Genomic DNA, 53,110 nt, shown 5'->3' on the forward strand with positions numbered 1-53,110 from the left:
TCATCGCCGCCGACAACCCCGATTTCCGCCCGCTCTCGGCCTCGCGCCCCGAGCAGAGCCCGTTCGATATCTCGAGGAGGAACTGAGATGTCCGCCGCCCGTACGAAATTCTATCTCGACAAGCAGAATGCGAAGTTTCTCGGTGTCTGCTCGGGTCTCGCCGACTACACCGGCATCGAAGCGATCTGGCTCCGCGTCGGCATGGTCTTCCTCGCCTTCGCGACCAGCGGCACCTCGATCTTCGTCTACTTCCTGATCGCCTGGCTCGCGCCGAACAAGCCGGCCGGCCTCTATCAGGGACCCGAGGAAGAGAAGTTCTGGCAGGGAGTGCGCAGCAACCCCAGCCGCTCGACTGCCCAGGTCCGCTCGACCTTCCGCGACATCGATCGCCGGCTCGCCGACATCGAGATGTACTATACGAGCCGCAACACCCGGCTCGCCGACGAGATCGACAGCCTCCGCTGAGGCGGAGGCTGACCAAGGGGACGAGACATGGATCCGACACCATATTTCATCATGGGAATGCTCACCGGGGTCGCAGGCCTCCTCGCCATCCAGTTCTTCGCCAATCGCAAGGTGAAGCGCGCTTTGGCCCAGATCGCCCGCACCGCTCCCGCGGTGGAGCATGAGGAAAGCAAGCAGCAGCGCCGCGAGACGCTGGAAATGCACCGCCGCCTCGCCGTGCTGGAAAAGATCGTCACCGATCAGCCGCACCGGCTGCAGACCGAGATCGACAGCCTGCGCTGAGCCCATCGCCAGGCCGTCAACAGGAGGGAAGAAATGAGGGAGTTGAGTTGGCTGGTACCGGTGCTGATCGTCTCGGCGATCATGGCATCCAAGGCCTTCCAGACCTGGGTCCGTGCCAAGCACGGCTACCCGATGGAGGAAAGCCGCCGGAGCCGTCGCGGACAACCCGCGAGCGATCTGGAAGCCGAGCGCAAGATCGCGCTGCTCTCCTCGGAGAATGAGCGCCTGACGGGCCAGATCGGCCGGCTCGAGGAGCGGATCGCGGTGCTCGAACGGATCGCCACCGATCCCGCCGAGCGCGTCGCCCGCGAAATCGACTCGCTACGCTGAGGAAGGACCCGAGATGCTCGACGCACTTCTGATGAACAATCTCCCCTGGCTCGTCGGCGGTACGCTGCTGCTCGGCGCCTTCGGGATCGCCGGGTGGATCTTCACCACCTGGCTGCGGATCAAGAACGGCTACCCGCTAGAAAACAGCTGGGGCAAGGCGATCTACCCGCAGAGGAACGACGAGGCGATGGAGCGGATCAAGCTGCTGAGCCAGGAGAATGCCCAGCTCCGCGCCGAGCTCGGCTCGATCAAGGATCGGCTCGCCAATGTCGAGCGGATCGTCACCGACAGCGCGCACAGCCTCGACCGCGAGATCGAGCAGCTGCGCGGCACCAAGAGCAACTGAGGAGATCCGCATGAACCCGATCCTCATCCCCATTCTCGGCATCGCCTGCGGCATGGTCGCGATCGTGTTCGGCGTCGCCAACGACATGTTCAAGCGCTGGCTCAAGCACAAGGAGGCGATGACCCAGGTGATCGCCGCCCAGACCGCCGAGCAGGCCGCCCAATATGCCGCGCATGTCGAGCGGCTCGAACAGCGGGTCCGGGTGCTCGAACGGATCGTCACCGATCGCGGCGTCGATGTCGCGGCCGAAATCGAACAGCTGCGCGACGCGCCGCTCAACTAGGACCCCGCTGCGCACGGCGCAGCCAATATCGAGGATTACAAAATGATCATCGTTGTGTTCGCAGTGCTGACGGCACTGTGCGGGGGAGCTATTGCCCTCGCCGAAGCCCGGGACCGCCCCGTCCGCCGCGCGGAAAAGCTGGCCCGGCAGCAGCAACTGGGCGCCTGAGGCGCCGCAAAGGGAGTAATTGGAATGAACCCGTTCGAAATGGTTGTCGCCATCATCGTGATCGTCACGATCGGCAGCGTCCTCAAGGCGCGGCTCGGCATCCACAAGGACAAGGACGGCAACGAGCGCTATCACGGCGCCGATCCGGCCGCGGCCGCCGAGGCCGTCCGCCTCCGCGACGAGGTCCGCTCGCTCAAGGAGCGCGTCCAGGTCCTCGAACGGGTCATCACCGATAGCGAAACCAGCAGCCTGCGCCTCGACCGCGAGATCGAAGCGCTGCGCGACAGGAAGAACCCCTGAGTCAGGGAGCCAAGCAATGACCGTCGATCCCAATCTCTACATCACCCTCTCCGTCTCGGGCCTCGCCGGCCTGGGAATGGTCACCGCGGCGGGGCTCTCGGGCTGGCGCGGCTGGCTGGCGCTCAAGCGCCAGGAGCTCGCCGGACGCGACAGCGGCACGCCGCACGCCGAGCCGACGCTCCCCTCCGCCGCATCTCGGATCGAGATCGCCGACCTCAAGGAACGCATCCGCAAGCTCGAGGCGATCGCCGCCGGGGTGGACCTCTAGGGTTCACCCGGCTAGCGGGTCGGCCATGACCAGCCTGGCCGACCTTCGCGACGAATATGAATTCCTCGACGCCGACGACCGCTATCGCCTGCTGATCGATCTGGGCCGCGCGCTGGAGCCGATGCCCGAGGCCCTCAAGACCGACGCCACGCTCGTCCGCGGATGCTCGGCCGCCGTATGGGTCTATCCCACCCGCAGCGACGACGGCACGCTCCACTTCCTCGCCGACTCGAACGCCGCGATCACCAAGGGCATCATCGCGCTGGTGCTGCTCACGGTGCAGGACCGCAGCCCGGTCGAGATCCTGACCACCGACATCGAAGCCGCGCTCGCCCCCTTCGACCTGCGCAACCAGCTCAGCTCGAACCGCACCCAGGGCATCCCCAACATGATCGCGCTGATCCGCGAGACGGCGGGAAGATACGCGGGTTGATTAATCCTCCCCCGCAAGGGGGAGGTGGCATGCGCAGCATGACGGAGGGGGAGGAAGCACGTCGCTGGCCGAAGTGCTTCCTCCCCCTCCGTCGCTTTCAGCGACACCTCCCCCTTGCGGGGGAGGATTGATTATTCCGAAAGCCCCAGCTCTTCCGCCACCGCATCGACATCCGCGCCCTCGGGCACCAGCAGCCACTCCCGCGACGCCGCGCCGTTGACCACCGTCACCGCGCCGCGCGGGCAGACGCCGAGGCATTTGACCTCGACGATCCCCGCTGCGGCCTTGCGGCCCTTCTTCAGTCCGAGCTGTTTGCGCAGCGCCTTGGCGAGCGGGGTCTTGCCCTTGGGCCCGAAGCCGCCGCCGAGCTTCTTCGAGCATTTGGCGCAGACCAGAACCGTGTTCGACCAGTTGGAACGAACCGAATGCTTCAATCGGGCTTCCACGTCCGGCGCTCTTCGGCGGTCTTGAGCACCTCGTACGCCGCCTGGATCGCCTGAAAGCGCTTCGCCGCCTCGGCGTCGCCCGGCTTGACGTCGGGATGGTTCGATTTGGCGAGCCGGCGCCACGCCATCCGCACCGCCTCGAAATCCGCATCGACCTCGAGGTCGAGCACCTCGAGCGCGCGCATCTCGTCGCGCGAGCGGCTGCCGTCGCCGGGCCCCGCCCAGCTATTGTGCCTCGATTCGGCGAAGCCCGAGGCGTCGCGCCGTTCCTCGGCCTCGCGCTGCGCGGCCTCCTCGGCGGTCAGGCCCTCGAAATAATTCCAGTTGCGATTGTATTCGGCGGCGTGGGTCTCGCAGAAATACCAGCGCTCGGGGCTGTTGGGCGATTTGGGCGCCGGCCGGTCGCCGGGTTCCTCGCAGCCGTGGCGATCGCACAGCCGGACCTTCACTGCCTCGCGCTCGGCGCCATATTCGCGCCAGCGGGGAAAGCCCCAGTCGGAAGATCGTGTCGCGCGCGGCATGGGGGGCAGATAGGGCGGCGGAGCCGATAAGGCCACCCTCACCGCCAACTTCGTGACCGCAGAAAAAATGCCAGAGGGTCTATAAGCCGGGTTCTGTCCTCGCGCCGAAGCGCGATGTGCGGCCATTCCTCTAGGCGACGGATCGCTCCGCCGCTCAAGCAACCAACCCGGGCGACGGGCCGGAACCAGGCCCCAGGACTCGAAGTCCATTGCCGCCCCTATTCGGTCTTGCTCCCGGTGGGGTTTGCCGTGCCGCTTCGGTTGCCCGTCGCGCGGTGCGCTCTTGCCGCACCCTTTCACCCTTGCCCTCAGTCCCGCCGTTCGAAAACTTGGGGACCAGCGGGCGGTCTGCTCTCTGTGGCACTTTCCCTGAACCAGCAAGCTGGCCCGCCGGGCGTTACCCGGCACCGCGGTTCCGTGGAGCCCGGACTTTCCTCGCGTGCTTGCGCACCCGCGGCCGCCCGACCCTCTGGCCGAACCGCTCTAGCGCCATGCCCGCGGCGCGCAAGGCCTATGCGGCCTCTTCGCCCGCGGCGCTATCGGGCGCCTTCGCCGCGACTTCGGCTTCCCTGACGGCCGTGCCCCAAGCCTGGACCGCGACCAGCGTCTGGGTCGAAAGCGGCCCGCGCCCGATCGTGATCCGCCGATAGTCCGAACCGACACCGATCACGCCGTCCGCGCCGTTCACGCGCGCGCTGCGGTCGAGCAACGCGGTCGCCTCGGCCACCGTCGGCGTGTTGACCGCGGGGATTTCCTTGTCGTCCTCGTCGACCTTGATCACGCCGCTGAGCCGCACCTGCACCGGGCCCATGCGGGTCATACCGCTACCGTTGAGCATGTCGTTCTGCCTCCGACTCTGCCCGATAGACTCCGCGCCGCTGCCACGGAATTGCCGGAAAGCGTGAACGCGCCGCACACCTTCTTTTTTGCGCAGGTCTAGGGTCCGTACTCAATACCCGCAATGGCCGTGACGGAGCCGATTTTGGCGCACGGGGAGGAACGAGGAGGGAGCGATGCGGTGTCATCGTGACTCCAAGGACTTGGCTCGTGACGTGGCTGTGCGCCAAAAGCGGCCCGCCGCTGCGCGCGATCCCGACCGTTGTGGGTATTGAGTACGGACCCTAGGGCGCCGGATGCGCGGACAACAATGCCAGTTGTTCGGCAAGCGCCGCCCGCTGTCGCTCGGTGTAGCCCAGGTTGCGCGCCCGGACATCGTCATCGTCCGCCCACCGCGAAAGCGCCGCATAGGCCTTCGTCTCACGGTCGCCGAGCGATCGCGGATAGGGCAGCGCTTCGTCGATCATTGCTCCGCTAATATCCCCGCCAAGCGCCTGGCGAAGGAGTCCGATCAGGTTGGCCCTATCCGCCGCGGCAATCGCCTCCGCCTCCTCGGCCAACGAAAGCCATTCCGCATCGTCGGTGCCGGGAAAAGCGGCACTCGCCCTCTCGCGAATCGACTCCAGCCGCGGATCGGCAAGCGGAATCGAGGTCAGGTCGTCGAAATCCCACTCGCCGCCCGTCCCATCGACAAACCCGCGCAAATCGCGCGCGACCTCTTCTGCGGAACGGTGCGAAGGCCGCTCAAAGGGCAGGACCAGCAACTTGAGGATCACGAATATCGCCAACAAGATCGCCATAATCGGGATCGCCACGACGAAAACGGCAAAGCCAACCAGCCGCCTCGATATCGAACGATCGCGATCGGCGTAGCTCAATCGTCCCCCTGAGGCTTGGGAAGCAGCAGCGCGAGCAGGATGCAGCGGCATTCCATGTCGATCTCGCCATCGATCAGCTCGGGTCGAAAACGCCGCTGGAACGCAGTCACCGCCGCCTCGGCATCACGCACGTCATAGCCGAAGCGCTCGAGCGCGAGCATGAAGCCGGCATCGGGCCAGCCGGGATCGACGAGGTTCTTCGTCGGCCGCGGCAACGCCAGCCGCAGCCGCGCCAGCGCGTGCCAGTTGAACAATTCGCCCGGGTCCTGCTTGCGCGCCGGCGCGACGTCGGAATGGCCGACGACATTGCCGCGGGTGATGGCGTGGCGCTCCTTGATGTCGGCGACCAGCGGGATCAGCGCGCCCATCTGCGCGTCGGGAAACGGCAGATAGCCGAATTCATGTCCCGGATTGACGATTTCGATTCCGATCGAGGCCGAGTTGACGTCGGTGACGCCGCGCCAGTGCGAGCGGCCCGCGTGCCACGCCCGGTGGCGCTCGTCGACCAGCCTGAGGATATTGCCGTCCTCGTCGACCAGATAATGCGCCGAGACCTTGGCCTCGGGATCGCGCAACCGCGCGATCGCCGCCTCCGCGCTTTCCATGCCGGTATAATGGAGCACGATCATCGATACCGGCAGCTCGCGCGCGTCGTAATTGGGCGAGGGTGCGTCGATGAAGGTGAGGCTGCTGGTCATCGCCGCCGATGGTAGGGGCGCGGGTGCGCCCCCGGCAAGGGGTCAGCCGAAGGCGGAACGCCGGGCGGGGCTGGTTTCGATCGCGCGATAGAAGCCGCGGAAGCGGTCGCACGGCTTGAACTGGTCGGTCAGCCCGATCACCGTCTCGCCGGCGCCGAGCACCAGCAGGCCGCCGGGACGCAGCGCCGAGGCGAGGATCCCGAAAACCTGACGGCGCACGTCCTGCGAGAAATAGAGCAGGACGTTGCGGCACAGCACCACGTCGAACTTGCCCGGCGGCGGCGCGTCGGCGGTGAGGTTCTGCTGGCGGAACTGGATCCGGCGGAGCAGCTCGGGCTTGGCCGCCCAATCGCCGCCGGCGCCGTCGAACCACGTCATCATTCGCCGCACCGGCAGCCCGCGCTGGATCTCGAATTGCGAATAGCGGCCGGCGCGCGCGCGCGTCAGCGCGGCGGGCGAGACATCGGTCGCGACGATCTCGGGCGCGGCGAGCCCCTCGCCCATCCCGCCTTCGTCGAACAGCATCGCGAGGCTCAGCGGCTCCTGGCCCGTCGAGCAGCCCGACGACCAGATGCGGACCTTCCGCTCCGGCGTCTCGGCCTGCAATGCCCTGGTGGCATCGACGAGCATGTCGAGCACCGCCGCGTCGCGGAAGAAGCTCGTCTCCTGGTTCAACAGCGCATCCACCACCTGATCCCCTAAATCCCCGGTCCGCGTCGCAACGAGCTGCGCGACCAGCTGATCGAGCGACGCGAGTCCCTTTTCGCGCAGCAGCGGCTTGAGCGCCGTCTCTATGCGCCACGCGCGGTTGGCAGCGATCTGCTGCCCGGTGCGCTGCTCGAGCAGCGCCGAAATGAGGTTCATCGCTCCCGATGAACCCGGTGGCGTCGAATTCGGGAAGTGCATCATGCCCTCCCCTGCCGCGCCACGAGCCGGCCGAGTTCGTCGGGCGGCAGCACCACGCTGGCATGGCCGGCATTGGCCACCGCGCCCGGCATCCCCCAGATCACCGAGCTCGCGCGATCCTGCACGAGGATCTTCGCGCCGACCTCGACGAGCCGTTTCGCGCCCTCGGCGCCGTCGCGGCCCATGCCGCTCAGCACCACGCCCAGCGCGCGCTTGCCGAAAACCTCGGCGATCGATTCGAACATCGGGTCGACCGAAGGCATGCAGCCGCTCAGCGACTTTTCGTCGCTCAGCCGCACCGACCAGCCGTCGGACATCCGCACCACGCGCATATGCGCGTCGCCCGGCGCGACGATGATCCTTCCCGGCCGCACCCGCATGCGATCGGTCGCGACTTCGCAGGGCCGGCTGCCGAGCACCGCGAGCTGCGCGGCGAAATAGCTCATGAACGAGATCGGCAGATGCTGCGTCACCAGGATCGGGACCTGGAAGCTCGCCGGGATCGCGCGGAGGAACTGGCTGAGCGCATGGATGCCGCCGGTCGAGGCGCCGATCGCGACGACGTCGAAATCGTTCGGCGCGGCGACCGGGCCGAGGCTGGCGGCCGCATGGGCGAGCGCGACCGGCTCGGCATGTGGCTCGACGAGCCGCGACAGCCGCTCCTCCAGCACTTCGGCGAAGCGTCCGCCAAAGGTGCCGATCCCGGGTTTGACCAGCGTGTCGGCGGCGCCCAGCGCAAGCGCCTGCACCGTCACCGCAGCGCCTTCGTCGGCCGAAGAGGAGACGATCAGCACCTTGGCGCCGTTGCCGGCTGCCAGCACATCGGGAAGTGCCGTCAGCCCGTCGATCCCCGGCATGTCGATGTCGAGCAGCACGATATCAACGCGATGCTCGGCGAGCCAGGCGAGCGCGGCGCGCACGTCGCTCAGCGCCGCCGCGACGCGGAAGCGCCGCGTGCCGTCCACCATCCGGCCGAGCACCGAACGCGCGACGACCGAATCGTCGACGATCAGTACCTGCGCCGGAGCAACGGGCCCACGCGAATCAGGCAATATCGAGCTGAGTGCGACGGCCACGTCCGACTTCCGGCGTTCAGGCTACGCCGACGATCTGCAGCTTGCTCTCGAGCGTCTCGCGATCGAACGGCTTCATGACATATTCGTCGGCACCGGCCTCGATCGCGGCGCGGATATAGGCCATGCCGTTCTCGGTGGTGCAGAACACCACCTTGGGGCGCTGCGGCAGCCCCGAATCCTTGAGCGCGCGCAGGAAGTCCATCCCGCTCATCACCGGCATGTTCCAGTCGAGCAGAACCACGTCCGGCGTCGCCGCCATGCACGAATCGAGCGCCTCGCGGCCGTCGCCGGCCTCGCGCACTTCAAAGTCGAGCGTCTCGAGGATGTGCCGCGCGACCTTGCGGATCACCTTGGAGTCGTCGACGACAAGACAAGTCTTCATAAATCCCTGTTCCCCGATAGCCAGGCGTCTGTTCCATCATAGTGCGGCAACAGACGTAAGCGCCGCGTTAATCGGACTAAAATCAGTTCAGCGTCGCCGAATAGCCCGGCACCAGCTCGGCGAGATCGATCGCGAGGATCGGTTCGCCATCGCGTTCGACGATCCCGCGCCCGGCGCGTTGCCAGGCGGTGTCGAGCGTCACGCCGCCGCCGAGCGGCAGCAGCTCGAACGGCGCGACGTCGTCGAGCGCGTCGACCAGCAGCGCATAATGATGCCCCTCGACATGCGTGATCACGGCGCGGCGCGCCTGTTCCGAGCTGGCGAGCCCGAGCGCGCTGTGCGTGTCGACCACGGTCACCACGCGGCTGCGCAACGCGGCCAGCCCGCGGACGTGCTGCGAGGCGAGCGGCACCTGGGTGACCTCGCCGATATCGACCACCGACTCGACCTGATCCGAATCGATCGCGACGGCACGCCCGGCGAGCTGGGCGATGAGATAGAGATGCGCCATCAGCGGCCCTTCCCGGCCATACGGGCCTCGAGCGCGGAGAGCAGCCCCGCGCGGTCATAACGATAGACGCTGTCGTCGCCTGCGCCCGATGCGGCGCGGCGGCTGCGCAGCCGCACCACCGGCGCCGTGGCGGCGAGCTCGGCGGGTGCCGCGTCGGCGGAGAGCACCACCGCGGGGGTCTCGCCCGGCGGCAACTGGGTGACGACGCGATAGCCGGCGGTCTCGAGCAGCGGACGCACGAACGAGGCCATCCAGCCATCCTTGTCGCCGGCGATCAGACAGAGCGGCGCGACTTCATCGGCATCGCGGTCGGCATGCTCGTCGAACACCCAGAGGATGTCGAGCAGCTCGACCTGCTCGCCGTCGATCAACGCCACGCCCGCGATCGGCCCCGGCTCGCGCGCGGGGACGATGTCCTCGGGCAGCAGGATGATGTCGAGCGCCTCGTCGATCGCATAGCTGACTTCGTTGGCGCCGTCCTTGAGGCGCAGCACGTTGAGCCGGTCGCGTCCCTCGATCTCGCCCTGCGCGGCGAGCGGCAGGATCCGCCCGTCGATCGTCACGCGGAAGCGTCCTGCGGCGAAACGCACGCTATGGCCCTCGACCTGCTCGACCCGGTCGACCGCCGCCAGCGGCACCGCCCGGCGCACGCCGTCGAGGTCGCAGAACATCAGCGCCGGCAGGCCCGGAGCCTCCTCGACCACCACTTCCTCTTCATAGTCGCGATGCGCGCTACGGTTGAAGTCGAGCCCGGCGACGTTGGCCATGCCCGCGCAGTCGAGCATCAGCATCGGCAGGCCACTGTCGGGCAGCGTCTGGCCGGCATAGACGCCGGTGGTCATCACCGCCGGCGAGGCCGGCTTGATCACCAGTTCCTCATTGTCGAGCACGGTATCGACCGCGAGCGCATAGCTGCCCTCGCCGACGCTGACGATCGCCAGCATCTGGCCCTCGCGCTTGTCCTGCCGGGCGATGCCGAGCAGCGCGGAAAGATCGATCAGCGGCATCCGGCGGTCGCGCACGGTGGCGATCGGCGTGCCGCCGAGCACGTCGAGCCGGATCGCCTCGCTGCGCTCGGTGACGATCTCCTCGATCGCCTGGCGCGAGATCGCGAAGCGCTGATTGCCGACCCCGACGACGATCGCCGAGATGATCGACAGCGTCAGCGGCACATGGATCGCGAGCCGCAGCCCCTTGCCCGGCTGGCTGTCGAGGTCGACGCGGCCGCCGATCTGCTCGATCGAGGCGCGGACGATGTCCATCCCCACGCCGCGGCCCGAGACCTCGCTGACCTCGTCCTTGCTCGAAAGCCCCGGCTCGAACACGAGGTCGAGCTTGCCGCGCTCCGAAAGCGCGCGCAGCCTCGCCTCGTCGCGGCCGTTGGCGACGAGCTTCTGAATCAGCTTGCCGGTATCGATCCCGCGCCCGTCATCGGCGATCTCGATGATGATCTGGTTGCCCGACTGGCGCGCCGAGACGGTTAGCCGCCCGCTCTCGCGCTTGCCCGCGGCGCGGCGCTCGGCCGGCGCCTCGATGCCATGGTCGATCGAATTGCGGATGATGTGGACCAGCGGGTCGCGCATCATCTCGATCATCTCGCGGTCGAGCTCGACGTCCGATCCCTCGATATGGAGCAGCACCGACTTGTTCAGCCCCGCGGCGGTGTCGCGCACCATCCGCGGCAGCGCCGAGAACAGCGCGTCGATCTTCTGCATGCGGGTGCGGGTGACGGTGTCGCGCATCTCGCCGACGGTGAGCGACAGTCGCTCGAGCGCCGCCTCGATCGTCGGATCGATGTCGCCGCCGCGCAGCCGCCGCGCCAGCTCGTTGCGCGCCAGCACCATGTCGGACATGCCCGACATCATCCGGTCGAGCAGATCGACGCCCAGCCGCACGCTGCGCGCCGGCGCGCGCTGGAGCCCGGGCAGGGTCGCCTGCGCGATTTCCTCGGCGCCCTCGGCGAGCGCCGCGATCAGCAGCTCGTCGCCATGATCGGGAAGGCTGGTGCCCGAATCGATCGCCTCGACCAGCTCGCCGATCCGGTCGACCACCGCGAGCACCGCGTTGACCAGTGGGCGATCGGGCGCGCGCCCGCCCTCGCGGACCTGCGCGAGCACGTCCTCGGCGGCATGGCTCAGCCGGCCCAGCCGCGGGAGATCGAGAAAGCCGCAGCTCCCCTTGACCGTGTGCACGAAGCGAAAGATCGCATCGAGCCGCGCGCGATCCTCGGGATGCGCTTCCCAGGCGACGATCTCGCCCGAAAGCGCCTCGAGCGTCTCACGCGTCTCGGCGATGAATTCCTGAATCAGGTCGTCCATGGGGCCCCGGAGCAAATTTGCGGGGCCGTTCTGGCGCAGTGGTGGTTAAAAGGGCGTTAGTCCGGCGGGTCGATTGCAGGTCAACCGACCTTGAAGCTCGCCCCGAACAGCAGCACGTCCGAATCCGGCGGGCTCACCTGCAGCTTGCCGCCGCCCTGCTGGACCAGCGCATGCGCGAGGAACGCCGCCGCCGCGCGCGGGGTGATCGGCATATCTTCCTGCCCACCGGCCAGCGCGCCACGCAGCTCGGGATCGAGCACGATGCGCGGCCCGTCGGCGCGCACCACGATCTCGATCGAACCCTCGACGATCTCGGCGCCGATATCGAGCTGGCCGCCGCGGATCAGCGCGTCGCCGCCGATCAGCGCGAGGTTGAGCAGCACCTTGATCGCGTGCTTGGGCAGCACCGGGTCCTCGACCATCCAGCCGATCTTGACGCGGTGATTGTCACCGAACAGCCCCTCGAGCGCCGCCTGCGCCTCGCGCGTGTCGACCGTCTCGCCGAAGCCGCCCGCCGCGCCAAAGGCGAGCCGGAAGAATTTCAGCTTGTTCGCACTCGCCCGCGCACTCTCGCTGAGCAGCTCGAGGCAGCGCGCGCGCATCTCCGGGTCGTGCTCGTCCGCGAGCAGTTCGAGCCCGTTGTTGAGCGCGCCGACAGGACTGAGCAGGTCGTGGCAAAGCCTCGAACACAACAGGCTCGCGAAATCGGTCGGGCTGATGTTCAAGGATATTGGCTCCGGTTACCCCAGCGCCTCTTTGGCGCAGCAACGAGGCCGCTGCAAGCCGCGGCCTCTCGCTGCCCCATCGCTAGACGACGCGACGCCCCGAGAAGAGCTGGATGAGCCCGACGATGAGCGCGACGACGAGGATGAGGTGGATCAGCCCGCCGCCGATATGGAAGGCGAAGCCGAGCAGCCAGAGCACGATCAGAATTAGCGCGATGGTCCAAAGCATCTTGGGCACTCCATTGATACCGAAAGGCAAACGAGATGCGGGGGTGAAACGTTCCCGCGGCGCAGTTTGCCGTTCTAGGTAGAGTTCGGCCGCTGCCCCGGGGTTCCTCCCGATTGAGACAGCCCGCCCCCGCCCCCTAATCGGAGCTGCGATCGAAGAGGTCCAGGAATGCCAGTTGCCCAGCGCATTTTCCCGGGACTTCTTCCCACGCCACGATGGAACGGCTTCTCTCTCCTCCCCCCTTGAGAGGCGCGTCATCAGGTGCGGCGGCGGGATGGACAGCGACCGCCGCCGCACTGACTTCGCTGGCTACGCGCATGCGGACCGGCGGCATGCAGGGTCTGTGCTCTCCGACGCCCGCGTGCCTGCCGGAGGAACGCCCGCGCTGCGCGGCCGGCGGCAAGGGCCGCGTGAACAACGCGGCCCTTTTTTTCTGTCGGGAAACCAAGGATTTTCGCTGCGGCGGCTCGGGTATATCGACTTTGCCGCACCGGTGCGGCAAGTCATCGGCTAGGGGTTTTTCTCTATGGCCACCCGCCGCGCTTTCACGGAGACTGTTCACGGGCAAACAGGGACTGACGCGCCGGGAGACGCTTCCCAGGCGGGGCGCCGCAGCTACTGTTGGCCCGCATGTGGCGAGGACGGCGATGCAGGATGACCTTTCGGCCTTGAGGCGCTCCCGTGAGTAGCGTGACGCGCCGCATATTGATCGCCGACGATCACGACGTGGTCCGCCGCGGCGTCCGCACGCTCCTCGAGACGCGTCCCAATCTGCACATCGTGGCCGAGGCCGCCAATGGCCGCGCGGCGCTCGAGGAGGCCCGGTCGACCCAGCCCGACATCGCGGTGATCGATTATTCGCTCCCCGAGCTGAACGGCCTCGATCTCACCGCCGCGCTCAAGCGCGAAAATCCCCGGCTCGAGGTGCTCGTCTACACCATGCACGAGCGCGAGGATCTGGTGCTCGAGGTGCTCCGCGCCGGCGCGCGCGGCTATGTGCTCAAATCGGATACCGAGAAGCATCTCCTCGCGGCGATCGACGCGCTTTCGATCCACCGCCCCTATTTCTCCGGCGTGATCTCCGAAACGCTGCTCGAGCGCTTCCTCGATTCCTCCCCGCACGCCCAGGCGACGCTGACGCATCGCGAGCGCGAGGTGGTCCAGCTGATCGCCGAGGGCAAGATCAACAAGGAAGTCGGCTACATCCTCAACATCAGCGTCAAGACGGTCGAGACGCATCGCGCCTCGGCGATGCACAAGCTCAAGCTGCGCACCACGGCCGAGCTCGTCCGCTTCGCCGTGCGCAACAACATCATCGAACCCTGAAAGCGTCCGCCGGGGTCGGCGTCAGGCGGCGACGAACCCTTCGGCCGGCACGAAGGTCTGGCCAGCGCCGTCGCGCGGAATCGCGGCGGCGACGGTGGTTCCCCGCGCCACCGGGCGCGAGCGGATCGCGAAGCGTCCGCCGAGTTCGATCACCCGGTTCGCCATCGCCGCCATCCCGACGCCCGATGGCGGGCGATCGCGCCACCCTTCGGGCAGCCCGATGCCGTCGTCCTTCACCACGACGAACAGGATGTCGTCGCGGCTCTCCAGCCGGACCCGGACATGCTCCGCATGGGCATGGCGATGGATATTGGCGAGCGCCTCCTGGACGACGCGGAACATCGCCGCCTCCACGGCCGTGCCGCGGCGGCGGTCGTTCCCGTAGATTTGCACCGAAATCTGCAACCCCGAACGCTGCTCGAGCCCCTCGCACAGCGCGCCGACCGCGGCGTGCAGCCCGCAGAGCCGAAGCTCGGGCGGGTGCAGCATATAGGTCACTCCGCGCAGGTCGCGATGGAATTGCGCGAGAAGGTCGCTGATCTCCTGCGCGATCGCGATCGCCGCGGGGTCGCTGCTCACCGCGAGCAGCCGCGCCAGCCCCAGATTGACTCCGGTCAGGTGCTGCGCGGCGGTGTCGTGGAGCTCGCGCGCGACGCGCTGGCGCTCGTCTTCCTGCGCCCGGATCAGGCTCGCCTGCGCGCGCATCAGGCATGCGCTCAGGCTCAGCGTCTGCGCGCGCAGCGCGATCAGCTCGGTCACGTTGATCCGGGAGACCGTCGCGTAGCGACGATTGTCGGTCTCGAAGACCGAGATCGAGATCTGGAAATGGCAATCATCGGCGCCGGCGCGATACGATCCGATGAACTGGCTGGTGCTACCCGAATCGATCTCGCGCATGCCGCGCAGCATCACTTCGGCGCCGTTGCGGTCGACATAGAGGTTGTCGTTGAAATAGCGGGCGAGATTGCCGCCGCGGCGCAGCAGCGCGGGCTGACCGACTTGCTCGACCGCGCGCTTCCAGGCGGCATTGACCACGAGGATGTTCCAGCGGCCGTCGACCACGGCAACCTGCGCGAGCTCGTCACCGGCCAGGCCCAGATCGCCATCGGGACCGGATAGCGCGCCGACGTCATTGCAGCCTTCGGGCAGCTCGCTTGCCGCGCCTTTCCCTCTCAGGGTGAGACGCATCTCCATCGGCAACTGCGGCCCCATCAGGTACGACATCTGTTACCCCCAGATATCTGCACACGGCACCAGCTTGTTCGTTCCCTTCCCAAGGAACTCCGGCGGGCACCGCAAGCAATGCTCCGCCGAATAAATCTAACTTAAATTATCTGTTGGCGCCGCGCAACGCCCTAACGGCCCATCGCGCAGTTATTTTTCCTTTCTCATCCGAATCTTGGAACGAACGATTAAAATATGACGGCAAAATGCAATACCAACGCATACAATTGCGTCCTTGCGCCTCAACTTGGTACCGGCACCGGACGTAAAATAGAATCTGCCGCCGGTCGTCGCATTTTTTGACGTCGTATCTGTCGACACCTTCCCATGATCTGGCGACTCGCCCGTCGCGTCCGGAAAAATCTTCGGGCGATGTCCAGCGCTACTATCGGCGATCGAAAGGGCTAGGCATCGGTGAACGTCAGCTCGGTGAAACGATCCAGCACCGCCCCTGCCGGCCCGGCGCGCCACAGCCGGACTTCGCGTTCCCCGATGATCAGCCACAGCTTGCCGTCGGGCGCCGCCATCGCCGCGTCGGTGGCCGATGGCGTCGCCTCGCCGCTCGGGTGCGAGTGCCAATATCCCGCGATCTTCGGCCCGCCCGCGCGCTCGGCGCGCAGCGCGGCGAACAGCGCCGCCGGGTCGATCTCGAACCGCCGTTCGGGCGCTTCGGCCACATTCTCAACGGCTTGCATCGCAGTGACCGCATCCGCGCCACCAAACAGCAATCCACATGCCTCATGGGGCGCGCGATCCGCGGAAATCCGCCGGATACCGATCAGTACAGATCTTGAAACGCGTATCGTCATCCCCATCTATGCCTACAGAATGGACCGGGGGGTTACTACACTCGAAGCGCGGATTGCGGAGGCCGCGGACGGATGGCGGCTCGATCGCGCGCTCGCCGATGCCGTGCCCACGCTCTCCCGCGAACGCCTTAAGGCGCTGATTTCCAGCGGCGCGGTCACGGGCCCCGAGGGCCTTGCCCGCGACCCCGCGAAGAAGGCGGCGGGCGGCGCGCGGTTCAGCATCGCGGTGCCCGACCCGACCCCGGCGCACAACGAGGCGCAGGACATCGCGCTCGACATCGTCTTCGAGGACGAACATCTGATCGTGATCGACAAGCCCGCCGGGCTGGTTGTCCATCCGGCCGCCGGCAATCTCGACGGCACGCTGGTCAACGCGCTGCTCCATCATTGCGCGGGCCAGCTTTCCGGGATCGGCGGCGTCGCGCGGCCGGGCATCGTCCATCGCATCGACAAGGACACGTCGGGGCTGATGGTCGCCGCCAAGACCGACCGCGCCCATGAAGGGCTGGCGCGCCAGTTCAAGGCGCACAGCATCGATCGGCGCTACAAGGCGATCGTCGCGGGGATGGTCAAGGCATCCGAAGGCACCGTCGAAGCGCGGCTCGGGCGATCCTCGACCAATCGCAAGAAGATGGCGGTCGTCGGCGAAGGTCAGGGCAAGCATGCGATCACCCATTGGCGCCTGCTGCGCCAGTTGCGCGAGGCGGCGTTGATCGAATGCAAGCTCGAAACCGGGCGGACGCATCAGGTTCGTGTCCACATGGCTTCGATCGGGCACCCGTTATTGGGCGATCCGGTCTATGGCGGGACACGGCCGGCGCACCGGACAGTTTTGGCAACGCTGGATTTCCGTCGACAGGCCTTGCATGCGGCCCATCTGGGGTTCATTCACCCCGTGAAAAGCCACGCTTTGGCATTCGATAGCGAAATGCCTGCGGACATGCAGGAACTGTTCAATAAGCTCATCGTATGAATTTGGTGGCGCTGCCCTTGTGGTATCGCGCCCAGTGAAGGGAGATTGATCATGGCAAATGGCAGCAACGTCCCGGCGACGATTCCTGCTCTCGGCGGCGAGGCGAGCCTCAACCGCTACCTGGCCGAGATCAAGAAGTTTCCGATCCTCGCGCCCGAGCAGGAATATATGCTCGCCAAGCGCTTTCAGGAGCATGGCGACCCCGATGCGGCCGCACAGCTGGTCACCTCGCATCTGCGTCTCGTGGCGAAGATCGCCATGGGCTATCGCGGCTATGGCCTGCCCGTCTCCGAGCTGATCTCGGAAGGCAATATCGGCCTGATGCAGGGCGTGAAGAAGTTCGAGCCCGATCGCGGCTTCCGCCTCGCCACCTATGCGATGTGGTGGATTCGCGCCTCGATCCAGGAGTTCATCCTGCGCTCGTGGAGCCTCGTGAAGATGGGCACCACTGCCGCGCAGAAGAAGCTGTTCTTCAACCTGCGCCGGATGAAGGCCAAGCTCGACGCGTTCGAGGACGGCGATCTCTCGCCCGAGCATCTCGCCAAGATCGCCACCGATCTGGGCGTGACCGAGGAAGAGGTCACCTCGATGAATCGCCGCATGGCGATGGGCGGGGATACCTCGCTCAACGTGCCGATGCGCGAGGATGGCGAGGGCCAGTGGCAGGATTGGCTGCAGGACGACAGCCAGCTCCAGGACGAGGCCGTGGCCGAGGCGCAGGAGGCGGATGTCCGTCACGAGATGCTCGTCGACGCGATGGAAGATCTCAACGAGCGCGAGAAGCACATCCTCACCGAGCGTCGCCTGACCGACGATCCCAAGACGCTCGAGGAACTCTCGCAGGTCTATGGCGTGTCGCGCGAGCGCGTCCGCCAGATCGAGGTCCGCGCCTTCGAGAAGCTCCAGAAGGCGATGATGCGCCTCGCCGGCGAGAAGCGGCTTCTCGCTGCCTACTGACGACGACGAAGCGGTTGCGTTGATCGACGGGCGCCGCCAATCGTGCCCCCATGGGTGACGAACGGAACGACGATCCGATGCAACCGCCGCGTGCGACCCGGGCACCGCAAGTGACGACGCGCGTCGATACGCCCGGGGCCGAGGCGGCGCCCAAACGTCCGCGCAAGACGCTGCGGCGGCGGATCCTCGGCTGGATCGTCAAGGCGATCCTCATCTTCGTGATCGGCTCGGTGCTGTGGGTCGCGGCGCTGCGCTTCATCAATCCGCCGATCACCTTCACGATGATCGGCGACATCGTCGGCGGCCACGGCGTCACCAAACGCTGGATGAGCCTCGACCGCATCGATGCGAGCATGGCGCGCGCCGCGATCGCCGCCGAGGACGGCCGCTTCTGCGAGCATAACGGCTTTGATTACAAGGCGATCGCCGCCGCCGCGGCGCGTAACGCCACCGGCAAGAAGCGCATCCGCGGCGGATCGACGATCAGCCAGCAGACCGCCAAGAACGTCTTCCTCTGGCAGGGCGGCGGCTATTTCCGCAAAGGCCTCGAGGCGTGGTTCACGCTGCTCATCGAGAATATCTGGGGCAAGCGCCGGATCATGGAAGTCTATCTCAACGTCGCCGAGACCGGGATCGGCACCTATGGCGTCAACGCCGGCGCGATGCGCTATTTCAAGCATGACGCGTCGCGGATGACCGATCGCGAGGCCGCGCTGATCGCCGCGGTGCTGCCGCTTCCCAAGGAACGCGCCGCGATCGACCCGAGGGGCTTCACGCGGCGCTACGGCAATTCGATCAATCGCCGGATCGGCGTCGTTGCGGGCGACGGGCTCGACGCCTGCCTGCGCTGATCAGTCGACCTTCTTCGCGGCATCCTTGGCGGCGCCGCCGACGTCCTTGGCCGCGCCGCCGACGTCCTTCGCGGCCTGGGTGATCGCGTCGGTCTTCACATTCTCGCGGTTGTTCTGGTTGATCAGATAGAGCGCGCCGATCACCACGAGGACCAGCACCGCCAGCCCGATCAACAGGCCCGCGCCGCCACCGCCGCGCCGCTCGATCACGGTCGTGCTGCCGGGTGCGCTCGCCGTCTCGGTCACGCGCTCCGAAGTCGTACCATCGGTACGCTCAACAACTCGATCGACCATTGTTTTTCTCTCCCGAAAAGTCCGGCCTTCCAACGTGAGAGCCGCTTGTCGGGTTCCACCTGTCACTGCCAGGGCCACAGCCCCGCGCGGCGGCGCGCATAGCGCAGCACCTTCTTCGCCGGCATCGCCACCTGCCAAGCCGAGGGGTCGGCGTCGCCTCCGATCCGCTGGAGATGCGGCCGCGCGCGGCGATGCTCTCCGGCCATGAACCAGACAAAGGCGAACCAATTGTCGGCGAGCAATCGCGCAGAAAGGTCGTCGGTGTCCGATTCGAGCACCTTGGCGGAGGCCCGGTCCATCTCTTCGAGAACTGCGGAATCGCGGAAATAGGCAGCGGCCTTCGCCGCCGCTTCCGGGCCGTCCTCGAACTGCTCGTACCAGAGCTGCTGCTCGAAATGCGCCCGTGCGATCAGCATCTGCGTGCCGGGCGGGTCGCGGTCCGCCACCAGCCGCGCGATCCGCCACATCGCCTCGTGCGAGCCGCCCCATTTCTGCGTCCGCGCCGAGAGCAGCCGCCCCCAGCCCGAGGCGGGCACGCCGGTCGCGGAGAGCAGCGCGCGCTCGGCAAACGCCTTGTCATCCTCCGAAGCATCGACGCTCGCCGCCATCAGCCATGCCGCGGCGACGCCGAACTGCGGATTCGCCGCCACCGCGCGGTCGAGGAGAAGCTGCGCCCGCTCGAGCAGCGGGACATAGGTTTCCCACACATCTTCCGAGATCTCAGCGGCCCGGCCATAGCCGCGCACCCGCCCTGCGCGCTGCTGCAGCAGGACGCCGGCGAGGAGAAGGCCAGCCGCCTCGTCGTCGGTCGCCAGCGCCTCTATCGATGCATCCATCGGCGCCCGCTCGCCGAGCAGGCGCAGCGCCGTGAAGGCCTCTTCGGGTGGCAATTGCGTCGCTGCCGCCTTGAGCCCCGGCCAGTCCCCGCGCGCGAGCATCCCGGTCATCCGGGACGCAAGCGCCTCGGTATTGATCCCCCTCTTCACGAATTTCCCCTTAGAAAGGCAGCTTGAATCCGGGCGGCAGCGGCAGCCCGCTGCTCATCTTCGACATCTCCGCCTGCGACGCCGCGTCGGCCTTGGCGCGCGCGTCGTTGAACGCCGCCGCGACGAGGTCCTCGAGCATGCCCTTCTCCGACGGCGCGAGCAGCGATTCGTCGATGTCGACGCCGATGATCCGGCCCTTGGCGCTCGCCCTGACCTTGACCAGCCCGCCGCCCGAGGCCCCCTCGACCTCGATCGTGTCGAGCGTCGCCTGCGCCTTGGTCAGCTCGTTCTGGACGTTCTGTGCCATCGCCATGATGTCTTCGAGGCTCTTCATGCCTGATTACTCCGTGTTTTGGTCCAGCCGATCAGCTCGGCATCGGGAAAGGCTTCGATCGCCGCCGCGACCACCGGCGAGGCCAGCACCGCGTCGCGCTCGGCGGCTTCGTTCGCGGCCGCTTCCTCGCGCAGCGTCGGCGCCGCTGCGTCCTCAACGCAGGTCAGCCGCCAATTGACCCCGGTCGATTCGCGCAGCGCCGCGCCCAGATCGCGGATGAAATCCTGCGGCAGGTCGCGGGCGGCGCCGAAATCGAACTCCGAGCCCTCGAACCGCACCGGGCGCAGATAGTCGCGCACCTGCTGGGCGAGCTGGAAACGCTTGTTGCGCTCGAGATGCGCGACGAGCTCGGCCATGTTGCCCGGCATCGCCGGCTCGGCGGAGGTCGCGACCGCGGCGGGCGCCGACGCGGGAAGCGAAACGCTCACGCTGCCGTTCGCGATCTGGCGCGCCAGCTCGCCGGGATCGGGCAGTTGCGAGGCATGGATCACGCGCAGCAGCGCCATCTCGCACGCCTCGATCGGCAGCACCGCCCTGGCGACTTCGTCATGGCCGCGCAGCAGCAGCTGCCACAGCCGGTGCAGCGCCGGGAAGGACAGCCCCGCCGCCCAATCCTGCAGCGCCTTCAATTCCTCGGTCGATTGCCCGGCATTCGCCTCGGTGCCGAGCTTGGCGAGAGTCACGCCATGGACCGTCTCGAGCAAGGTGCGCAGCACCGCCTGCGGATCGACGCCGAGATCATATTGCCCGCGCAGCGCCGCAAGCGCGCCCGACGCGTCGCCGGCGAGCAGCAGCCCGAACAGCGTCCGGATCGCGCCGCGGTCCGAGAGGCCGAGCATCTGGCGCACCGCCTCGGCGTGCACCCCGCCGCCTTCGAGCCCGGCATGCGCGATCGCCTGGTCGAGGATCGACAGCCCGTCGCGCGCCGAGCCCTCCGCTGCGCGCGCAATCAGCGTCAGCGCCTCGGGCTCGGCCTCGACGCCTTCGGCCTGCGCGACCATCGCGAAATGCGCGGCGAGCTTCTCGGCCGGAATGCGGCGCAGATCGAAGCGCTGGCAGCGCGACAGCACCGTCACCGGCACCTTGTTCACTTCGGTGGTGGCGAACAGGAACTTCACATGCGCCGGCGGCTCCTCGAGCGTCTTGAGCAGCGCGTTGAACGCGCTCTTCGACAGCATATGGACTTCGTCGATGATGTAGATCTTGTAGCGCGCCGACACCGCCGAATAGCGCGACGCCTCGATGATCTCGCGGACATCGTCGACGCCGGTATGGCTCGCCGCGTCCATCTCGATCACGTCGATATGCCGCCCCTCGGCGATCGCCCGGCACGGCTCGCAGACCCCGCACGGATCGATCGTCGGCCCGCCCTGCCCGTCGGGACCGATGCAGTTGAGCGCCTTGGCGATCAGCCGCGCCGTCGAGGTCTTGCCGACCCCGCGGACGCCGGTGAGCAGGAACGCATGCGCCAGTCGGTCGCGCTTGATCGCGTTGCCCAGGGTCTGGACCATCGCGTCCTGGCCGATCAGTTCGCTGAACGTCTGCGGCCGGTATTTGCGGGCGAGCACACGGTACGCATTGTCGCGCGGCTGCGGGGGTTCGTCGAGGCCAAGCAGGGAATCGGACATCGCAACCTATCTAGGTTGCCGCGCGGCGGATGTCGAAGGCTCAGCGCAGGTGGCGTGGCAAGTCCATGCGGACGTGGAGGATGCGCTCGATCTCGATATGATCGGAGAGGATGCGTTAGAAGACAATGTGTTCGCGATGGCGCAGCTTGCGATAGCCCTCGCGGATATCCGAAGTCGGGCCGAGCTCCGGATTTTCGCGAAGGCGAACGAACGATGGATTGAACGAGCGCAAATAGCCATCGGCGCGCGATACACCCCAGCGCTCGAGCGTCCAGGAATAGATGGCGTCTAGATCGCGACCAGCGGCTCGCGATACTCGTAGCTTCACAGACCCGCGCGCTTGCGGCCTTCCGCTATGATGTCCTCGATCGAGCGTTCATCGAACCCGCTCTCCTCGCCTTCGATCAAGGCGGCGATCAGCGCGTCGCGCCTTTGCCGATGATCCCGTATCAGCGCGGCGATGAACTCGGCAGGACCTGGGAACCCCCCATCCCGCACGCCCTGATCCAGTTCGGCGCGCAAGCCCTCGGGAACCTCGATGTTAAAATGTTCCATATCCGGAATCTCCGCCCGGGCAGGATCTTTGTCAATGTGAGGCAAAGGTGGGAGCCGGAACGACCCGCGGCGAAATCGTTACGGCTGCTTCCTTCCGGATCTGACCGGGTTGGCGACGACCACGTCCGCCCGACTCCCGCGGCGCATATGGGCAAAGTCCGCGGCTTAGGCAAGTGCGGGAGCGCGGGAACGGCGCGCTCCCGAAATCCGTCACCGATAATAGCGGACCTTGCGGCAAACGCGGACGCGGTGGCCATGGCGCCATTCGCGCTTGCACACCGTGCGATAATAGGCCCGGCGATGGCGGCGGTCGTAGCGGCGATGTTCCTCGCGATGATAGCGCCGGCCGTCCTGCGCGACGAGGCTGGTCGCGCTCGCCGCGATGGCCGCGGCCGAGACCGCCGGCGCCGCCGTCGACACCGGCGCCGCCGATGCCGCCGATGCCGCGGGCACCGCCAGAATCGCGGCGGCAGCGGCCGCCGCTAGCGTGATGATCTTCATGCGTGCTCTCCTGTCATGCTCTCCCCTGCGATCGCTGCAAATCCGGAACGTCGTCGCTGGTTCCGTCGGCGTCGGCATCGGCAGCCCTCGTGGTGGTCGTCAGGTTCTTGCCGCGCCGCTGCGCCAGCTCTTCTTCGGCGCGGTCGCCGGAGATCCGCAGCGCCTCGAGTTCGACTTCGCTCTTGCTCTCCACTTCCATCAGCTCGTCGCGCGCGCCCTTCATCGCGTGGATCAGTTCGTCGATCTTGAGATGCAGCGCCACTTCGTGCCGCTTCTGCTGGTTGAGCACCATCTGGGTGAGCGTGATCGCGAGCACCGAGAGGACGAGGGTGAGCACCGCGGTGGCCTTGTCGCCCAGCGGGAGCAGGAACCACGCCAGACAGAAGACGATGACTCCGACCAGCGCGATCGGATGGCCGGCGATGTTTGCGCCCCTGTCCGAGATGCGGCAGCCGAAATTGTAGAGCGTCTGCCGAAGCTTGGGCGTTTCCATCACGGCGCAGAACGGCTGGCGTCCGCCCCCGTTCCGTCGCGCTTCAGCGCCCCTGCATGTCGCGATGCTCGGGCGGCATCCGCACGGTGATGCCGTCGAGGCTCGCGTCGAGCACGATCTGGCAGGCGAGCCGGCTGGTCCGCGTCGCGCCGATCGCGAGGTCGAGCATGTCCTCCTCTTCCTCGCTCGCCCGCGGTAGCCGCGCGAAATCCTCGCCGCCGATGATGACATGACAGGTCGAGCACGACATCTGCCCCTCGCAGGTGCCCTCGAGCGGTTGACCGGCATTCTGCGCCACCTCGAGCAGGATCGCGCCCTCGGCGGCCTCGACCTCGCGGGTCTCGCTCTCGTCGGCGCTGACGAACCGGACGCGGATCATGCCGCCACCTTCTGTCCGCGCGCCGCCGCGACGATCCGGTCGAGCGCGGCGAGCAGTTCCTCTTCCGTGGTGTAGCGCCCGAAGCCGATCCGGATGCTCGATCGCGCCTCGCTGTCGCGCAATCCGATCGCGCGCAGCACATGGCTCGGCCGCCCCGATCCGCTCGCGCACGCCGATCCCGCCGAAAAGGCGATGTCGCGCAGGTCCGACATCAGCCGGGCGACATCGAGCCCGTCGCGGCGAATATTGAAATTGCCGTGGTAGCGCTCGGCTTGCGAGCCGTTGAGCATCCATTCGCCGCCGACCCGCGCGAGCGCCGCGCGGAACAGTTGCTCGGCATGGGCATGATCCGCCCCGAAACGCTGCTTGGCGAGCCGCGCCGCGGCGCCGAATCCTGCGCACAGCGCCGGCGACAGCGTTCCCGATCGTCCCGCCGGCTCCTGTCCGCCGCCATGGAGCAGCGGCGCGAGCGTGATGCCATCGCGAATCCACAGCGCGCCGACGCCCTTCGGCCCGTGAATCTTGTGCGCGGAGACCGCGATCAGGTCGCACTCTTCCGGGATCAGCACCCGGCCATAGCCTTGCACCGCGTCGCACAGGAACAGCGCGCCCGCGCGATGCGCCAGCTCGGCGAGCTGCGCGATCGGCTGGATCACTCCGATCTCGTTGTTGACCAGCATCGCCGCGACCAACCCGGTCCCGGGCTGGATCGCCGCCCGCGCCGCCGCGAAATCGGCCAGTCCGTCGCTTCCCACCGGCAGCACGGTGACCGGACGCCCCTTGCGCGCTTCGGCCTCGACCGTGTCGAGCACCGCGGCATGTTCGCTCGCGAGCGTGACGATCGGCCCGGTCGTGCCCTTGATCGCCCAATTGAGCGCCTCGGTCGCGCCGCTGGTGAAGCTCAACGTGCCGCCCCCGGGCATCAGCGCGGCGATATCGTCGCGCGCCACCTCCACCGCGGCTTTGGCCTTGCGCCCCTCCGCATGCGCCGAATGCGGATTGGCGTGCTGGCTCTCGAGCCACGGCAGCATCGCGGCGAGCGCCTCGGGGGCGAGCGGCGTGGTCGCCTGATAGTCGAGATAGGTCATGCCGCGCGCGTCCGCGCCTCGGCGGCGATCTCGCACCACAGCGCCGCGAAGGCATCGACCTCGTCCTCAGTGGTGCCGCGCCCGAAGCTCACCCGCACGACTTCGCGCAGCGCCGGCTCGGCCCAGCCCATCGCGGTCAGCACGTGGCTGGGCCGCAAGCTTCCCGACGAGCAGGCGCTCCCCGCCGATACCGAAATCCCCGCCATGTCGAAGCGGATCAACTGGGCTGCGGCGGAAACGCCGGGCATCCGATAGGCCCCGATCAGCGGCGACCGCGCGCTCTCCGCGCCGACGATCTCCGCACCCACCAGCGCCGCCTCCAGCCGGGCGCGCAACGCCGCGGGTCCGTGCAGGTCCTCGGGCACCTCCACGGCAGCGGCGAAGCCCAATGCCCCCGGCAGATTCTCGGTGCCCGCGCGATAGCCCTTTTCCTGGCCGCCCATCGGCATCAGCGCGGCGAAATCGCGAACGAACAGCGCGCCGATCCCCGGCGGCCCGCCCCTCTTGTGCGCCGATACCGCAACCAGATCGGCGTGGCGCAGCACCGCCGCGGAGGCCCGCGCCGGCATCTGCGCGGCATCGACCAGCAACAGCCCGCCCGCCGCGTGCACGATCTCCGCAATCGCCTCGATCGGTTGAATCACCCCCGTCTCGCTGTTGGTCCGCTGCACGCAGAGCAGCACGCGCGGTCCGATCGCGGCCCTGAGCGCGTCCAGATCGAGCGTGCCGTCGGTCCGCACCGGCAGCACCTGCGCGCCCTCGGCATGGCGCAGCACCGAATCATGCTCGACCGCGGTGATCAGCACGCGCTCGGCCATCGCGCGACGCAGGCCGATCCACAGCGATTCGCTCGCGCCGCTGGTCAGGATCGTCTCGTGCGCCCAGCCATAGGCCGCGGCGATCCGCGCGCGCGCCGCCTCCAGCGCCGCCCGTGCCGCACGGCCCTCGGCATGCGGCGAAGAGGGGTTCGCCCAGCGCTCCATCCCCTCGATCACCGCCGCCCTGGCGGGCGCGATCATCGGCGTCGTCGCGGCATGGTCCAGATAGATACGGTCGGCCAAGTTGGTTCCAATTGCGTGAAGGGCGGCGCTGCCTATATAGCGCCCAACTCCCCGCGCTCCACTGCGCGCCCCATTTTCAAGGCAGGCTACATTGCCCGAAGTCATCTTCCCCGGTCCCGAAGGCCGCCTCGAAGGCCGTTTCGCCCCTGCGCCCAAGCCGCGCGCGCCCGTCGCGATGATCCTCCACCCGCATCCCAATGCGGGCGGCACGATGAACAATCGCATCGTCCAGGAGCTCTACAAGACCTTCCAGCGCCGCGGCTTCGCGACGCTGCGCTTCAATTTCCGCGGTGTCGGCAAGAGCCAAGGCACGTTCGACAACGGCATCGGCGAGCTCTCGGATGCCGCTTCGGCGCTCGATTGGGTGCAGAGCTTCCACCCCGAGGCCTCGACCACGTGGATCGCCGGCGTCTCGTTCGGCGCGTGGATCGGCATGCAGCTGCTGATGCGCCGCCCCGAGATCCGCGGCTTCATCTCGGTCGCGCCGCCGGCCAACATGTACGATTTCAGCTTCCTCGCGCCCTGCCCCAGCTCGGGCATCATAATCCAGGGCGAAGCCGACGAAGTCGCGACTCCGGCGGCGACGCAGAAGCTGGTCGACAAGCTGCGCACCCAGAAGCACATCACCATCCATCACGACACCATTCCGGGCGCGAATCACTTCTTCGAGCACGAGATGGACCAGCTGATGGGCTCGGTGGACCGCTATCTCGACATGCGGCTCGATCCCAACTCGCCGATCCGCTGAGGTCTAGCGCCGGACGCCCAGCGTCCGGTCGATCCATGCGTCGACGATCGCGGTCCCCGGATAGTCCGCGTCGCCGAGCGACCGGTTGATCGCCATGTGCCCGCGCAGCCCCTTGCCCGCCAGTGCCTCCACCGAGACGCTGGCGCCGGCGCGGGTCAGCGCCGCGCCGAGCGCATCGGACTGGCGCTTGCCGTCGTCGCGATCGACGTGGAGGATCAGAAACGCCGGCGCATTGGGCGCGGCGGCCTGCAGCGTCGGCGACAGCGCGCGCTGGCGCACCGGATCGTCGCCGAACGCCTGCGCGTAGATGCGCTGCATGATCCGTGGCCCGTCCTGCCGCTGCGCCGGCACGTCATAGGCGGCGCCGTCGAGCAGCACGACGCCGTCGAGTTGGTCGAGCCCCAGCCCCGCGCGCTTCAAATAGCGCGGATCGGTGGCGACCAACGCCGAAAGATGCGCGCCCGCGCTGTGCCCGGCGAGCACGATGCGTGACGCATCGATTCCCAGCGCGCGCGCGTGCCTGAACAGATAGCCGATCGCGTCGGCGACGTCCTGCGCCTGGTCCTCGACCGTGGCGTCCGGCACCAGCCGATAGTTGACCGAAGCGAAGGCAAGCCCGCGCCCGGTGAAATGCGGCGCCATCCCGCCGCCGGTGGCGTTGCGCTTGTCGCCCTGCCGCCAGCCGCCGCCATGGACGAAGACGATCAGCGGCGCGGGCCCGGCCGCGCCTCGCGCGGGGTAGAGATCGAGCCGCTGCAGCGGATCGGCACCATAGGCAATCTCGCGCGGCACGGGCGCCACTTGCGTCGCGGGTGCATAGCGCGCCAGCGCCGGCGCGGTCACGACCGCGGCTGCCAGCGCCGCAAGGATCAGGTTCCGACGCACGTCGCGCTCCTTCATCCCGGAAGCCGCGAAACTATCGACGGACCGGCGGAGCGTCCAACGATCTTGTGTAACCAGATGTAACCACGCCCCGGTCTCGGCGGCCTAGCAACGCCCGGTCTCGAGGCAGACCATGGTCTGGGTCGCCTGGCGCCGGTTCTGATCTTCCTTCAGCCGTTCGAGCGTCGCGCGATCCCTTTTGGCGCGTTCTTCGAGCTCCGCGACCGTGTTGCAGGTCCGTTTGGGGATCACCGATCCGGTCGAGACCGCGGTCTGGCAGACGAGCTTCTTCTTCGGATCCTTCTTGCCCGTGACGGTGACCGAGCCCTCGCTGGCTTCCTGTCCGGCGGGCTTGTCGCCGGCGGCGGGCGGCGCGGTCTGTCCATACACCAAGGTCGACGCGAACAGCGCGATTGCGGCAAAATGATGCGAGTCCATTTGGTATCCCCGGCCATCCTCGCCGTCGCCTGTCTGCCACTCGCCTCTGCGGTCGTAAACCGGTTTCAGACGGGCAATGCCGGTCCTAGATGCTCCAGATCAGCAGATTGCCCAGCAGCACCAGCGCGGCGATCAGCATCAGCACGCCCTTGAACCGGTCGCCGCCGCGCCACGTCCGCACCGCGCCCCAGACCAGCGCGAACATCGCGATCACCGCGATGCTCAGCATCAGCGGGTTGAGCGCGGGGTCCGTCATCGCAGCACCAGCCAGAGCAGCAGCACGATCGCCACGCCGACGCCGACGAAGCCCGCGATCACCCTCGGCTCGCCGCGATAGATCAGCCGCAGGAAATACCAGAGGAACCAGCCGAGCCCGCGCGTGCCGACGCTCAGAATATTGGCGATCAGCGCGCCGAACCGCGTTTCCTTCATCAGTCCCTCGATCCCAGCACCGCCGCATAGGCGTCGGGATCGGCATTGCCCCCCGAGAGGATCACCAGCAAGCCCGGCGCCAGCGCGATCTTGCCCGCAAGCACCGCGGCCAGTGCCACCGAACCGCCCGGCTCGAGCACCAGCCGCAGCTTCGCCGCCGCCCAGCGTTGCGCCTCGCGCACTTCGCGCTCGCTCACCGCGACTCCCTTGGCGTCGCGGCGGCTGAGCACGTCGAAGGTCAGCGGCGAGACTTCCTTCGTCTGCAGCGCGTCGCACGCGGTCGCCGGCGGGTTGTCGCCCACCGGCTCGATCCATCCCGCCTCGAGGCTGCGCCGCATATCGTCCCAGCCCTCGGGCTCGACCACAGTCAGCTCGGCCTCAGGCAGTGCCAGCGCAAGCCCCGCCGCCAGCCCGCCGCCGCCGCACGGCACCACGATATGCGCCGGGTCGGGCAGCTTCATCTCGACCATCTGGGTCATCGCCTCGATGCCCGCGCTGCCCTGCCCCTCGATAATCCACGGATCGTCGAAGCTCGGCACCAAAGCCGCGCCGCGCGCATGCGCGAGGTGCGCGGCGATCTTCTCGCGATTCTCGGTGGCGCGGTCGTATTTCACCACCTCCGCGCCCATCGCCAGCGTCGCATCGAGCTTCACCTTCGGCGCATCGGCCGGCATCACGATCACCGCGGGAATGCCGAGCCGCTTCGCCGCCCAGGCGACTCCCTGCGCGTGATTCCCCGAAGAGAAGGCGACGACGCCTTTTTCGCGCGCCGCGGCGTCGAGCGCAGTCAGGCGATGCCACGCCCCGCGGATCTTGAAGGCACCGATCGGCTGGAGCGCCTCTGCCTTGAAGCACACCGGAACCCCGCGAATTTCCGCTGTCAGCAGAGGGGTTTGCGGCAAAATCGCTGCGATCTTCGCTGCAGCGTCGCGCACCCCCGCCCGGGTCGGCTGTCGCACAATCGTCACACTTCACCCCGCTGTATTTTTCCGGGTCCTCGAATCACTTTACATGGGGGGACCTCGCCCCTAAATGCCGCCTTCCGCTGCCCCATGGGACTTCCAACCGCAAGGCAGCTTTTCGTCAATGTTTGCCGCAAGGCATTTGGAGGTCCCTTGAGTTGCACAAGCATCATCGCGCGCTGGGGTTAGCGTCTCCCCGATCGACCGCTCTTCGCGGTATCGACATCGCCGCTCAGCGACCGGTGCAGCCGGTCACGCTGACTCGTCCGCACGCCGCATCGCGTGCCGCCCGCTTCTTCGTCGAGAAGTTCCCGGGTCGCTCGATGTATGCCGTGAAGGCGAATCCGTCCCCCGATCTGCTGCAGATCCTGTGGGATAGCGGAATCACGCATTACGACGTCGCGTCGATCGCCGAGGTCCGCCTCGTCGCCGCGACGCTGCCCGAAGCCACGCTCTGCTTCATGCACCCGGTCAAGGCCGAAGAAGCGATCGCAGAGGCGTATTTCGAGCATGGCGTCCGCGTGTTCAGCCTCGACAGCATCGAAGAACTCGAGAAGATCGTCGCCGCCACCAAGGGCGCCGGGGACCTCACTCTGTGCGTCCGCATGCGCGTTTCGTCGGATCATTCGAAGCTCAGCCTCGCGTCGAAGTTCGGCGTCGGCCCCGGCGAGTCGAAGGAACTGCTGATGGCGACCCGTCAGGTCGCCGACGCGCTCGGCATCTGCTTCCATGTCGGCAGCCAGGCGATGTCGCCCGAGGCCTACGGCAATGCGATGGAGCGCGTCCGCGCCGCGATCGTCGAGGCGGGCGTCACGGTCGACGTGATCGATGTCGGCGGTGGCTTCCCCTCGTCCTATCCGGGCATGGAGCCTCCTCCGCTCGAGCTTTATTTCGCGACGATCCACCGCGCGTTCGAGAGCCTGCCGATCTCCTATTCGGCCGAGCTCTGGGCCGAGCCGGGCCGTGCGCTCTGCGCCGAGTACAGCTCGATCATCGTGCGCGTCGAAAAGCGTCGCGGCAGCGAGCTCTACATCAACGACGGCGCATACGGCGCGCTGTTCGATGCGGCGCATATCGGCTGGCGTTTCCCCGTCCGTCTCCTTCGCGAGCCGGATTCGAACGCCCGCGACGTCGAGTTCAGCTTCTACGGGCCGACCTGCGACGATCTCGATCACATGGCGGGCCCGTTCCCGCTGCCCGCCGACATCGGTGCCGGCGACTATATCGAGATCGGCATGCTCGGCGCGTACGGCGCGGCGATGCGCACCGCGTTCAACGGCTTCGGCTCGGACCAGACGGTGATCGTCGACGACGAGCCGATGACCTCGCTCTATCTCGAGCAGGTCGAGGAACAGGCACCCGCCTCGAACGTCGTCAAGCTGTAACCAGACCTAGCCAGACGGCAGTCTTTGAATTTGGAAGCGGGGTGCTCTATGCGCCCCGCTTCCTCACGGGTTTCCGCGTCCCCTGAACGACGACGGCCATGCTGAATGGGAGCTCCCATGTCCGACACTCTCCTCAAGACCGCCGCGGCCAATGCGCCGATCAACGACACCCGCAAGGCGGAATTGCTGTCGAAGCAGGTCAAGCACATCGACATCACCAGCTTCGACGCGCGCCCGATCGTCGACGCGATGGCGGACATGAGCTTCACCAGCCGCGATCTCGGCCGCGCCACCAGGATCTATAACGAGATGCTGGCCGACAAGGACTGCACCGTCTGCCTCGTGATCGCCGGCTCGACCTCGGCGGGCGGCTGCATGGACCTCTATGCCGAGCTGATCCGCAACAACATGGTCGACGTCGTCGTCGCCACCGGCGCCACCATCGTCGACATGGATTTCTTCGAGGGCCTCGGCCACAAGCACTATCAGGCGCTCGAGATCCCCGACGACGATACGCTGCGCTCGCTCTACATCGACCGCATCTACGACACCTATATCGACGAGGAAGACCTCCAGAACGTCGACCACACGATCTTCGAGATCGCCGAGAGCCTCGAGCCCAAGGCCTACAGCTCGCGCGCTTTCATCCGCGAAATGGGCAAGTATCTCGTCGAGCACGGCAAGAAGGAGAACAGCCTCGTCAAGCTCGCTTATGAGCATGACGTGCCGATCTTCTGCCCGGCCTTCGTCGACAGCTCGGCGGGCTTCGGTCTCGTCAAGCATCAGGTCGACGCGGCCAAGGAAGGCCGTCCGTACCTGATGATCGACGCGGTCGCGGACTTCCGCGAGCTGACCGACATCAAGATCGCGGCGGGCACCACCGGCCTGCTGATGATCGGCGGCGGCGTGCCGAAGAACTTCATCCAGGACACGGTCGTCTGCGCCGAGATCCTCGGCCATGAGGACGTCGCGGTGCACAAGTACGCCGTCCAGATCACCGTCGCCGACGTCCGCGACGGCGCCTGTTCGTCCTCGACGCTGCAGGAGGCCGCGTCGTGGGGCAAGGTCAACACCGGCATCGAACAGATGGTCTTCGCCGAGGCCGGCTCGGTGATGCCGCTGCTCGCCAGCGACGCCTATCACCGCGGCCACTGGAAGGACCGCGCCAAGCGCGGCTGGGCCAAGCTGTTCGGCTGAGCCTCCAGCACTGAAGAAACGAAGCGGCCGGGGAGCGATCCCCGGCCGTTTTGCTTTCCGCTGTCCTCCCCCGCCAGGGGGAGGTGGCATGCGCAGCATGACGGAGGGGGCGGAAGCACGACGGCGATTGGATTGCTTACCTCCCCCTCCGTCGCCTTCGGCGACACCTCCCCCTGGCGGGGGAGGATTATCAGGACTCCTCCCCCGCCCGCGCCTTGCGGACCATCTCGCCCATCTGCGCCAGCGCCGCATCGAAGCGCCCCTCGCGCTCGGCGAAGCGCAGCCCCTTCACCCGCTCGACGAGGATCTCCGCCGGCGTCGGCTGCTCCCCGAACAGCGCCATCACTTCGTCGATGAATGCGTCGAGCGGCTGATAGCCCGGGCGGGTCTCCTGCCCCGGGGTCAGTCCGGTCTGCACCGCGGGCGGGGCCAGCTCGATCACCTCGATCTTGCCCTGCAGCGCGTCGCGCAGCGCCACCGTGTAGCTGTGGATCGCCGCCTTGGTCGCCGAATAGGTCGGCGCCAGCGCGATCGGCACGAAGGCGAGCCCCGAGCTGACATTGACGATCGTCGCGTCGCCGCGCGCGGTGAAATGGTCGATCAGCGCATTGGTCAGCCGGATCGGGCCGAGCAGATTGGTGGTGATCGTCGCCTCGGCGTCGCCCAGATCCCGTCGCGTGTCGAGCGCCTCGTAGCGCATGATCCCGGCATTGTTGATCAGCACGTTGAGCGAGGCATGCTCGGCGATCACCCGCCGCGCGAAATCCTCGACGCCCTCGGCGCTCTCGACGTCGAGCGTCATCGCGAACATCCCCTCACGACCCGCCACCACGGCATCGAGCGCCTCGCGACGCCGCCCGGCGACGATCACCCGATTGCCCTGCGCATGAAACTTCTCCGCGAGCGCCGCGCCGATGCCCGATCCGCCGCCGGTGATGAGAATGGTGTTGCCGCTGGTCTTCATCGCATCGTTCCTCCGATGGGTTGCTGCGGCCAATCTAGATTGATACTCTCCGTGAGTAAGAAGGCACCGAAAAGATTTATACTTACCTTTTGGAGAGTGTATTTTGGCCAAGCCCGCGCCGCTTCCCCCCAAACGCGCCAAGGCTTGGCCCGATGCCGGCGATCCGCGCGTCGACGCCCTCGTCACCGAGGTGATCGGCCGCGTCGCCGACAAATGGACGATGCTGATCCTCGAGGAACTCGCCGAATATGCGCATCTCCGCTTCACCCAGATCGGCAAGCTGGTGCCCGGCATCAGCCAGAAGATGCTCACCCAGACGCTGCGCCAGATGGAGCGCGACGGGCTGGTCGATCGCACCGTCCATCCGGTGATCCCGCCGCATGTCGACTATCGCCTCACCGATCTCGGCGAGAGCCTCGGCGCCGCCTTTTGCGCGGTGTGGCTGTGGGCGGAGGCCAATCTCGAACGGATCGAGGCGGCACGCGGCAGCTTCGATGGCCGGGCGGCGGGCTAGCCCCGATCGCGGCCGGCCCTGTCCTACACGGCGCGACGCTGCTAGGCTTTTGCGCTGTACGCTTGAAGGTTTGTAGGATTTTTTCGGCGCGGCCGACGAAACATAATTTCAGCGCCGCGCAACGGGAGAGTCGTTGTATCGCGACAATTGCGACTCTAGACGCCGCAAATCCAACAAATCGGCCGCGCAGCTGTAGGATAAAATCGAGGGGGAGCATGCCATGTCGATCGATCGCCGCACGCTGATGGGAGGGGTCATGGGGCTCACGCTCGCAGCGGCCGCAAAGGCGCAGGACGCTCCCACCCCCTATGTCCCCGGCACCGGCACCGCCGCCTGGCCGCCGGGGGAGCATTTCAGGCTCTGGCCCGGCACCCCGCCGGGCGCGCCCTCGCCGCTTCCCGCCAACAACTTCACGATCAACGGCAGCTTCAAGGAGCTGTGGCTGCGCGGCGTCTCCGAGCCGATGGTCGGCGTCTATCGCCCTGCCAGGCCCGATGGCCGCGCGGTGCTGTCGATCCCCGGCGGCGGCTATGGCTTCGTCTCGGTCGAGAATGAAGGCGTCGATGTCGCCAGGGCGCTGACCCCGCACGGCATCACCGTCTTCGTCCTCGCCTATCGCCTGCCCGGCGAAGGCTGGGCCAACCGCGCCGACGTGCCCTTGCAGGACGCCCAGCGCGCGATGCGGCTGATCCGCGCCAATGCCGGCAAATATGGCATCGATCCGGCGAAGCTCGGGCTGGTCGGCTTCTCGGCCGGCGGCCATCTCGGCGGATCGCTGGCGGTCGGCCATGACGATCCGGTCTACAAGCCGGTCGACGCCGCCGACAGCGGCTCGGCGCGCCCCGCCTATGCCGGGCTCGTCTATCCCGCGGTCTCGTTCCATTCGGCGGGGTTCGAGGATCGCAAGAGCAACGGCCTCTGGGGCGAGACGACCGACGACGCCACCAAGGCGCGCTACACGCCGCTCGACCGGGTCAGCCCCGCGACGCCGCCGATCTTTCTCGTCCATGCGTTCGACGACGGCACCGTCCCGGTCCAGCAGAGCCTCGCGATGATCGACGCCTGCCGCACCCACAAGGTGCCGGTCGAGGCGCATCTCTTCGAGAAGGGTGGCCATGGCTTCGGCGCGCTCCATCTCCCCGCGGACTCGCCCGGTCGGCTATGGACCGACGTCTTCGCGCGCTGGACCGCCAAACGCTAGATCCGTTGCATTCCCGAACTGATTGCGGCAGCCTCGCGTAACAATCGGAGGGGACCCCGAAATGCACAGCCAAATTCTCGCGCCAGTCGTGGCGCTGATCGCCTGGTCGCTGGTCATGCTCGTCTGGATGATGCTGACTCGCCTGCCCGCGATGCGCGCGGCGGGCGTCGACCTCACCAAGCTGACCGGCACCAAGGCCAGCGATGCCGACAGGGTGCTGCCGCCGCAGGTGCAGTGGAAGGCGCATAACTACATCCATCTGATGGAGCAGCCGACGCTGTTCTACGCGATCTGCTTCGCGCTAGCCTTGCTCGGCCAGGGCGACGGGATCAACGCGTGGATCGCCTGGGCCTATGTCGGCCTGCGCATCGTCCACAGCCTCGTCCAGGCGACGTTCAACAAGGTCGCGGTCCGCTTCGGCCTGTTCGTGCTGTCGACCCTCGCGCTGATGGCGCTGACTCTCCACGCCGGGATCGCGCTGCTGTATCAGGTCTGAGGTTCTAGCCGAATAGGCGCTCGAGGCTGCGTTCGAGCATCAGCAGCTGCCACAGGGTCCGGCCATGCTCGGCGCGCCCGGCCTTGTGGTCGGCGGCGAGCTTCTCGATCGCGGCCGGTTCGAACCACCCCGTCCCCGCCAGCACCCGCGCGCGCGCCAGCCCCGCGGCCTCGTCGGCGAGCGCGGTGCGGAACCACGCGCTGATCGGCGTCACGAACCCCATTTTGGGCCGATAGAGGATGTCCCTGGGCAACCACGGCTCGAGCGCCTTCTTCATCAGCCATTTGCCCTGCCCGGCCTTGATCCGCAACGAAGGCGGCAGGGTCGCGGCGAACTCGACGAGCCGATAGTCGAGCAACGGCTCGCGCGCCTCGAGGCTCACCGCCATGCTGGTGCGGTCGACCTTGGTCAGGATGTCGCCCGGCAACCAATGCTTGATGTCGGCATATTGGGCGCGGTCGAGCGCATCGCGCGCCGGCGCCTTGCGCATCGTGTCGAGGTAGCGCTGCTCGGCGCGGTGCCCCGCCAGCGTGTGCTTCGCCGCGCTGGTGTAGAGCCGGTCGCGCAGCTCGGGGGTGGTGACGCCCACCGCCCGCGCATAGGCCGCCTCGCCGCTCTCGGCGAGCGAGAGCAGCGTCGTCTTTGCCCGGAGCGGCCGCGGCGCCCAATCGGCCTTGGGATAGAATCGCCCCAGCGTCCCGAAGACATTGGCGCGCAGCGTCTCGGGCAGCAGCCCGCGCACCCGCTCCTCGGCGGCGAAGAATTTGTAGCGCCGATAGCCGGCGAACGCCTCGTCGGCGCCGTCGCCCGACAGCGCCACGGTGACCGTCTCGCGCGCCAGCTCGCACACCCGATAGGTCGGCAGCGCCGAGGCGTCGGCAAAGGGCTCGTCGAACGCCGCGACCAGCGTGTCGATCAGCGCGAAGTCATCGGAATCGACCCTCCGCGAGCGATGCGCGGTGGCGAAGCGCTCGGCGATCGCCTTCGCATGGGCGCTCTCGTCGTGCCCGGCCTCGTCGAAGCCGATCGTGCAGGTCTTGACTGCCGCCTTGCTCGCCTCGGCCATCAGCGCGACCACCGCGCTGCTGTCGACCCCGCCCGACAGGAACGCGCCGAGCGGCACATCGGCGATCATCCGCGCACGCACCGCCTCGCGCATATGCGCGATGAGCTCGGCCTCGAGATCGCGCAGCTTGCCGGTCGCCCGCTTCGAGAAGTCGACATCCCACCAGCGCACCGGCTGGGGGATGCGCTTGCCGCGCTGAAGCAGCAGATAATGGCCTGCCGGCAGCTTCTTCACGCCAACGAGCAGCGAGGCGTCGTCGGGCACATAGCCGAGCCCGAGATAGTCCTCGACCGCGCGGAAATCGGGCCGCCGCCGGAACAGCGGATGCGCAAGCAATCCCTTGATCTCGGAGGCGAACGCCACCGCGCCGTCGGCGAGCTTGGTATAGACGAGCGGCTTCACCCCGAACCGGTCGCGCGCGAGGAACAGGCTCTGCTTCTCCGCGTCGTAGAGCGCGAAGGCGAACATGCCGTTGAGCTTCTCGAGCATCGCCGGGCCCCATGCCTTCCAGCCGTGGAGCAGCACCTCGGTGTCGCTTTCGGTGCGGAAGCGCGCGCCCTTGGCCTCGAGCGCGGCGCGCACCTCGCGGAAATTGTAGATCTCGCCGTTGAAGGTGACGACGACGCTCTCGTCGGGCGTCGCCATCGGCTGGACGCCGCCTTCGAGATCGATGATCGACAGCCGGCGATGGCCGAGCCCGACCCCCGGCGCGGTCCACATCCCCGCGCCGTCGGGCCCGCGATGCGCCAGCGCGTCGCGCATCTGGACGATGCGCGCGGGTTCGACGGGTTTCGCGATGGCGGGGTAATAGAGCCCCGCGATGCCGCACATGGCTAGCGGCCGCCGGCGATACGGTCGGCGAAGGCGTCGACCGGGCCGAGCGCACCGAGGAAATCCTCGATCGCCGCCGCAGCATGCGCGTCGTTGCCCTGCTCGGCCGACAGCAGCACCGCCACCGCGGCCTGATTCCCCCCCAGCAACTTGGCCTTCAGCGTTTCGAACTTCACTTGGCTGTCGCTCCCGGTCAGCTTTCCGCCGACGCGGTACCAACTAACCGTCACGCGTTCCACCCGCCCGGGACCGGTCATGCGCAGCGCGTGACCGCCCGAGAGATCGGGCAGGTCGGCGATGCGCACCCAGCGGTCATTCTCGCGGATCGCGCCGATGCCGAAGCCGACCAGTTCCCTGCCCTCGTGCTGGCTCGCATAGGCAGCCACAGCGAGGTCGACCGTACGGCCGTCGTCATCCGCGTAGCGCTGGATCAGGAAGCGATCGGCACCGGGATAGTTGGGCGTCCAGGGCGCCACCGTGCTCGCCCCGACCCGATGCCAGCCCGCGACCTCGGGCAGTTCCCCTCTCGCCGGCAGCGGCGTCGCGCGCGCAGCGATCAGGCTCGCCCAGCCGAGAAACAGGCTGGCGACGGTGAGCGCGAGCAGCACCACCACCGAAGCCTCGGCCCGCGCTTTCGGCTGCGCCTGCAACCGCGCCGGATCGAACCACGCCGCGTCGGGATCGCGGTCGAACCATTTCCAGCCGATCGTCAGCACCGCCGCCATCACCAGCGCGAAGAACACCCAGCCATAGACGATATGATCGAAACCGGTGGCCGCCTCGACCGAGGTCCACCATGCCGCATAGATCGTCCCGAACGCGCGCAGGCCATTGGCGAGAACGGGCACGACCAGCGCCATCGCGAGGAATGCCGCGCGCCGCGTCCACGAGACGTAGCAGACATTGGCGACGAGCACTCCGAACGCGATCATCGCGATCACGAACTTGGCCCCCGAGCACGCCTCGGCGACTTCGAAATAGCCGTTCGACGTGGTGATCAGCACCCCGTCGACGCTCGCCGGCACGCCAAACAGATGGAGCAGCGGCATCACCATCGCGACGGTGATCGTCTGCAGCGGCCCCTCGAGGAAATCGCCGAAGGGCACGAGAAACGCCATATAGGCGAGCGGGAACAGCAGCGCCCGACTGACATTGGGCCCGAGCACGCTGACCACGGCGCCCTGCAGCATCAGCACCAGCCCGGCATGGCGGAACAGCGCCACCCCGGCCGCGTCGCCGAGCAGCCAGCCGAGCCCGCCCGCCGCGACCAGCGCCAGCCCCGGCCACCAGCCCTGCGGCCGCACCCGCGCGAGCCCGTGCCGCCGCTGCCAGACCAGCCAGCCGATCACCGGCGCGATGAACAGGCAGTGGCCGAACGTGGTGTTGGTCCAGTAGATCGTCGCCAGATCGAGCGCGTCGCGGCGGAACAGCACCAGCAGCGCCAGCCAGCCGGCCGTGAGCATCGCCGCGTGCCGCTTCCACCGCGCATCGAACCGCGCCGCGACGGCGGTGAAGTCGCTCTGGGGAACCGCGACGGTCACGCCGCCGCCACTTGCGTCGCCGCGAGGCCGAGCAGCGCATCGAGCGGCGCCAGCCGCGCATCCCAGCCATAGCGCGCGATCACCCGCGCGCGCGCCTCGCGGCCGAGCCTCGCCGCGTGCTCGCGGTCGGAAAGCAGCGTGTTCACGGCTTCCTCGAGATCGGCCGCGGTCGCCCCGACGGCGATCGTGCCGTCATGGTCGATCCCTTCCGCCGCTGCGCTCGACGCGACCACCGGCCGCGCCATCGCCATCGCCTCGAGCACCTTGTTCTGGATCCCCCGCGCGAGCTTGAGCGGCGCCACCACCACCGCGGCCGCCGCCAGCCAGCCGCGCACATCGGCGACCTCGCCGGTGACGGTCACGCCGTCGTGGCGCGCCAACGCCTTCACCGCCTCGCCCGGATTGCGCCCGACGATCGCGAAACGCGCCTCGGGATGCGCCACGCGCACTCGCGGCAGGATCGCCTCGACGAACCAGCTCACCGCCTCGATATTGGGCCGGTAATCCATTTGTCCGGTGAACACGATCAGCGCCTCGCCCGCTTCCACCGGCGCGAACGCCGCCGCGGGGTCGAAGAGCGCGGTGTCGATGCCGTTCTCGATCGCCTCCACGCGTTCGGCGCCGGTCGCGCCCCGGAACAGCGCCGCCTCGGCATCGCTGACGAACAGGCTCGCATCGGCACGCGCCGCCACGGCTTGCTCGAAGCCCTGCAGCAGCCCAGCCTCGCGCGCATAGAGCCAGCGCATCGCCCCCTTCGCTTCCTCGGCATAGGCGGCGAACTTGGCCGAATCCATGTCGACGAAATCCATGATCACCCGCGCGCCCGGCTCGGCGGGCAGATATTGCGCCATCTGGCTCGAGAAGACGAAGATCGTGTCGATATCCTCCCGCGCCAGCATTTCGGCGACCACGCGGCGCATCGCGGCATGGTCGAACGCAGTCAGCGACAGCGGCCGCCCCGACGCCAGTGCCTGCAGCCCCGCCACGATCTGCGGCTTCGACCGCCGCACGATCGCACGACTTGCGGTCAGCGCCGCCAGCTCGGGCCGGTCCATGTCGCGCGCATCGTCGGCGAACGCCGCCAGATGGACCCGCCCGCGCGCCGCGAGATGCCGGAGCATGTGAAAGCTGCGGATCTTGTCGCCACGGTCGGGCGGAAAAGGCACGCGGTGCGCGAGGAAGAGAATGTCTCCCATCAGCCGAGCCCGCGCGCGATCCACGGGCCCAGCCGGTTCGCCGCCCAGAGCGGCAGCCGCTTCCACGCGCGCACCTGCAGGCTGTATTTCGGATCGAGCGGATTGATCTTGCGTGCCGTCGCGCCTTCGGGTGCGCGAGTGAAATAGGCGAGCGGTTCGGGCTCGAACCCCCAATTCTTCTTGAACGCCGCCGCGCCCGTCCCCGTCTTGGAGCGCCCGAAATCGAAGCGCGTGCAGCCGCGTTCGCGGGCGTGGCGCATCAGCGCGAAATACATCGCATCGTTCGCGCGCAGCGCCCGCGCCGCTTCGCCCCCGCCGCCCCAATAGGGATAGACGGTGCCGTTCCAGTAGAGGCTGAGCACGCTCGCCACGCCCAGCCCCTGATGGCGCACGGTAAGCATGTCGGCGCCCGCGCCGAACCCGGCGAGAACTTCGGCGAACAAGGCGCGTGGAAACACCGGCGTTCCGAGGTTGCGCACCGACTCGGCATAGAGCGCGTAGTGGGCCGCAGCGTCGGTGCCGGTCTCGATCGCGAGGTCGTTGGTGAACGACCGCCGCACCTCGGCGCGCTGCTTGCGCGGGATCGCGAGCAGCTCCGCCTCGTCGTCGCCCGCGAGATCGCGCGCGAAGCCGCAATAAGTCGTCGCGTCGACCTGCCACGCCGCCCCCGGGTTCGCGCCACCGCGCAGCTCGACCGTCGGGCAGCTCAGCCGCCCCGCCAGCGCCCAGGCCGCCTTGGCAAGCGCGTCCGCAGTCGCGGGCTTGTCGGCGAGGATGCCGCCGCCGACCCCGAACCCCGCGGAAACCAGCGCGCGCCCGAACAACGGCGAATGCACTTCGGTGAGCGGCAGCACCCCCGCGATACCGCCTGCGCCCTCGGCGACCAGATAATGGCTGTTCTGCCGGCAGCCGCGTGCCACGGCAGCGCTCCACACCGGGAGATGGAAGGGCGTAGCGCCGGGCTGTTCGAGCAACCACGCGCCGATCCGCGCGCGCTCGTTCGCGTCGCCCAGATCGGCGACGCGCAGCGCCAGCGGCCGCGCCAGCAACGGCGCGTTCACTGCAGCCGCTCCGCCTCGCGCGCGGCGATCGTGTCGATCCGACCCCATGCATGCGTATCGATCAGCTTCGCGAGCTTGCCAGCCATCGCGCCGAGCCGGGCATAGTGCCTGAGCTTCGACTTGAGCGGGGCGTTGGCAACGCGCGGCTGACCGGGATCGACCTCCCACGGATGGAAATAGAAGATCGCCGGCGTCGCGCCCGCATTGGCCGTCCGCACCGCACGATCGGTCACGCCGTTGGGCAAAAGACGGAAAAAGCCACCGCCGGCGGTGATCTCGCGCCCGAACACGGTCGCGATGGTGACGGGCAACTCGATCAGGCCGGCATCCGCGACGGGGCGGAACGGACCGCGCGGCGCCTCGGGCCAGCCATAATGATCATGTCGGATCGGCGCGATGCTCGACGAATAGAGATAGCCCGCCTCGGCGAGTTCGGCATGCGCCCAGGGGGTGCGCGCGTCGATCGAGAAGCTCGGCGCGCGATAGCCGATCACTTCGGTCCCGCTCGCATCCTCGAGCGCCGCGCGCGCGTCGGCAAGGTCGGCACGGAATTGCGCCGCGTCCATCGTGAAGACGCGCTGATGCGCCCAGCCATGGCTGGCGACTTCGTGCCCGGCGTCGGCGATGCGGCGGATCAGCGCCGGATAGCGCTTCGCCACCCAGCCGAGCGTGAAGAAAGTGGCCTTGACCTCCGCCGCGCCGAACAGGGCGAGCACGCGATCGGTGTTCGCCTCGACGCGATGCTCGAGCCGGTCCCAGTCGTCGCGCGCGATCGTCTTCTCGAACGCACCGACCTGAAACCAGTCCTCGACATCAACCGAGAGCCCGTTGGTCAGCATGCGCTCAGGCAGCCGCGTGCCCGCGCAGGCTCGACAGGTCCGGCCGACGCTCGCCGTCGCCGCTCTCGACCCAGTCGACGAGCAGGGTCAGCACGCGGCGCAGCGCCGCATCCTGTTCCTGGATCTGCTTCTCGAGCGCGGCGATGCGGAGATCGATCATGGGGTCGGCGACCGGCACCGGGGCCGGTGCGGGTGCGGGTGCGGGAACTTCCGCCTCCGCGATCAGCGGGCGCGCCTTGCCCGGATCCGACGACGTCGGGATGCCCATCGCCAGCGGCGCGATGTCGCGCAGCTCGAGCGGCTCGACGAACGCATCGTTGCGCTTCGCTGCCGGGGCGCCCGCGGAGTCATTGTCGAGATCGGCGATCACCGCCGCCACTTCGGGCGCGCCGAAGGTATCGAGCTGCTCGATCGCGCCGAACAGGAGCACGCGGCCAGCGAGCTGGTTGACGCGGCGCGGGATGCCGCCCGACCAACGGTGCATCGCCGCCAGCGCGTCGTTGGTGAAGCGCGGCTTGCCGCGCCAGCCGACGCACGACAGGCGGTGGAGCAGATAGGGCTCGACTTCGGCCGGATCCATCGGGGCGAGATGGTGCATCGCGATCACGCGCTGACGCAACTGCTCGAGCGTGCCGTCCTGCAGGGTCAGCCGGAACTCGGGCTGGCCGAGCAGGAAGATCTGGAGCAGCGGATAGCCGCCGGCCTGGAAGTTGGAGAGCATGCGCAGCTCTTCGAGGCTTTCGGCGGGCAGCGCCTGCGCCTCGTCGATGATCAGCAGCGTGCGGCGCCCGTCGCGCGCGACCGCGTGCAGGCCATGCTCGATCGCGGCGAGCATCGCCGCCTTGCTCGCGCCGGTCGCGTCGATCTCGAGCCCCGCGCACACGGTCTGGAGCAGATCTTCGGGGCGCAGCTGGGTCGAGACGATCTTGATGACGTTGAGGCGCTGCTCGTCGATCTCGCCGAGCAGATGCCCCATCAGCGTGGTCTTGCCCACGCCCGGATCGCCGGTGATCACCACGAAGCCTTCGCCCTGGCTCAGCCCATAGCCGAGATAGGCCATCGCCTTGCGATGCGTCGCGGTATCGAACCAGAAGCGCGGATCCGGCGTCAGCTGGAAGGGCCGCCCGCTCAATCCATAATGGTCGTCGTACATCTGCCTCAGTCCCTCAGAACCCGTAGCGGAGACCCACCAATGCCTGCGCCTGCGCGGAAGCATTGTTGTCGCCTTCCCTGTCGAAACCGAACAGCCCGAGCGACGCGGTCGCGCCGAGCGGTCCGAATGTGTGCGTATATGCCGTGTTCGCGCCCCAGCCCAGGATGCCCTGCGCATTGGCGAGGTCGGTATCGTAGTAGCTGCCGAACACGCTGGTGCTGACCGAGCCGTTGCGGCCGACATCACCCGAGGCGAACAGCTGCGCGTAGATGCTCTCGTCCGACGTGCCGTCGATGCTCACCCCGCCCACGCTCTGCGGCGCGAGGAAGGTGCGCCGCGCATAGCCGCCGCCGATGCCGATCCGCGTGCTGCCGCGATTGAGCACCGCGATGCCGGTTACGCCGCGGGCGCGATAGGCCGAGGTGACCGTCGAAGCGAACACCTGGTTGAGGCAGCCGCCTGCCGCGGCGCCGTTGGTGCCGAAGATGCAGCCGCCGAACTGGTTACCGAACGGATCGGTGGTGGTCACGAACGCAGTCGGCAGCCGGGTCAGCTGGCCGTTGAGCTCCTGCCCGAAGGTCTCGACGCTGTCGTACACGCCGATCTGCACGCCGCTGCCCGGGCCGATCTGATAGCTCGCCGATCCGGTGTAGCTCATCGAGCCATAGCGCCGGCCGACGCGCGCCTCGAGGAAGGTGCGGCGGCTCGGGCGCCAGATCACGCCCGCGTCCCAGAAAGTGCCGTCGAAATCATAGGCAATGCGGCGCGGCGAGGCCGGATCGGTCACGAAGCGCCCGTTGCGGTCGATCACCGGCGCGCCGCCGCTGATCAGCGCGTCGCGCTGGCTGACTTCGATCTTCTCGTAGCCGACGCCCGCCGTGAGCGCGACGCCGCGCCCGACCGGCAGCACCACGTCGCCGCGCGCGTATTTGCCTTCGAAACGCTGGTCGAGCTGCCCGGCATCCTCGCGGGTGTAGGAACCGCTCGCAGTGACGCCGACCGGCAGCACCGTCCCCGACTTCACCCCGACGCTGGCAGTCGCGACATGAACCTTCGAATCGTCGTAACGATCGAGCGGCGGCTGGCCCGCGGGAACGCCGGTGCCGCCATTGGGTGCCTCGACCTTGGTATAGCCGAAGCGATAGGCGGCGTTGGCGAACGCCGGGCCGATATGCGTGGCGAGGCTCGGCCCGACATAGCCGGCGAACACTTGGCTACTGTTGCCGACATTGCCCTGCGAGGTCGCGAACGCGTCGCCGCGGATATCCGCGCGGCCGCGCGCGGCGATCGCGCCAGCCTCGATCGTCAGTTCGGGAGTGATCTTGGCGCGTGCCTGGGCGAGGCCGCTGTGCATCGAATCGTCCGCCAGATCCTTGTCGTAGGAGAAGCGGTGCTCGTACTGGTAGCTGACCTGCACCTCGACACGGCGGCTGGTCACCTGCGCGTCGATGCCGGCGCCGACCGTCGAATAGGTCAGCACGTCGCCGCCCCGGTTGAGATCCGAGACGAGCACCTGGCTCGCCTCGATATAAGGCGTCACGCGCGTCCGCTGCGCCTGTGCCGGCGCGGCGGCGCAGAGCAGCGCGACCCCCGCGGTGATGACAAGCCGGGTCACTCCCCCGCCTCCCCGTAATAGCTTCCGAACCGGCGACCGCCGGGCTGGAACGAAACCGAATTGAGCAGCAGCTGGATGTGCTCGCAGCCATCGAGGGTGTTGACCGCGTCGCGCAGATCGCTCTCGCTGGTGCGATCGGCGCGGACGACGAGCATCACCTGCCCGACCAGCGCGGCCAGCACCGATGCGGGCGAGGCGGCGAGCGCCGGCGGCGAATCGAAGATCACGATGCGGCGCGGATTGGCACGCGCCAGCCCGTCGACGATCGCCCGCGCGCGATCGCTCGCCAGCAGCTCGGTGTCGCTGTTGCTGTGCGCGCCGGCGGGCAGCACCGAGAGCTGCGGCACATCGGTATCGATGATGCAGTCCTCGACATTCGCCACCGCACCCGAAAGCGCGTCGAGCAGGCCCGGCCCCTCGGGCAGGCCCAGCCGCCCGAGCACGTCGGGCTTGGCGAAATCGGCGTCGACGAGCAGGATCTCCATGTCCTTCTCGGCCGCCATCGAGAGCGCGAGGTTGATCGCGCAGAAGGTCTTGCCCTCGTCGGGCTGCGCCGAGCAGACGAGGATCATCCGCGCGCGATCGGCCGCGCCGGCATCCTGCCCCGCCACGGCGCGCGCGGTGAGCAGCAGCTGGCGCTTCACCATGCGGAACTCTTCCGCCATCGCGGTCACCCGGTCGCCCGGCACCAGCATCCCGCCCTCGCGCAGCGCGATCCGGTCGATCGGGGCTTCGCGACGGCCGGTGCGCGGTGCCGGCCGGGGCTGCGGCGCAGGCTGCGGCACGGGCGCAGGCGCCTCGACCTCGGCCACCACCTCCGGCAGCTCGGGTGCGATCTCGGTGAGCGTCAGCGGCTCTTCGTCGGGCACCGAAATCGGCACGACCGGTGGAGTCGCCGGGCGCAGATAGCCATATTGCTCGGCCGCCCGTTCGAGCAGCGAGCCACGATAGCGGCGCGGGGTTTCGTCGTTCATCTCAGGCCCCCATTCCGCGCTGGACCATCTCGAGCCCGAGCATCCCGACAAAGGCCACCGCCAGCCCCGCGGCTGCGCCCATGAACAGCCGCAGCTTGCGGCGGCGCAGCGCAACTTCGGCGCCGCTCAGCACTTCGCCGATCGATCCGATCACCGGCATCCCGCTCACCTTTTCGAGTCGTGCCGCAGTCGGGAAGGTCGTGGTCAGCTTGTCGAGCCCGAACGCCCCCGCCACGCCCGCGCCCAGCCCAGCGATCAGTACCGCGGCGAGCAGCAGCGGCCGATTGGGCTTGGTCGGCGCGCGCGCCAGCGTCGGCGGATCGACGATGTCGAACTTGACCGCGTCGGTCTCGGTCTGCGCCTGGCTGCGGATGCGCACCTGCTCGCGATCCGAGAGCAATTTGTCATATTGGTCCTTGAGGACCTGATATTCACGGTCGATCTGGCCCTGCTCGGCAGCGACGCCGGGCGATTCGGCCATCTTGGCCTCGAACTGGGCGAGATCGCCTTCGATCTGGCTCTTGCGCTGGGTCAGCGCCGCAACGGTAGAGGCCTTGTCGGCCTGCATCGCCTTGAGGCTCAGATAGAGCGGATTGCTCGCGCCCGCCGCGCCACTCACCGCAGGCTCTGCGCGTGCGGCGGCTTGCGCCTGGGCGAGCTGGCTGTTGAGCGCGATCATGTCGGGATGGCTGTCGGTCCAGCCGCGGGCGCGGCCCTCGGCGAGTTGCCCCTGGATCGCCTGTAGCCGCGCGCGCGCCGGTCCGGTGACTGCGCCGCCCTGCCCCGCGACATTCATCGGCGTGCCTGCCATCTGGCCGTTGACCGCGCTCAGCCCGCTCTGCGCCGCAGCGAGGTCGGACTGGACCTGCGCCAGCTGTGCGCGCGCCGCACCGATCCGGTCGTTGAGCGATCCGGTGCCCGGCAGCGCGCCGAGATAGCGCGCGGCGAAATCGGCCTTCTTGGCTTCGGCTTCCTGCAGCGCCTTCTGGCGGACGTCGAGCTGCTGGTCGAGGAAGCGCAGCGATTGGCCGCTGGCATCGCGGCCGTCGGCGAGATTCTCCTCGACGAACACGTCGATCAGCTTCTGCGCGATCTGCTGCGCGAGCCTGCCGCTCGGCGCGGTCACGGTGATCTCGAACAGATTGTCCTGCTGCGCGGTGAGCTTGATCGCCTTTTGCAGCCCCGCGATCCGATCGGCGACATCCTGGTTGGTCGACACGGTCTTCGCCATGTCCGTGCCGCGCACGACCTTCTCCAGATTGACCGCCGAGGTCAGCGTCTGGCGCACCCGATCGATGTCGCGCTGCTGCTGCTGCGCCGAGGCGACACCATCGGTCGGCAGGATCTGGCGCAATTGCACGAAGATCCGCGCGCGCGATTCATAGCTGTTCGGCATTTGCGACACGACCAGCCAGCCCGCGAGGCACAGCCCCCAGGCAATGGCGAGCGCGATCCAGCGCCGCATCCAGATCGCGTGTAGCGCCGCGCGCGCTTCGTCGAAGAGACTGCCCATCCGCCGCGCCTCAGAACATGCTCTCGGGGATGATCAGCACATCGCCCGGTTCGAGGCGGACATTCGCCGAGATATCGCCGTTCTTGAGCAGGTCGCCGAGGCGGACCTTGTACTCGCGCTGCTTGCCGGTCGCCTTGTCGTAGCGCACCAGCCGCGCGCGATTGCCCGAAGCATATTCGCTGAGGCCGCCCACCGCGATCATCGCGTCGAGCGCGGTCATGTTGGCACGGTAGGGGATCGATGCCGGCTTCTCGGTCGCGCCGACGACACGGACCTGCTGGCTATAGGTGCCCGAGAAATTCTCGACGATCACCGAGACGATCGGATCCTTGATATACTCGCCGAGCGCATACTTGAGATCGTCGGCGAGCATCGCGGGCGTCTTTCCCACCGCGGGCATATCGTTGATCAGCGGCGTGGTGATCCGGCCGTCGGGGCGCACCTGCACCTTGGCCGACAGCTCGGGATTGCGCCACACGAAGACATTGAGCTGGTCCATCGGGCCGATGACATATTCGTCGCTCGGCGCCTCGCGGGTCGCGACGCTGCCTGCGGGCGGCAATTCGGGCCGGCTCCCCCCGGAGCACCCCGACAGCAGGGTGGCCATGACGCCAACGCCTGCCAAAACCCCGCCAAACGACTTGAAAACCATGTTCGAGCTCCCTCCCCAACGAGGTCGAGCGCGGCCGACGTCTCGTCCGCTCCCCCGCCTGGATCAGGGTCAGCTATGGTCTTCAGAGGTAAAGATAGCGTTAGGCGTGGTCCGCACCCACCAGCAACTCGCGCGCCGGCGGATGCCCGAGGAACGCCGCGGGACTGGCGCTGGCGCCATAGGCCCCCGACGCGAAGATCGCGATGACGTCACCCACCCGCGTGGTCGGCAGCGCCACCCGGTCGGCGAGCCGGTCGAGCGGGGTGCACAGCGGCCCGACGATCGTCACCACTTCCTCGGCAGGATCCTGCAGCCGATGCGCGACCGCGACCGGATAGTTGCGCCGCACCACCGTGCCGAAATTGCCGGTCGCGGCGAGGTGGTGGTTGAGCCCGCCATCGACGACGAGAAAGGTCTCGCCTTGGCTCTGCTTGCGGTCGACGACGCGCGCCAGATAGACCCCGGCCTCGCCGACCAGCCAGCGCCCGAGCTCGATCGCGTAGCTGGTGCGCAGCTTGCCGATCTCCTCGCCCAGCGCCGCCCCGATCGCCTCGACATCGAGCGGCGTGTCGCCGGGGAAATAGGGGATGCCGAACCCGCCGCCGAGATTGACCAGAGGCGGCGCGCGGTGCGCCTCTTCGGCGATCCGCGCCGCCAGCGCCACCGTCGCCGCCTGCGTCTCGATCACCGCCTGGGTATCGAGCGACTGGGATCCGGCGAAGATGTGCAGCCCGCGCCACTCGGCGCCGCCGAGGATCAGCCTTTTGACCAGCCCTGCGACATGCTGCGCCTCGACTCCGAACGGCGAAGCGCGCCCGCCCATTTTCATCCCCGATCCGCGCAGCTCGAAATCGGGGTTCACCCGCACCGCGAGCCTCGGCCGCATCTCGATCAGCCCGCCGATCGCCAGCGCGCGCTGCGCCTCGCTCTCGGACTCCACATTGATCGTCACCCCCGCGCGGATCGCCAGCTCGATCTCGGCATCGCGCTTGCCCGGTCCGGCAAAGCTGATCGCCTTCGCCGCCATGACGTCGAGCGCGCGATCCATCTCGCCCGCCGAGGCGACGTCGAGCCCGTCGACCAAGGGCGCGATCGCCTTGAGCAACGCGGGCAAGGGATTGGCCTTGATCGCGTAATGCACCGCCACCGCGTCCGGCAGCGCCGCGCGCAACCGCGCGATCCGCGCCGCGACGATGGCGAAGTCGTAGACATAGGCCGGCGTCGGCTCGTCGAGCCACGGCAGCGCGGCAAGGTCGCGGAATTCGGGCGGGATCGGGCCAAAGGCCTTGGGGTTCATGCCACGCTCCCCCGCAACGCCGTCCGATCGAGCTTGCCATTGGCGTTGCGCGGCAACTCCGCCCGCCAATCATAGCGCGCCGGCTGGAGGAAGCTCGGCAGTTCGCGCCGCAGCCGCGTCCGCAATTCCGCCTCCCGCGAACCGTCACCGCGCGCGACCACCACGATCGCCTGCCCCAGCCTTTCGTCGGGGACACCGAACGCCGCTGCCTCGGCCACTTCGCCGCCACTGAGCACCGCATCCTCGATCTCGGTGGGGCTGATCCGGTTGCCCGCGCTCTTGATCATCTCGTCGTCGCGCCCGACGAAGCGCAGCAGCCCCTCGCCGTCCTCGACCACCGTATCGCCCGACCATACCGCCATGCCCGTGCTTGTGGCGAATTCGGGCGCCGGACGGAAGCGCTGCGCGGTCCGTTCCGCATCGTGCCAATAGCCCTGCGCGACCAGCGGCCCGGCATGGACCAGCTCACCCGGCTCGTCCGGGGCGGCGCGGGTGCCGTCGGGGCGCACCACGAGGATCTCGGCGAAGGGGATCGCCCGCCCGATCGACTCGGGGCGCGCATCGACCAGCGCCGGATCGAGATAGGTCGAGCGAAACGCCTCGGTGAGGCCGTACATCGGATAGAGAGCGGCGTTGGGAAAGCGCGCGCGCAGCCCGCGCACCAGCCGCGGGGTCAGCGCCCCCCCCGAATTGGTCAGCCGACGCAGCCGGATGGCGGTCTCCGCCGGCCAGTCCGCCTCGAGCAGTTGCACCCAGAGCGGCGGCACCCCGGCAAGGCTGGTGACTTCATGACGCTCGACTGCCTTCACCACGTCGCGCGCAGTGAGATAGTCGAGCGGAATCACGCGCCCGCCGGCGGCCCAGGTCGACAGCAGCTGGTTCTGGCCATAATCGAAGCTCAACGGCAGCACGCCGAGCACGCGATCCTCAGAACCAATCTGAAGATAATGCGCCACGGCGATGGCTCCGAGCCATAAATTGGCGTGACTGAGCATCACCCCCTTGGGCCTTCCGGTCGACCCCGAGGTATAGAGGATCGCCGCGAGCGCAGCCGGATCGGCGTTCGACGGCCCCAGCCGATCGTCCGAAATCAGCTCCTCCTCGGTGACGATCCGGCACCCCGCCGGCACGTCCCCCGGCTCGAGCGCCGCGATCCGGGCCTCCTGCGTCACCAGCACCCGCGCGCCGCTATCGGCGAGGATATGCGCGACCTGCGCGCGCTTGAGCACCGGATTGATCGGCACATGCACCAGCCCCGCGCGCGGCGCCGCCAGCGGCATCAGGCACGCCGTGCGCGTCTTGGGCAGCCAGCTCGCCACGCGGTCGCCCGCCGCCAGCCCGTGCGCGGCCAGCCGGTGCGCGAGTTCGCCCACGCCCGCTTCAAGCCCGGCATAGGTCAGCGTTCCGGCGCGGTCCTCGAGCGCCACCGCATCGGCCGCGCCGCGCAGCGGCAGCGTGTCGATCGGTTTCGGAACGGGATCGAGCGCTATCATCGCCGCCGACCTTAGCCTTGGCAGCGCACCCGCCAAGCCTTACGGAGGCGAAAAATCGCTCGCAGGGGATACGCATTGCAGCGCGAAGGGTTCGCAGAGGTTGAAAACGCCGTGCGCGGAGTGCTCCGCGACGTGCTGGGATTGAGCGCCGAGCGCGCCGCGGCGTTCCGTGAGGACACGCCGCTGTTCGGCGCGCTGCCCGAGCTCGATTCGCTCGCGGTGGCGGGCGTGCTCACCGAGATCGAGGATCGCCTCGGCATCCTGATCGAGGATGACGAAGTCGATGGCGAGATGCTCGAGAGCTTCGGCGCGCTCACCCGCTTCGCCGCCGACAAGGCGCTCGGTTGATCGACCAGTACGATTGGGCCGGCGGCCGCGAAGCGATGCTCCGCTTCGGTCCGGATACCGGCCCGGTCGTCGTCGCGGCGCTGCCTCTGTTCGAGGAAGCCAATCGCACCCGCGCTTTCGTGGTGACGATCCTGCGCCAGCTGGCCGAGCGCGGCATCGCCGGCGCGCTGCCCGAACTGCCCGGCCAGGGCGAGAGCCTGCTTCCGACGGAAGCGGCGACCTTGGCAGATCTGCGCGCCGGATTCGCGGCGGCGTGCGCGCGGTTCGACAAGGCCTATGCATTCGCCGTCCGCAGCGGCGCCCTGCTCGACACCCAGGCTGAATCAGCCGGGCGCTGCCATCTCGTCCCGACCACCGGCGCCGAGCTGGTCCGCGAGCTCGGCAGGCTGCGCGGCCTGAATGACGGCAACAACTATGCCGGCAACCTGCTGTCACCGGCACTGCTCACCGAGCTCGAGACGGCGATGCCGGCCGCCGCGCGCACCATGCGCTTCGAAGGCGATGCCCGCGCCGCTGACGTCAAGCTGCAAGGTGCGCCGCTCTGGCGCCGCGCCGAGCCCGACAATGATCCCGCGCTAGCCCATCTGCTGGCCGACGATATCGCCGCCTGGGTGCGCGCATGCGAAGCCTGATCGAATTCGCCTGCGCCGGCGAGACGCTGGTCGGCACGCTCGACGCCGCGCCGGGGACCACCGGGCTGCTCATCGTCTCGGGCGGCAACGAGATCCGCGCCGGTGCGCATAGGGGCATGGCGCTGCTCGCCGCGCGGCTCGCCGAGGCAGGATATCCGGTGTTTCGCTTCGACCGCCGCGGCATCGGCGACTCGAGCGGCGACAATCGCGGGTTCGAGAGCAGCGCCGAGGATATCGAAGCGGCGGCAACGATTTTCCGCCGAAACGCCCCGCACCTCACCCGGATCGTCGGCTTCGGCAATTGCGACGCCGCTGCTGCGCTCGCCCTGTTCCACCGCACCGCCAAAATCGACGCACTGATCCTCGCCAATCCCTGGGCTGTAGAGGAACAAGCTGACGACCTGCCCCCCGCTGCCGCGATCCGCGCCCATTATGCCGAACGCCTCCGCGACCCTCGCCAGTGGCTGAGAGCACTACGGGGCGGGGTTGATATTTCAAAGCTCGTCAGAGGGTTATTGAAGTCTTCTGCAAGTCAGTCGCAAGCACCGGACACGCTGGCCGCACAGCTCGCCGAGGCATTGAGCACCGCCGAAATACCCGTCCTGCTGCTCCTCGCGCGCCGCGACAACACCGCCATCGCCTTTCTGGACGCCTGGTGCGGGACCGCTTTCGAGCAGGCCCGGGGCAAGGCCGAAGTGGAGCAGCGCGACACCGCAAGCCATAGCTTCGCCTCTCCGGACGACAAGAACTGGCTGTTCCAACGGGTGCTCGCCGCGCTCTGACTCGCGCTTGCAATGTAGGATTTCGCCTGCTGCACTGCCGCTCCCGAGCTTCGCCTCGGCCGCTCTTTGCACCAGGTCAAATCAGCTGCGCGGACCGCCTTGGCCTCACTTTCGCCTAACCTTCCGCGCTTACCGCGTCACTCCGCCGCTTCGGCGACCTGCTCGAAATCGGCTTCGGCGAGGAAGCGCTCGGCGTCGAGCGCGGCCATGCAGCCGGTGCCCGCGGCGGTGATCGCCTGGCGGTAGTGCTTGTCCATCACGTCGCCGCACGCGAACACGCCGGGGACGTTGGTCCGCGTCGTGCCCTTGTCGACGGTGATGTAGCCGTCATCGTCGAGCGCGATATGGCCGCGGAACAGCTCAGTCGCCGGATGGTGGCCGATCGCGACGAACCCGCCATCGACCTCGAGCGTCGAGAGCTCGCCGGTCTCCATGTCCTTGAGTTCGATGCCGACGAGGCCGGTCACCCCGCCGCCATCGATGAAACGCTCGACCTTCTTGTTCCAGAGCGTCGTGATCTTCTCGTTGGCGAACAGCCGCTGCTGGAGGATCTTCTCCGCGCGCAGGCTGTCGCGGCGATGGATCAGCGTCACGTCATGGCTGTGGTTGGTGAGGTAGAGCGCCTCCTCGACCGCGGTGTTGCCGCCGCCGATCACCGCGACCTTCTTGCCGCGGAAGAAGAAGCCGTCGCAGGTCGCGCAGGCGCTGACGCCCTTGCCCTTGAGCAATTCCTCCGAATCGAGCCCCAGCCACTTGGCCTGCGCACCGGTCGCGATCACCAGCGTGTCGCCGAGATAGACGGTGCCGCTGTCGCCTACCATGCGGAACGGGCGCTGCGAGACATCGACCTCGACGATCGTGTCCCACAGCATCTGCGCGCCGACATGCTCGGCCTGCGCCTGCATCTCCTGCATCAGCCACGGGCCTTGGATCACTTCGCGGAAGCCGGGATAATTCTCGACGTCGGTGGTGGTCATCAGCTGACCGCCCGGCTGGATGCCCTGCACCACGATCGGCGCAAGCCCGGCGCGCGCGCC

67 protein-coding genes and 2 other RNA genes (2 of these 69 only partly in view) are annotated in these 53,110 nt (G+C 68.0%); 23 read left to right on the forward strand and 46 right to left on the reverse strand.

Translation table 11 applies throughout. The features are described 5' to 3' along the window. The 10 genes in view from pspB to E5A74_RS07140 are tightly spaced (at most 42 nt apart) and all read left to right on the forward strand, a layout consistent with a single transcriptional unit that may run on beyond the window. A protein-coding gene (gene pspB, locus E5A74_RS07100) for an envelope stress response membrane protein PspB (protein ID WP_135983552.1) crosses the window boundary here: on the forward strand, positions 1-86 show its final stretch. It extends 187 nt beyond the left edge of the window; the window shows 86 of its 273 coding nt (coding positions 188-273); its start codon lies beyond the left edge, outside the window; its stop codon occupies positions 84-86. Between the two features lies 1 nt (position 87). Continuing rightward, positions 88-465 (forward strand): envelope stress response membrane protein PspC, encoded by a 378-nt coding sequence (gene pspC, locus E5A74_RS07105; protein WP_135983553.1) that lies wholly within the window; start codon positions 88-90, stop codon positions 463-465. A gap of 27 nt (positions 466-492) precedes the next feature. Next, the gene (locus E5A74_RS07110) at positions 493-747 is read left to right on the forward strand and encodes a hypothetical protein (protein ID WP_135983554.1); all 255 of its coding nucleotides are present in this window, start codon (positions 493-495) and stop codon (positions 745-747) included. 33 nt (positions 748-780) lie between these two features. Next, on the forward strand, positions 781-1,077 hold the full coding sequence (locus E5A74_RS07115; RefSeq protein ID WP_135983555.1) for a hypothetical protein: 297 nt from the start codon (positions 781-783) through the stop codon (positions 1,075-1,077). Between the two features lie 31 nt (positions 1,078-1,108). After that, on the forward strand, positions 1,109-1,423 hold the full coding sequence (locus E5A74_RS07120) for a hypothetical protein (RefSeq protein WP_420822491.1): 315 nt from the start codon (positions 1,109-1,111) through the stop codon (positions 1,421-1,423). A 10-nt stretch (positions 1,424-1,433) separates the two neighbouring features. Beyond that, positions 1,434-1,706, forward strand: a complete 273-nt coding sequence (locus E5A74_RS07125; protein WP_135983557.1) for a hypothetical protein — start codon at positions 1,434-1,436, stop codon at positions 1,704-1,706. Between the two features lie 42 nt (positions 1,707-1,748). Continuing rightward, positions 1,749-1,874 carry a hypothetical protein gene (locus tag E5A74_RS21365; protein WP_276469519.1) on the forward strand — a complete coding sequence of 42 codons (126 nt, stop codon included), beginning with the start codon at positions 1,749-1,751 and terminating at the stop codon, positions 1,872-1,874. 24 nt (positions 1,875-1,898) lie between these two features. Further along, positions 1,899-2,174, forward strand: coding sequence for a hypothetical protein (locus E5A74_RS07130; RefSeq protein WP_135983558.1), 276 nt, complete (start codon positions 1,899-1,901; stop codon positions 2,172-2,174). 16 nt (positions 2,175-2,190) lie between these two features. Next, positions 2,191-2,442: a hypothetical protein gene (locus E5A74_RS07135; RefSeq protein WP_135983559.1), complete on the forward strand. Its 252-nt coding sequence runs from the start codon at positions 2,191-2,193 to the stop codon at positions 2,440-2,442. A gap of 25 nt (positions 2,443-2,467) precedes the next feature. Continuing rightward, positions 2,468-2,875, forward strand: coding sequence for a SufE family protein (locus E5A74_RS07140; protein WP_135983560.1), 408 nt, complete (start codon positions 2,468-2,470; stop codon positions 2,873-2,875). A 131-nt stretch (positions 2,876-3,006) separates the two neighbouring features. Here E5A74_RS07140 and E5A74_RS07145 read toward each other — a convergent pair whose 3' ends face one another. From E5A74_RS07145 to E5A74_RS07205, 13 genes are all read right to left on the reverse strand, one after another. Continuing rightward, the gene (locus E5A74_RS07145) at positions 3,007-3,309 is read right to left on the reverse strand and encodes a thioredoxin domain-containing protein (protein ID WP_135983561.1); all 303 of its coding nucleotides are present in this window, start codon (positions 3,307-3,309) and stop codon (positions 3,007-3,009) included. Further along, positions 3,306-3,842 (reverse strand): J domain-containing protein, encoded by a 537-nt coding sequence (locus tag E5A74_RS07150; protein WP_135983562.1) that lies wholly within the window; start codon positions 3,840-3,842, stop codon positions 3,306-3,308. Before E5A74_RS07150 ends, E5A74_RS07145 begins: the two co-directional genes overlap by 4 nt. A 66-nt stretch (positions 3,843-3,908) precedes the next feature. After that, positions 3,909-4,315, reverse strand: an RNA gene (gene rnpB, locus E5A74_RS07155) — RNase P RNA component class A. A gap of 38 nt (positions 4,316-4,353) precedes the next feature. Next, positions 4,354-4,680, reverse strand: a complete 327-nt coding sequence (locus tag E5A74_RS07160) for a hypothetical protein (protein WP_135983563.1) — start codon at positions 4,678-4,680, stop codon at positions 4,354-4,356. A 283-nt stretch (positions 4,681-4,963) separates the two neighbouring features. Continuing rightward, positions 4,964-5,557 (reverse strand): hypothetical protein, encoded by a 594-nt coding sequence (locus E5A74_RS07165; protein ID WP_135983564.1) that lies wholly within the window; start codon positions 5,555-5,557, stop codon positions 4,964-4,966. Continuing rightward, positions 5,554-6,255 carry an N-acetylmuramoyl-L-alanine amidase gene (locus E5A74_RS07170; RefSeq protein ID WP_135983565.1) on the reverse strand — a complete coding sequence of 234 codons (702 nt, stop codon included), beginning with the start codon at positions 6,253-6,255 and terminating at the stop codon, positions 5,554-5,556. The genes E5A74_RS07165 and E5A74_RS07170 overlap by 4 nt, the downstream gene beginning before the upstream one ends. 42 nt (positions 6,256-6,297) lie before the next feature. Further along, entirely contained in the window at positions 6,298-7,119 is an 822-nt protein-coding gene (locus E5A74_RS07175) for a CheR family methyltransferase (protein WP_135983566.1), read from the reverse strand. Between the two features lie 41 nt (positions 7,120-7,160). Next, a complete protein-coding gene (locus E5A74_RS07180; RefSeq protein ID WP_240699727.1) occupies positions 7,161-8,129 on the reverse strand; it encodes a chemotaxis protein CheB in 969 nt (322 codons plus the stop codon). A gap of 124 nt (positions 8,130-8,253) precedes the next feature. Then, positions 8,254-8,619 carry a response regulator gene (locus E5A74_RS07185; protein ID WP_135983567.1) on the reverse strand — a complete coding sequence of 122 codons (366 nt, stop codon included), beginning with the start codon at positions 8,617-8,619 and terminating at the stop codon, positions 8,254-8,256. An 82-nt stretch (positions 8,620-8,701) separates the two neighbouring features. Then, positions 8,702-9,130: a chemotaxis protein CheW gene (locus tag E5A74_RS07190; RefSeq protein ID WP_135983568.1), complete on the reverse strand. Its 429-nt coding sequence runs from the start codon at positions 9,128-9,130 to the stop codon at positions 8,702-8,704. After that, a complete protein-coding gene (locus E5A74_RS07195) occupies positions 9,130-11,448 on the reverse strand; it encodes a chemotaxis protein CheA (RefSeq protein WP_135983569.1) in 2,319 nt (772 codons plus the stop codon). Before E5A74_RS07195 ends, E5A74_RS07190 begins: the two co-directional genes overlap by 1 nt. Before the next feature lie 80 nt (positions 11,449-11,528). Continuing rightward, positions 11,529-12,173, reverse strand: a complete 645-nt coding sequence (locus E5A74_RS07200; protein WP_135983570.1) for a histidine phosphotransferase family protein — start codon at positions 12,171-12,173, stop codon at positions 11,529-11,531. Positions 12,174-12,255: 82 nt separating this feature from the next. Beyond that, positions 12,256-12,402: a lmo0937 family membrane protein gene (locus E5A74_RS07205; RefSeq protein ID WP_135983571.1), complete on the reverse strand. Its 147-nt coding sequence runs from the start codon at positions 12,400-12,402 to the stop codon at positions 12,256-12,258. A 681-nt stretch (positions 12,403-13,083) separates the two neighbouring features. Here E5A74_RS07205 and E5A74_RS07210 point away from each other — a divergent pair. Beyond that, complete coding sequence (locus E5A74_RS07210) at positions 13,084-13,728, forward strand: response regulator (RefSeq protein WP_206365788.1); 645 nt, start codon at positions 13,084-13,086, stop codon at positions 13,726-13,728. A gap of 21 nt (positions 13,729-13,749) precedes the next feature. Here E5A74_RS07210 and E5A74_RS07215 read toward each other — a convergent pair whose 3' ends face one another. Together E5A74_RS07215 and E5A74_RS07220 are read right to left on the reverse strand one after the other, a co-directional pair. Continuing rightward, entirely contained in the window at positions 13,750-14,952 is a 1,203-nt protein-coding gene (locus tag E5A74_RS07215) for a sensor histidine kinase (protein WP_135983572.1), read from the reverse strand. A 404-nt stretch (positions 14,953-15,356) separates the two neighbouring features. Further along, positions 15,357-15,767 carry a M67 family metallopeptidase gene (locus E5A74_RS07220; protein ID WP_338111801.1) on the reverse strand — a complete coding sequence of 137 codons (411 nt, stop codon included), beginning with the start codon at positions 15,765-15,767 and terminating at the stop codon, positions 15,357-15,359. 13 nt (positions 15,768-15,780) lie between these two features. Between E5A74_RS07220 and E5A74_RS07225 the strand changes: the two genes are divergently transcribed. Genes E5A74_RS07225 through mtgA form a run of 3 tightly spaced genes read left to right on the forward strand, consistent with a single transcriptional unit; the run spans position 15,781 to position 18,542 of the window. Continuing rightward, positions 15,781-16,734, forward strand: a complete 954-nt coding sequence (locus E5A74_RS07225) for an RluA family pseudouridine synthase (RefSeq protein WP_135983574.1) — start codon at positions 15,781-15,783, stop codon at positions 16,732-16,734. Positions 16,735-16,785: 51 nt separating this feature from the next. Beyond that, entirely contained in the window at positions 16,786-17,691 is a 906-nt protein-coding gene (rpoH, locus tag E5A74_RS07230; protein WP_135983575.1) for an RNA polymerase sigma factor RpoH, read from the forward strand. Positions 17,692-17,741: 50 nt separating this feature from the next. Beyond that, positions 17,742-18,542: a monofunctional biosynthetic peptidoglycan transglycosylase gene (gene mtgA / locus E5A74_RS07235; protein WP_240699710.1), complete on the forward strand. Its 801-nt coding sequence runs from the start codon at positions 17,742-17,744 to the stop codon at positions 18,540-18,542. On the opposite strand, the gene E5A74_RS07240 is transcribed toward mtgA, so the two are convergent. From E5A74_RS07240 to E5A74_RS07295, 12 genes are all read right to left on the reverse strand, one after another. Continuing rightward, a complete protein-coding gene (locus E5A74_RS07240; protein ID WP_338111802.1) occupies positions 18,543-18,788 on the reverse strand; it encodes a hypothetical protein in 246 nt (81 codons plus the stop codon). A gap of 110 nt (positions 18,789-18,898) precedes the next feature. After that, a complete protein-coding gene (locus tag E5A74_RS07245) occupies positions 18,899-19,822 on the reverse strand; it encodes a hypothetical protein (protein ID WP_135983577.1) in 924 nt (307 codons plus the stop codon). 10 nt (positions 19,823-19,832) lie between these two features. Next, on the reverse strand, positions 19,833-20,156 hold the full coding sequence (locus E5A74_RS07250; protein ID WP_135983578.1) for a YbaB/EbfC family nucleoid-associated protein: 324 nt from the start codon (positions 20,154-20,156) through the stop codon (positions 19,833-19,835). After that, the gene (locus tag E5A74_RS07255; RefSeq protein WP_135983579.1) at positions 20,153-21,784 is read right to left on the reverse strand and encodes a DNA polymerase III subunit gamma/tau; all 1,632 of its coding nucleotides are present in this window, start codon (positions 21,782-21,784) and stop codon (positions 20,153-20,155) included. The genes E5A74_RS07250 and E5A74_RS07255 overlap by 4 nt, the downstream gene beginning before the upstream one ends. Before the next feature lie 115 nt (positions 21,785-21,899). Further along, positions 21,900-22,112: a type II toxin-antitoxin system RelE/ParE family toxin gene (locus E5A74_RS21430; RefSeq protein ID WP_135983580.1), complete on the reverse strand. Its 213-nt coding sequence runs from the start codon at positions 22,110-22,112 to the stop codon at positions 21,900-21,902. Next, the gene (locus E5A74_RS07265) at positions 22,109-22,339 is read right to left on the reverse strand and encodes a ribbon-helix-helix domain-containing protein (RefSeq protein ID WP_135983581.1); all 231 of its coding nucleotides are present in this window, start codon (positions 22,337-22,339) and stop codon (positions 22,109-22,111) included. Before E5A74_RS07265 ends, E5A74_RS21430 begins: the two co-directional genes overlap by 4 nt. 43 nt (positions 22,340-22,382) lie before the next feature. Continuing rightward, positions 22,383-22,480: signal recognition particle sRNA small type (gene ffs, locus E5A74_RS07270), an RNA gene on the reverse strand. A 69-nt stretch (positions 22,481-22,549) separates the two neighbouring features. Further along, on the reverse strand, positions 22,550-22,840 hold the full coding sequence (locus E5A74_RS07275; RefSeq protein ID WP_135983582.1) for a hypothetical protein: 291 nt from the start codon (positions 22,838-22,840) through the stop codon (positions 22,550-22,552). A 13-nt stretch (positions 22,841-22,853) separates the two neighbouring features. Beyond that, positions 22,854-23,333 carry a low affinity iron permease family protein gene (locus E5A74_RS07280; RefSeq protein WP_135983583.1) on the reverse strand — a complete coding sequence of 160 codons (480 nt, stop codon included), beginning with the start codon at positions 23,331-23,333 and terminating at the stop codon, positions 22,854-22,856. A 43-nt stretch (positions 23,334-23,376) separates the two neighbouring features. Next, positions 23,377-23,712: a 2Fe-2S iron-sulfur cluster-binding protein gene (locus tag E5A74_RS07285; protein WP_135983584.1), complete on the reverse strand. Its 336-nt coding sequence runs from the start codon at positions 23,710-23,712 to the stop codon at positions 23,377-23,379. Next, complete coding sequence (locus E5A74_RS07290; protein ID WP_135983585.1) at positions 23,709-24,800, reverse strand: cysteine desulfurase family protein; 1,092 nt, start codon at positions 24,798-24,800, stop codon at positions 23,709-23,711. Before E5A74_RS07290 ends, E5A74_RS07285 begins: the two co-directional genes overlap by 4 nt. Further along, positions 24,797-25,861 (reverse strand): cysteine desulfurase family protein, encoded by a 1,065-nt coding sequence (locus tag E5A74_RS07295; protein WP_240699712.1) that lies wholly within the window; start codon positions 25,859-25,861, stop codon positions 24,797-24,799. Before E5A74_RS07295 ends, E5A74_RS07290 begins: the two co-directional genes overlap by 4 nt. A 91-nt stretch (positions 25,862-25,952) precedes the next feature. On the opposite strand from E5A74_RS07295, the gene E5A74_RS07300 reads away from it, so the two are divergent. Continuing rightward, positions 25,953-26,609: an alpha/beta hydrolase gene (locus E5A74_RS07300; protein WP_135983587.1), complete on the forward strand. Its 657-nt coding sequence runs from the start codon at positions 25,953-25,955 to the stop codon at positions 26,607-26,609. 3 nt (positions 26,610-26,612) lie between these two features. Here the strand turns inward: E5A74_RS07300 and E5A74_RS07305 are convergent, their stop codons facing one another. The 5 genes from E5A74_RS07305 to E5A74_RS07320 all read right to left on the reverse strand — a co-directional run bounded on the left by E5A74_RS07305 (position 26,613) and on the right by E5A74_RS07320 (position 29,329). Continuing rightward, on the reverse strand, positions 26,613-27,494 hold the full coding sequence (locus E5A74_RS07305; RefSeq protein ID WP_420822486.1) for an alpha/beta hydrolase: 882 nt from the start codon (positions 27,492-27,494) through the stop codon (positions 26,613-26,615). Positions 27,495-27,596: 102 nt separating this feature from the next. Next, positions 27,597-27,929 (reverse strand): hypothetical protein, encoded by a 333-nt coding sequence (locus tag E5A74_RS07310; protein ID WP_135983589.1) that lies wholly within the window; start codon positions 27,927-27,929, stop codon positions 27,597-27,599. Positions 27,930-28,014: 85 nt separating this feature from the next. After that, complete coding sequence (locus E5A74_RS20875) at positions 28,015-28,185, reverse strand: hypothetical protein (RefSeq protein WP_166745681.1); 171 nt, start codon at positions 28,183-28,185, stop codon at positions 28,015-28,017. After that, positions 28,182-28,361, reverse strand: coding sequence for a hypothetical protein (locus tag E5A74_RS07315; RefSeq protein ID WP_135983590.1), 180 nt, complete (start codon positions 28,359-28,361; stop codon positions 28,182-28,184). The genes E5A74_RS20875 and E5A74_RS07315 overlap by 4 nt, the downstream gene beginning before the upstream one ends. Further along, entirely contained in the window at positions 28,361-29,329 is a 969-nt protein-coding gene (locus E5A74_RS07320; protein ID WP_206365789.1) for a threonine ammonia-lyase, read from the reverse strand. The genes E5A74_RS07315 and E5A74_RS07320 overlap by 1 nt, the downstream gene beginning before the upstream one ends. Before the next feature lie 152 nt (positions 29,330-29,481). Here E5A74_RS07320 and E5A74_RS07325 point away from each other — a divergent pair, with 152 nt between their 5' ends. Continuing rightward, positions 29,482-30,708 (forward strand): type III PLP-dependent enzyme, encoded by a 1,227-nt coding sequence (locus E5A74_RS07325; protein WP_135983592.1) that lies wholly within the window; start codon positions 29,482-29,484, stop codon positions 30,706-30,708. Positions 30,709-30,825: 117 nt separating this feature from the next. Continuing rightward, positions 30,826-31,905 (forward strand): 1,9-bis(guanidino)-5-aza-nonane synthase, encoded by a 1,080-nt coding sequence (locus E5A74_RS07330; protein WP_135983593.1) that lies wholly within the window; start codon positions 30,826-30,828, stop codon positions 31,903-31,905. Between the two features lie 190 nt (positions 31,906-32,095). Here E5A74_RS07330 and E5A74_RS07335 read toward each other — a convergent pair whose 3' ends face one another. Then, positions 32,096-32,869 carry an SDR family oxidoreductase gene (locus E5A74_RS07335; protein ID WP_135983594.1) on the reverse strand — a complete coding sequence of 258 codons (774 nt, stop codon included), beginning with the start codon at positions 32,867-32,869 and terminating at the stop codon, positions 32,096-32,098. A 103-nt stretch (positions 32,870-32,972) separates the two neighbouring features. On the opposite strand from E5A74_RS07335, the gene E5A74_RS07340 reads away from it, so the two are divergent. The 3 genes from E5A74_RS07340 to E5A74_RS07350 all read left to right on the forward strand — a co-directional run bounded on the left by E5A74_RS07340 (position 32,973) and on the right by E5A74_RS07350 (position 35,080). Beyond that, on the forward strand, positions 32,973-33,383 hold the full coding sequence (locus tag E5A74_RS07340; protein ID WP_240699713.1) for a winged helix-turn-helix transcriptional regulator: 411 nt from the start codon (positions 32,973-32,975) through the stop codon (positions 33,381-33,383). Positions 33,384-33,603: 220 nt separating this feature from the next. Further along, on the forward strand, positions 33,604-34,584 hold the full coding sequence (locus E5A74_RS07345) for an alpha/beta hydrolase (protein WP_135983596.1): 981 nt from the start codon (positions 33,604-33,606) through the stop codon (positions 34,582-34,584). A gap of 61 nt (positions 34,585-34,645) precedes the next feature. After that, the gene (locus E5A74_RS07350) at positions 34,646-35,080 is read left to right on the forward strand and encodes an MAPEG family protein (RefSeq protein WP_135983597.1); all 435 of its coding nucleotides are present in this window, start codon (positions 34,646-34,648) and stop codon (positions 35,078-35,080) included. A 4-nt stretch (positions 35,081-35,084) separates the two neighbouring features. Here the strand turns inward: E5A74_RS07350 and E5A74_RS07355 are convergent, their stop codons facing one another. From E5A74_RS07355 to E5A74_RS07410, 12 genes are all read right to left on the reverse strand, one after another. Further along, positions 35,085-36,977 (reverse strand): XrtA/PEP-CTERM system amidotransferase, encoded by a 1,893-nt coding sequence (locus E5A74_RS07355; RefSeq protein ID WP_135983598.1) that lies wholly within the window; start codon positions 36,975-36,977, stop codon positions 35,085-35,087. A gap of 2 nt (positions 36,978-36,979) precedes the next feature. Then, a complete protein-coding gene (gene xrtA / locus E5A74_RS07360; RefSeq protein WP_135983758.1) occupies positions 36,980-38,440 on the reverse strand; it encodes an exosortase A in 1,461 nt (486 codons plus the stop codon). Positions 38,441-38,514: 74 nt separating this feature from the next. After that, positions 38,515-39,714, reverse strand: coding sequence for a TIGR03087 family PEP-CTERM/XrtA system glycosyltransferase (locus E5A74_RS07365; RefSeq protein WP_135983599.1), 1,200 nt, complete (start codon positions 39,712-39,714; stop codon positions 38,515-38,517). Beyond that, positions 39,714-40,775, reverse strand: a complete 1,062-nt coding sequence (locus E5A74_RS07370; RefSeq protein WP_135983600.1) for a FemAB family XrtA/PEP-CTERM system-associated protein — start codon at positions 40,773-40,775, stop codon at positions 39,714-39,716. Before E5A74_RS07370 ends, E5A74_RS07365 begins: the two co-directional genes overlap by 1 nt. Next, positions 40,772-41,614, reverse strand: coding sequence for an XrtA system polysaccharide deacetylase (locus E5A74_RS07375; RefSeq protein WP_420822487.1), 843 nt, complete (start codon positions 41,612-41,614; stop codon positions 40,772-40,774). The genes E5A74_RS07370 and E5A74_RS07375 overlap by 4 nt, the downstream gene beginning before the upstream one ends. A gap of 4 nt (positions 41,615-41,618) precedes the next feature. Beyond that, the gene (locus E5A74_RS07380) at positions 41,619-42,767 is read right to left on the reverse strand and encodes an AAA family ATPase (RefSeq protein WP_135983601.1); all 1,149 of its coding nucleotides are present in this window, start codon (positions 42,765-42,767) and stop codon (positions 41,619-41,621) included. A 13-nt stretch (positions 42,768-42,780) separates the two neighbouring features. Further along, positions 42,781-44,382 (reverse strand): hypothetical protein, encoded by a 1,602-nt coding sequence (locus E5A74_RS07385; protein ID WP_206365791.1) that lies wholly within the window; start codon positions 44,380-44,382, stop codon positions 42,781-42,783. Then, complete coding sequence (locus E5A74_RS07390) at positions 44,379-45,356, reverse strand: AAA family ATPase (RefSeq protein WP_166745682.1); 978 nt, start codon at positions 45,354-45,356, stop codon at positions 44,379-44,381. The genes E5A74_RS07385 and E5A74_RS07390 overlap by 4 nt, the downstream gene beginning before the upstream one ends. 1 nt (position 45,357) lies before the next feature. Then, on the reverse strand, positions 45,358-46,869 hold the full coding sequence (locus E5A74_RS07395) for an XrtA system polysaccharide chain length determinant (protein WP_135983602.1): 1,512 nt from the start codon (positions 46,867-46,869) through the stop codon (positions 45,358-45,360). Between the two features lie 10 nt (positions 46,870-46,879). After that, positions 46,880-47,476: an XrtA/PEP-CTERM system exopolysaccharide export protein gene (locus tag E5A74_RS07400; RefSeq protein WP_420822488.1), complete on the reverse strand. Its 597-nt coding sequence runs from the start codon at positions 47,474-47,476 to the stop codon at positions 46,880-46,882. A 145-nt stretch (positions 47,477-47,621) separates the two neighbouring features. Next, entirely contained in the window at positions 47,622-48,818 is a 1,197-nt protein-coding gene (locus tag E5A74_RS07405) for a pyridoxal-dependent decarboxylase, exosortase A system-associated (RefSeq protein ID WP_135983604.1), read from the reverse strand. After that, positions 48,815-50,311 (reverse strand): acyl-CoA ligase (AMP-forming), exosortase A system-associated, encoded by a 1,497-nt coding sequence (locus E5A74_RS07410; protein ID WP_206365792.1) that lies wholly within the window; start codon positions 50,309-50,311, stop codon positions 48,815-48,817. The genes E5A74_RS07405 and E5A74_RS07410 overlap by 4 nt, the downstream gene beginning before the upstream one ends. A 111-nt stretch (positions 50,312-50,422) precedes the next feature. Here E5A74_RS07410 and E5A74_RS07415 point away from each other — a divergent pair, with 111 nt between their 5' ends. The 3 genes from E5A74_RS07415 to E5A74_RS07425 are packed head-to-tail and all read left to right on the forward strand — an operon-like array spanning position 50,423 to position 52,073. After that, positions 50,423-50,659: a phosphopantetheine-binding protein gene (locus tag E5A74_RS07415; protein WP_420822489.1), complete on the forward strand. Its 237-nt coding sequence runs from the start codon at positions 50,423-50,425 to the stop codon at positions 50,657-50,659. Next, positions 50,656-51,291 (forward strand): hypothetical protein, encoded by a 636-nt coding sequence (locus E5A74_RS07420; protein WP_135983606.1) that lies wholly within the window; start codon positions 50,656-50,658, stop codon positions 51,289-51,291. The genes E5A74_RS07415 and E5A74_RS07420 overlap by 4 nt, the downstream gene beginning before the upstream one ends. Then, positions 51,279-52,073 carry a hydrolase 1, exosortase A system-associated gene (locus tag E5A74_RS07425; protein WP_135983607.1) on the forward strand — a complete coding sequence of 265 codons (795 nt, stop codon included), beginning with the start codon at positions 51,279-51,281 and terminating at the stop codon, positions 52,071-52,073. Before E5A74_RS07420 ends, E5A74_RS07425 begins: the two co-directional genes overlap by 13 nt. 137 nt (positions 52,074-52,210) lie before the next feature. Here the strand turns inward: E5A74_RS07425 and trxB are convergent, their stop codons facing one another. Beyond that, positions 52,211-53,110, reverse strand: the 3' portion of a protein-coding gene (gene trxB, locus E5A74_RS07430) for a thioredoxin-disulfide reductase (protein ID WP_135983608.1). 72 nt of this gene lie beyond the right edge of the window; the window shows 900 of its 972 coding nt (coding positions 73-972); its start codon lies beyond the right edge, outside the window; its stop codon occupies positions 52,211-52,213.

It is taken from the genome of Sphingomonas naasensis, assembly GCF_004792695.1.
GTDB lineage: Bacteria > Pseudomonadota > Alphaproteobacteria > Sphingomonadales > Sphingomonadaceae > Sphingomonas > Sphingomonas naasensis.

Excerpts from the sequence above, each read along its gene's own strand:
- pspC (WP_135983553.1), top strand. The coding sequence starts at position 88 with ATGTCCGCCGCCCGTACGAAATTCTATCTCGACAAGCAGAATGCGAAG.
- E5A74_RS07110 (WP_135983554.1), top strand. The coding sequence starts at position 493 with ATGGATCCGACACCATATTTCATCATGGGAATGCTCACCGGGGTCGCA.
- E5A74_RS07115 (WP_135983555.1), top strand. The coding sequence starts at position 781 with ATGAGGGAGTTGAGTTGGCTGGTACCGGTGCTGATCGTCTCGGCGATC.
- E5A74_RS07120 (WP_420822491.1), top strand. The coding sequence starts at position 1,109 with ATGAACAATCTCCCCTGGCTCGTCGGCGGTACGCTGCTGCTCGGCGCC.
- E5A74_RS07125 (WP_135983557.1), top strand. The coding sequence starts at position 1,434 with ATGAACCCGATCCTCATCCCCATTCTCGGCATCGCCTGCGGCATGGTC.
- E5A74_RS21365 (WP_276469519.1), top strand. The coding sequence starts at position 1,749 with ATGATCATCGTTGTGTTCGCAGTGCTGACGGCACTGTGCGGGGGAGCT.
- E5A74_RS07130 (WP_135983558.1), top strand. The coding sequence starts at position 1,899 with ATGAACCCGTTCGAAATGGTTGTCGCCATCATCGTGATCGTCACGATC.
- E5A74_RS07135 (WP_135983559.1), top strand. The coding sequence starts at position 2,191 with ATGACCGTCGATCCCAATCTCTACATCACCCTCTCCGTCTCGGGCCTC.
- E5A74_RS07140 (WP_135983560.1), top strand. The coding sequence starts at position 2,468 with ATGACCAGCCTGGCCGACCTTCGCGACGAATATGAATTCCTCGACGCC.
- E5A74_RS07150 (WP_135983562.1), bottom strand. The coding sequence starts at position 3,842 with ATGCCGCGCGCGACACGATCTTCCGACTGGGGCTTTCCCCGCTGGCGC.
- E5A74_RS07160 (WP_135983563.1), bottom strand. The coding sequence starts at position 4,680 with ATGCTCAACGGTAGCGGTATGACCCGCATGGGCCCGGTGCAGGTGCGG.
- E5A74_RS07170 (WP_135983565.1), bottom strand. The coding sequence starts at position 6,255 with ATGACCAGCAGCCTCACCTTCATCGACGCACCCTCGCCCAATTACGAC.
- E5A74_RS07175 (WP_135983566.1), bottom strand. The coding sequence starts at position 7,119 with ATGAACCTCATTTCGGCGCTGCTCGAGCAGCGCACCGGGCAGCAGATC.
- E5A74_RS07180 (WP_240699727.1), bottom strand. The coding sequence starts at position 8,129 with ATGGTGGACGGCACGCGGCGCTTCCGCGTCGCGGCGGCGCTGAGCGAC.
- E5A74_RS07185 (WP_135983567.1), bottom strand. The coding sequence starts at position 8,619 with ATGAAGACTTGTCTTGTCGTCGACGACTCCAAGGTGATCCGCAAGGTC.
- E5A74_RS07190 (WP_135983568.1), bottom strand. The coding sequence starts at position 9,130 with ATGGCGCATCTCTATCTCATCGCCCAGCTCGCCGGGCGTGCCGTCGCG.
- E5A74_RS07195 (WP_135983569.1), bottom strand. The coding sequence starts at position 11,448 with ATGGACGACCTGATTCAGGAATTCATCGCCGAGACGCGTGAGACGCTC.
- E5A74_RS07205 (WP_135983571.1), bottom strand. The coding sequence starts at position 12,402 with ATGCTTTGGACCATCGCGCTAATTCTGATCGTGCTCTGGCTGCTCGGC.
- E5A74_RS07215 (WP_135983572.1), bottom strand. The coding sequence starts at position 14,952 with ATGTCGTACCTGATGGGGCCGCAGTTGCCGATGGAGATGCGTCTCACC.
- E5A74_RS07220 (WP_338111801.1), bottom strand. The coding sequence starts at position 15,767 with ATGGGGATGACGATACGCGTTTCAAGATCTGTACTGATCGGTATCCGG.
- E5A74_RS07225 (WP_135983574.1), top strand. The coding sequence starts at position 15,781 with ATGGACCGGGGGGTTACTACACTCGAAGCGCGGATTGCGGAGGCCGCG.
- rpoH (WP_135983575.1), top strand. The coding sequence starts at position 16,786 with ATGGCAAATGGCAGCAACGTCCCGGCGACGATTCCTGCTCTCGGCGGC.
- mtgA (WP_240699710.1), top strand. The coding sequence starts at position 17,742 with ATGGGTGACGAACGGAACGACGATCCGATGCAACCGCCGCGTGCGACC.
- E5A74_RS07250 (WP_135983578.1), bottom strand. The coding sequence starts at position 20,156 with ATGAAGAGCCTCGAAGACATCATGGCGATGGCACAGAACGTCCAGAAC.
- E5A74_RS07255 (WP_135983579.1), bottom strand. The coding sequence starts at position 21,784 with ATGTCCGATTCCCTGCTTGGCCTCGACGAACCCCCGCAGCCGCGCGAC.
- E5A74_RS07265 (WP_135983581.1), bottom strand. The coding sequence starts at position 22,339 with ATGGAACATTTTAACATCGAGGTTCCCGAGGGCTTGCGCGCCGAACTG.
- E5A74_RS07275 (WP_135983582.1), bottom strand. The coding sequence starts at position 22,840 with ATGAAGATCATCACGCTAGCGGCGGCCGCTGCCGCCGCGATTCTGGCG.
- E5A74_RS07280 (WP_135983583.1), bottom strand. The coding sequence starts at position 23,333 with ATGGAAACGCCCAAGCTTCGGCAGACGCTCTACAATTTCGGCTGCCGC.
- E5A74_RS07285 (WP_135983584.1), bottom strand. The coding sequence starts at position 23,712 with ATGATCCGCGTCCGGTTCGTCAGCGCCGACGAGAGCGAGACCCGCGAG.
- E5A74_RS07290 (WP_135983585.1), bottom strand. The coding sequence starts at position 24,800 with ATGACCTATCTCGACTATCAGGCGACCACGCCGCTCGCCCCCGAGGCG.
- E5A74_RS07310 (WP_135983589.1), bottom strand. The coding sequence starts at position 27,929 with ATGGACTCGCATCATTTTGCCGCAATCGCGCTGTTCGCGTCGACCTTG.
- E5A74_RS20875 (WP_166745681.1), bottom strand. The coding sequence starts at position 28,185 with ATGACGGACCCCGCGCTCAACCCGCTGATGCTGAGCATCGCGGTGATC.
- E5A74_RS07315 (WP_135983590.1), bottom strand. The coding sequence starts at position 28,361 with ATGAAGGAAACGCGGTTCGGCGCGCTGATCGCCAATATTCTGAGCGTC.
- E5A74_RS07330 (WP_135983593.1), top strand. The coding sequence starts at position 30,826 with ATGTCCGACACTCTCCTCAAGACCGCCGCGGCCAATGCGCCGATCAAC.
- E5A74_RS07335 (WP_135983594.1), bottom strand. The coding sequence starts at position 32,869 with ATGAAGACCAGCGGCAACACCATTCTCATCACCGGCGGCGGATCGGGC.
- E5A74_RS07345 (WP_135983596.1), top strand. The coding sequence starts at position 33,604 with ATGTCGATCGATCGCCGCACGCTGATGGGAGGGGTCATGGGGCTCACG.
- E5A74_RS07350 (WP_135983597.1), top strand. The coding sequence starts at position 34,646 with ATGCACAGCCAAATTCTCGCGCCAGTCGTGGCGCTGATCGCCTGGTCG.
- E5A74_RS07355 (WP_135983598.1), bottom strand. The coding sequence starts at position 36,977 with ATGTGCGGCATCGCGGGGCTCTATTACCCCGCCATCGCGAAACCCGTC.
- xrtA (WP_135983758.1), bottom strand. The coding sequence starts at position 38,440 with ATGCTCACGGCCGGCTGGCTGGCGCTGCTGGTGCTGTTCCGCCGCGAC.
- E5A74_RS07365 (WP_135983599.1), bottom strand. The coding sequence starts at position 39,714 with ATGGGAGACATTCTCTTCCTCGCGCACCGCGTGCCTTTTCCGCCCGAC.
- E5A74_RS07375 (WP_420822487.1), bottom strand. The coding sequence starts at position 41,614 with ATGCTGACCAACGGGCTCTCGGTTGATGTCGAGGACTGGTTTCAGGTC.
- E5A74_RS07380 (WP_135983601.1), bottom strand. The coding sequence starts at position 42,767 with ATGTACGACGACCATTATGGATTGAGCGGGCGGCCCTTCCAGCTGACG.
- E5A74_RS07390 (WP_166745682.1), bottom strand. The coding sequence starts at position 45,356 with ATGAACGACGAAACCCCGCGCCGCTATCGTGGCTCGCTGCTCGAACGG.
- E5A74_RS07395 (WP_135983602.1), bottom strand. The coding sequence starts at position 46,869 with ATGGGCAGTCTCTTCGACGAAGCGCGCGCGGCGCTACACGCGATCTGG.
- E5A74_RS07400 (WP_420822488.1), bottom strand. The coding sequence starts at position 47,476 with ATGGCCACCCTGCTGTCGGGGTGCTCCGGGGGGAGCCGGCCCGAATTG.
- E5A74_RS07405 (WP_135983604.1), bottom strand. The coding sequence starts at position 48,818 with ATGAACCCCAAGGCCTTTGGCCCGATCCCGCCCGAATTCCGCGACCTT.
- E5A74_RS07410 (WP_206365792.1), bottom strand. The coding sequence starts at position 50,311 with ATGATAGCGCTCGATCCCGTTCCGAAACCGATCGACACGCTGCCGCTG.
- E5A74_RS07425 (WP_135983607.1), top strand. The coding sequence starts at position 51,279 with ATGCGAAGCCTGATCGAATTCGCCTGCGCCGGCGAGACGCTGGTCGGC.